General features: G+C 63.1%; 47 protein-coding genes (1 of these 47 cut by a window edge). 28 read left to right on the top strand and 19 right to left on the bottom strand.

The genetic code is table 11. From position 1 onward, the window contains the following. The 6 genes from ASD63_RS30800 to ASD63_RS30775 form a co-directional block, all read left to right on the top strand. Positions 1 to 890, top strand: the 3' portion of a protein-coding gene (locus ASD63_RS30800; protein ID WP_034799628.1) for an HPP family protein. Its footprint begins 277 nt before the window's first position; only the last 890 of its 1,167 coding nucleotides appear in the window; its start codon lies off the left edge, out of view; the stop codon is at positions 888 to 890. A 180-nt stretch (positions 891 to 1,070) separates the two neighbouring features. Then, positions 1,071 to 1,772, top strand: coding sequence for a CerR family C-terminal domain-containing protein (locus tag ASD63_RS30795; RefSeq protein WP_060530327.1), 702 nt, complete (start codon positions 1,071 to 1,073; stop codon positions 1,770 to 1,772). Next, positions 1,769 to 2,776 (top strand): secretion protein HlyD, encoded by a 1,008-nt coding sequence (hlyD, locus tag ASD63_RS30790; protein WP_034799626.1) that lies wholly within the window; start codon positions 1,769 to 1,771, stop codon positions 2,774 to 2,776. The genes ASD63_RS30795 and hlyD overlap by 4 nt, the downstream gene beginning before the upstream one ends. Continuing rightward, positions 2,773 to 4,503 (top strand): ATP-binding cassette domain-containing protein, encoded by a 1,731-nt coding sequence (locus ASD63_RS30785; protein ID WP_034799625.1) that lies wholly within the window; start codon positions 2,773 to 2,775, stop codon positions 4,501 to 4,503. Before hlyD ends, ASD63_RS30785 begins: the two co-directional genes overlap by 4 nt. Next, positions 4,500 to 5,648 carry an ABC transporter permease gene (locus ASD63_RS30780; RefSeq protein WP_034799624.1) on the top strand — a complete coding sequence of 383 codons (1,149 nt, stop codon included), beginning with the start codon at positions 4,500 to 4,502 and terminating at the stop codon, positions 5,646 to 5,648. The genes ASD63_RS30785 and ASD63_RS30780 overlap by 4 nt, the downstream gene beginning before the upstream one ends. Position 5,649: 1 nt before the next feature. Beyond that, entirely contained in the window at positions 5,650 to 6,762 is a 1,113-nt protein-coding gene (locus ASD63_RS30775; protein WP_034799623.1) for an ABC transporter permease, read from the top strand. On the opposite strand, the gene ASD63_RS30770 is transcribed toward ASD63_RS30775, so the two are convergent. Further along, positions 6,763 to 7,365, bottom strand: a complete 603-nt coding sequence (locus ASD63_RS30770) for an alpha/beta hydrolase (RefSeq protein ID WP_034799622.1) — start codon at positions 7,363 to 7,365, stop codon at positions 6,763 to 6,765. Positions 7,366 to 7,520: 155 nt separating this feature from the next. Continuing rightward, positions 7,521 to 8,450: a VOC family protein gene (locus ASD63_RS30765; protein ID WP_034799621.1), complete on the bottom strand. Its 930-nt coding sequence runs from the start codon at positions 8,448 to 8,450 to the stop codon at positions 7,521 to 7,523. Positions 8,451 to 8,684: 234 nt separating this feature from the next. Here ASD63_RS30765 and ASD63_RS30760 point away from each other — a divergent pair, with 234 nt between their 5' ends. Together ASD63_RS30760 and ASD63_RS30755 are read left to right on the top strand one after the other, a co-directional pair. Then, entirely contained in the window at positions 8,685 to 10,511 is a 1,827-nt protein-coding gene (locus ASD63_RS30760) for a sensor histidine kinase (RefSeq protein WP_060530326.1), read from the top strand. After that, a complete protein-coding gene (locus ASD63_RS30755) occupies positions 10,508 to 11,869 on the top strand; it encodes a sigma-54 dependent transcriptional regulator (protein ID WP_034799619.1) in 1,362 nt (453 codons plus the stop codon). The genes ASD63_RS30760 and ASD63_RS30755 overlap by 4 nt, the downstream gene beginning before the upstream one ends. 75 nt (positions 11,870 to 11,944) lie before the next feature. On the opposite strand, the gene ASD63_RS30750 is transcribed toward ASD63_RS30755, so the two are convergent. The 4 genes from ASD63_RS30750 to ASD63_RS30735 are packed head-to-tail and all read right to left on the bottom strand — an operon-like array spanning position 11,945 to position 17,247. Beyond that, positions 11,945 to 13,546 (bottom strand): ABC transporter ATP-binding protein, encoded by a 1,602-nt coding sequence (locus ASD63_RS30750; protein WP_060530325.1) that lies wholly within the window; start codon positions 13,544 to 13,546, stop codon positions 11,945 to 11,947. Position 13,547: 1 nt separating this feature from the next. Next, complete coding sequence (locus tag ASD63_RS30745; RefSeq protein WP_034799617.1) at positions 13,548 to 14,678, bottom strand: ABC transporter permease subunit; 1,131 nt, start codon at positions 14,676 to 14,678, stop codon at positions 13,548 to 13,550. Beyond that, positions 14,671 to 15,594: an oligopeptide ABC transporter permease OppB gene (gene oppB, locus ASD63_RS30740; RefSeq protein WP_034799616.1), complete on the bottom strand. Its 924-nt coding sequence runs from the start codon at positions 15,592 to 15,594 to the stop codon at positions 14,671 to 14,673. The genes ASD63_RS30745 and oppB overlap by 8 nt, the downstream gene beginning before the upstream one ends. 54 nt (positions 15,595 to 15,648) lie before the next feature. Beyond that, complete coding sequence (locus ASD63_RS30735; protein WP_034799615.1) at positions 15,649 to 17,247, bottom strand: peptide ABC transporter substrate-binding protein; 1,599 nt, start codon at positions 17,245 to 17,247, stop codon at positions 15,649 to 15,651. Positions 17,248 to 18,007: 760 nt separating this feature from the next. On the opposite strand from ASD63_RS30735, the gene fba reads away from it, so the two are divergent. Beyond that, complete coding sequence (gene fba, locus ASD63_RS30730) at positions 18,008 to 19,051, top strand: class II fructose-bisphosphate aldolase (protein ID WP_034799614.1); 1,044 nt, start codon at positions 18,008 to 18,010, stop codon at positions 19,049 to 19,051. 143 nt (positions 19,052 to 19,194) lie between these two features. On the opposite strand, the gene ASD63_RS30725 is transcribed toward fba, so the two are convergent. Further along, positions 19,195 to 20,007 (bottom strand): MerR family transcriptional regulator, encoded by an 813-nt coding sequence (locus tag ASD63_RS30725; protein ID WP_034799613.1) that lies wholly within the window; start codon positions 20,005 to 20,007, stop codon positions 19,195 to 19,197. Between the two features lie 225 nt (positions 20,008 to 20,232). On the opposite strand from ASD63_RS30725, the gene ASD63_RS30720 reads away from it, so the two are divergent. Together ASD63_RS30720 and ASD63_RS30715 are read left to right on the top strand one after the other, a co-directional pair. After that, positions 20,233 to 21,501, top strand: a complete 1,269-nt coding sequence (locus ASD63_RS30720; RefSeq protein ID WP_034799611.1) for a 4-aminobutyrate--2-oxoglutarate transaminase — start codon at positions 20,233 to 20,235, stop codon at positions 21,499 to 21,501. Positions 21,502 to 21,758: 257 nt separating this feature from the next. Further along, positions 21,759 to 23,234 carry an NAD-dependent succinate-semialdehyde dehydrogenase gene (locus ASD63_RS30715; RefSeq protein WP_060530324.1) on the top strand — a complete coding sequence of 492 codons (1,476 nt, stop codon included), beginning with the start codon at positions 21,759 to 21,761 and terminating at the stop codon, positions 23,232 to 23,234. Between the two features lie 20 nt (positions 23,235 to 23,254). On the opposite strand, the gene fabI is transcribed toward ASD63_RS30715, so the two are convergent. From fabI to ASD63_RS30695, 4 genes are read right to left on the bottom strand one after another with little or no spacing between them, the layout of a single operon-like run. After that, on the bottom strand, positions 23,255 to 24,040 hold the full coding sequence (fabI, locus tag ASD63_RS30710) for an enoyl-ACP reductase FabI (RefSeq protein ID WP_034799607.1): 786 nt from the start codon (positions 24,038 to 24,040) through the stop codon (positions 23,255 to 23,257). A gap of 17 nt (positions 24,041 to 24,057) precedes the next feature. After that, entirely contained in the window at positions 24,058 to 25,242 is a 1,185-nt protein-coding gene (locus ASD63_RS30705) for an acetate kinase (protein WP_060530323.1), read from the bottom strand. A gap of 2 nt (positions 25,243 to 25,244) precedes the next feature. After that, positions 25,245 to 26,201: a phosphate acetyltransferase gene (locus tag ASD63_RS30700; RefSeq protein WP_060530322.1), complete on the bottom strand. Its 957-nt coding sequence runs from the start codon at positions 26,199 to 26,201 to the stop codon at positions 25,245 to 25,247. 15 nt (positions 26,202 to 26,216) lie between these two features. Then, positions 26,217 to 28,433, bottom strand: a complete 2,217-nt coding sequence (locus ASD63_RS30695; RefSeq protein WP_060530321.1) for a DUF3141 domain-containing protein — start codon at positions 28,431 to 28,433, stop codon at positions 26,217 to 26,219. 358 nt (positions 28,434 to 28,791) lie between these two features. Here ASD63_RS30695 and htpG point away from each other — a divergent pair, with 358 nt between their 5' ends. Further along, complete coding sequence (gene htpG / locus ASD63_RS30690) at positions 28,792 to 30,681, top strand: molecular chaperone HtpG (RefSeq protein WP_060530320.1); 1,890 nt, start codon at positions 28,792 to 28,794, stop codon at positions 30,679 to 30,681. Between the two features lie 92 nt (positions 30,682 to 30,773). Here htpG and ASD63_RS30685 read toward each other — a convergent pair whose 3' ends face one another. Beyond that, the gene (locus ASD63_RS30685; protein ID WP_060530319.1) at positions 30,774 to 31,958 is read right to left on the bottom strand and encodes a CaiB/BaiF CoA-transferase family protein; all 1,185 of its coding nucleotides are present in this window, start codon (positions 31,956 to 31,958) and stop codon (positions 30,774 to 30,776) included. 11 nt (positions 31,959 to 31,969) lie between these two features. Next, entirely contained in the window at positions 31,970 to 33,157 is a 1,188-nt protein-coding gene (locus ASD63_RS30680; protein WP_060530318.1) for an acyl-CoA dehydrogenase, read from the bottom strand. Between the two features lie 235 nt (positions 33,158 to 33,392). On the opposite strand from ASD63_RS30680, the gene ASD63_RS30675 reads away from it, so the two are divergent. The 15 genes from ASD63_RS30675 (at position 33,393) to ASD63_RS30605 (ending at position 50,120) form a co-directional block, all read left to right on the top strand. Continuing rightward, positions 33,393 to 34,361 carry a LysR family transcriptional regulator gene (locus tag ASD63_RS30675; RefSeq protein ID WP_060530317.1) on the top strand — a complete coding sequence of 323 codons (969 nt, stop codon included), beginning with the start codon at positions 33,393 to 33,395 and terminating at the stop codon, positions 34,359 to 34,361. Between the two features lie 78 nt (positions 34,362 to 34,439). Beyond that, positions 34,440 to 35,567 (top strand): FAD-binding oxidoreductase, encoded by a 1,128-nt coding sequence (locus tag ASD63_RS30670; RefSeq protein WP_060530316.1) that lies wholly within the window; start codon positions 34,440 to 34,442, stop codon positions 35,565 to 35,567. Between the two features lie 393 nt (positions 35,568 to 35,960). After that, complete coding sequence (locus tag ASD63_RS30665) at positions 35,961 to 36,344, top strand: YciI family protein (protein WP_034799590.1); 384 nt, start codon at positions 35,961 to 35,963, stop codon at positions 36,342 to 36,344. A gap of 247 nt (positions 36,345 to 36,591) precedes the next feature. Further along, the gene (gene phnC, locus ASD63_RS30660) at positions 36,592 to 37,434 is read left to right on the top strand and encodes a phosphonate ABC transporter ATP-binding protein (protein WP_034799588.1); all 843 of its coding nucleotides are present in this window, start codon (positions 36,592 to 36,594) and stop codon (positions 37,432 to 37,434) included. An 84-nt stretch (positions 37,435 to 37,518) separates the two neighbouring features. Beyond that, positions 37,519 to 38,424, top strand: coding sequence for a phosphonate ABC transporter substrate-binding protein (gene phnD / locus ASD63_RS30655; protein ID WP_034799586.1), 906 nt, complete (start codon positions 37,519 to 37,521; stop codon positions 38,422 to 38,424). 169 nt (positions 38,425 to 38,593) lie between these two features. Beyond that, complete coding sequence (phnE, locus tag ASD63_RS30650; protein ID WP_060530376.1) at positions 38,594 to 39,556, top strand: phosphonate ABC transporter, permease protein PhnE; 963 nt, start codon at positions 38,594 to 38,596, stop codon at positions 39,554 to 39,556. A 9-nt stretch (positions 39,557 to 39,565) separates the two neighbouring features. Beyond that, complete coding sequence (gene phnE / locus ASD63_RS30645; RefSeq protein WP_060530315.1) at positions 39,566 to 41,083, top strand: phosphonate ABC transporter, permease protein PhnE; 1,518 nt, start codon at positions 39,566 to 39,568, stop codon at positions 41,081 to 41,083. A 127-nt stretch (positions 41,084 to 41,210) separates the two neighbouring features. Continuing rightward, positions 41,211 to 41,918, top strand: coding sequence for a DUF1045 domain-containing protein (locus tag ASD63_RS30640; RefSeq protein WP_060518331.1), 708 nt, complete (start codon positions 41,211 to 41,213; stop codon positions 41,916 to 41,918). Position 41,919: 1 nt separating this feature from the next. After that, on the top strand, positions 41,920 to 43,059 hold the full coding sequence (locus tag ASD63_RS30635) for an alpha-D-ribose 1-methylphosphonate 5-triphosphate diphosphatase (protein WP_060530314.1): 1,140 nt from the start codon (positions 41,920 to 41,922) through the stop codon (positions 43,057 to 43,059). Next, complete coding sequence (phnN, locus tag ASD63_RS30630; RefSeq protein ID WP_034799577.1) at positions 43,056 to 43,640, top strand: phosphonate metabolism protein/1,5-bisphosphokinase (PRPP-forming) PhnN; 585 nt, start codon at positions 43,056 to 43,058, stop codon at positions 43,638 to 43,640. The genes ASD63_RS30635 and phnN overlap by 4 nt, the downstream gene beginning before the upstream one ends. A 300-nt stretch (positions 43,641 to 43,940) precedes the next feature. After that, complete coding sequence (gene hutI, locus ASD63_RS30625) at positions 43,941 to 45,185, top strand: imidazolonepropionase (RefSeq protein WP_060530313.1); 1,245 nt, start codon at positions 43,941 to 43,943, stop codon at positions 45,183 to 45,185. Continuing rightward, complete coding sequence (hutH, locus tag ASD63_RS30620) at positions 45,182 to 46,717, top strand: histidine ammonia-lyase (RefSeq protein ID WP_060530312.1); 1,536 nt, start codon at positions 45,182 to 45,184, stop codon at positions 46,715 to 46,717. The genes hutI and hutH overlap by 4 nt, the downstream gene beginning before the upstream one ends. 1 nt (position 46,718) lies before the next feature. Next, entirely contained in the window at positions 46,719 to 47,537 is an 819-nt protein-coding gene (hutG, locus tag ASD63_RS30615; RefSeq protein WP_060530311.1) for an N-formylglutamate deformylase, read from the top strand. 2 nt (positions 47,538 to 47,539) lie between these two features. After that, positions 47,540 to 49,213, top strand: coding sequence for a urocanate hydratase (gene hutU / locus ASD63_RS30610; protein ID WP_060530375.1), 1,674 nt, complete (start codon positions 47,540 to 47,542; stop codon positions 49,211 to 49,213). 268 nt (positions 49,214 to 49,481) lie between these two features. Beyond that, on the top strand, positions 49,482 to 50,120 hold the full coding sequence (locus ASD63_RS30605) for a hypothetical protein (protein WP_034799569.1): 639 nt from the start codon (positions 49,482 to 49,484) through the stop codon (positions 50,118 to 50,120). 1 nt (position 50,121) lies between these two features. Here the strand turns inward: ASD63_RS30605 and ASD63_RS30600 are convergent, their stop codons facing one another. The 6 genes from ASD63_RS30600 to ASD63_RS30575 form a co-directional block, all read right to left on the bottom strand. Beyond that, positions 50,122 to 51,342 (bottom strand): MFS transporter, encoded by a 1,221-nt coding sequence (locus ASD63_RS30600; protein ID WP_060530310.1) that lies wholly within the window; start codon positions 51,340 to 51,342, stop codon positions 50,122 to 50,124. A gap of 181 nt (positions 51,343 to 51,523) precedes the next feature. Then, the gene (locus tag ASD63_RS30595) at positions 51,524 to 52,966 is read right to left on the bottom strand and encodes a M81 family metallopeptidase (protein WP_060530309.1); all 1,443 of its coding nucleotides are present in this window, start codon (positions 52,964 to 52,966) and stop codon (positions 51,524 to 51,526) included. Between the two features lie 11 nt (positions 52,967 to 52,977). Next, positions 52,978 to 54,897, bottom strand: a complete 1,920-nt coding sequence (locus ASD63_RS30590) for a beta-N-acetylhexosaminidase (RefSeq protein ID WP_060530308.1) — start codon at positions 54,895 to 54,897, stop codon at positions 52,978 to 52,980. 24 nt (positions 54,898 to 54,921) lie between these two features. After that, complete coding sequence (locus ASD63_RS30585) at positions 54,922 to 55,698, bottom strand: SDR family oxidoreductase (RefSeq protein WP_034799561.1); 777 nt, start codon at positions 55,696 to 55,698, stop codon at positions 54,922 to 54,924. 21 nt (positions 55,699 to 55,719) lie between these two features. Beyond that, positions 55,720 to 56,583, bottom strand: coding sequence for a MurR/RpiR family transcriptional regulator (locus ASD63_RS30580; RefSeq protein WP_034799558.1), 864 nt, complete (start codon positions 56,581 to 56,583; stop codon positions 55,720 to 55,722). A gap of 72 nt (positions 56,584 to 56,655) precedes the next feature. Next, complete coding sequence (locus ASD63_RS30575; RefSeq protein WP_034799761.1) at positions 56,656 to 57,045, bottom strand: RidA family protein; 390 nt, start codon at positions 57,043 to 57,045, stop codon at positions 56,656 to 56,658. Between the two features lie 114 nt (positions 57,046 to 57,159). Between ASD63_RS30575 and ASD63_RS30570 the strand changes: the two genes are divergently transcribed. Then, positions 57,160 to 57,657, top strand: a complete 498-nt coding sequence (locus ASD63_RS30570; RefSeq protein WP_034799555.1) for a hypothetical protein — start codon at positions 57,160 to 57,162, stop codon at positions 57,655 to 57,657. Positions 57,658 to 57,671: the final 14 nt, after the last annotated feature.

Raw genomic sequence — 57,671 nt, 5'->3', positions numbered from 1 at the left:
CGGCGTTGCTGATCCCGGATCCGGTCGTCGCAGCCGCAGTCGCCGTCGGGCTCGCCATCGCGATCATGCTGCTGCTCGGCTGCCTTCATCCGCCGAGCGGGGCGGTTGCGCTGACCGCCGTGCTCGGTGGCCCGGCGATCCACGAGGCGGGCTACTGGTTCGTCCTGTCGCCGGTCGCCATCAATTCGGTCGTCATCCTCTTGATCGCGCTGGCGTTCAACAACGTGACCGGTCGCCGCTACCCGCATCTTGCGCAGGCGCCGACGCTGCATGGAACGAGCGACCCCGCGCCGACGCACAGGCTCGGCATCGTCCCCGAAGACCTGCAGGCCGTTCTCGCCCAATATGGTGAAGTGGTCGACGTCAGTCCCGAAGAGCTCGACGCGTTGATCCACCAGGCGCAGATCCGCGCCTTCAACCGCCGCTCCGGCGAAATCACCTGCGCCGAGATCATGTCGCGCGACGTCGCCACGGCCACGCCCGAGACGACCTTGCGCCAGGCCTGGCAGACCCTGATCAAGCATCACATCAAGGCGCTACCGGTCGTGACTGAAAAGGACGGCCTCGTCGGTATCGTCACGCAAACCGATTTCATGAAACACGCGATGCTCACGCCGCAGGGCGGCATCCGCCAGCGGCTCGGAAACGTTATCGGCTTCGGGCCGAAAACGCCGCGGCTCGTATCCGACATCATGACCCGCAAGGTGCAATCCGCCCTGCCGGAAACCATGATCGCCAAACTCGTGCCGCCGATGTCCGACATGGGGCTGCACCATATGCCCGTGGTCGATCCGGATAACCGGCTGCTCGGCGTCGTCACCCAATCGGATCTCATCGCCGCCCTCTTTCAGCGCCGCCTCGAACGGGGCGAAGAGCGCGACGTCGCTTAGGCCAAAAGGTTCACCGGAGGTTCCTCGCCCGCAAAATAGAGCGCCACGGCAAAACCGCTGTGCGCCTTTGTGCGACTTGCATTCTGCAACACGACCTCATCGATGCAAGGCATGTCGTCATCCGTCACGTAAATTCATTCGATTGACTTAATCAATGGAATGATCTAATTTCAGTATGTCATGAAAAAAGAAACCTCGCCCCGTCCGACCAAGCAGGACCGCGGAGATGTCACCCGCGAGAAACTGCTGACCAGTTCCATCGACGTCTTTGGCCGCTACGGCTTTGACGGCGCAACCACTCGCATGCTCGCCGAAACGGCAGGCGTGAACCTCCAGGCAATCCCCTATTACTTTGGCGGCAAGGAAGGCCTCCATATCGCCGCTGCGGAGCACCTTGCCTCGATCATCATCGACCACGTCGCAGACCTTCGAAACGCGGTTCTTGCTCGCCTTGCCCACCTCGACAGCCAAGGCCAGCCGTTGGAACCCCAGGAAGCCCGCGACATGCTCACCCAGCTGGCGCAGCACATGGTCGCCCTCTTTGTGAGCCGCCAGTCCGAAAGCTGGGCGCGCTTCATCATCCGCGAACAGATGGAGCCGACGGAAGCCTTTGAGCGCGTCTATTCCAACGTCATGGGCCCGATGATCGGCATGGCCGCCAGGCTGGTTGCCACCATCCTTGGCGAGCCTCCTCAATCGGAACAGGTCCGGCTGAAAACCCTGTCCTTCGTCGGCAGCATCCTGGTCTTCCGCATGGCCCACGCAGCCGTGCTTCGGCAGATGAAATGGCAGGCGGTCGGTCCTGACGAGCTCGACCTCTTGCGCCGACATGCTGCCGAGCTGGTCGCGACCATTGGAAGCAAGCGGGAGGACCGGTCATGAACAAGCCGGCAGTAGCCCTTGTATTGCTTGCCGGAGCCGCGGCCAGTGCCTGGTGGTTCGACGTGCCGCAGCGGCTCGGCTGGATCGGCACGGAGCAGACCTCGGTGCTCTACGGCAATGTCGACATTCGGCAGGTTTCACTCGGCTTCCGCGTCAGCGGCCGAATCGCAAGCCTTGGCGTCGACGAAGGAGACGTGGTCAAGCCCGGGGACGTTCTGGCGACGCTGGACGCCGCCCCGTTCGAGCAGGCGGTCGCCGCGGCGCAGGCCGATCTCGGTGCGCTCAGGGCCAACCTTGCAAAGCTGAGGGCGGGGGCACGCCCGACCGAGATCGCCCAGGCGCGCGCGACCCATGAGGAACGTCTGGCCGATCTCGAAAACGCCAATCTCGCTTATGAACGCGCCCGGCAATTGCGCCCGAACGGCACCATCTCCCAGGCCAATCTCGACGAGGCGAACGCCAACAGGGCGGCAGCCGCAGCGCGCGCCACCTCCGCCCGCGAGGCCCTGGCGCTCATCGAAGAGGGAAGCCGGATCGAGGATATTGACGCCGCCCAGGCGCAGGTGCTCGCCGCCGAAGCCAAGCTCGAAAGCGCCCGCACCTCGCTTGCCGATACCCAATTGTTCGCGCCGAGCGCCGGCACGGTCCTGTCACGGGTGCGCGAGGCTGGTGCCATCGTCGCGCCTTCCGACACCGTCTACGTCGTCTCGCTGAACGAACCCGTCTGGGTGCGCGCCTATGTGGCGGAACCGGACCTTGGCCGGGTGCATCCCGGCATGGCCGTCGAGGTCACGTCCGACAGCGCCCCGGACCACCGCTACAAGGCGACGGTCGGGTTCATTTCACCGGTCGCCGAATTCACGCCCAAGTCGGTGGAAACGCCGGAACTGCGCACCGATCTCGTTTATCGCCTGCGCATCGTGGTCGACAAGCCGGGCCCCGATCTCCGGCAGGGCATGCCCGTGACCGTGCATCTGCCGGAAAAGGCTGGAGCCGCGCAATGAGCGACGAGGTGCCGTTCGTTCGCATCGCGGATGTGGTCAAGCGCTTCGGCGATGCCCCGCCGGCGCTCGACCATATCGCTGGCGAAATCTTGGGCGGGCGGATCACCGGGCTCGTCGGCCCGGATGGCGCCGGAAAGACCACGCTGATCCGCCTGATGACCGGGCTGATGGTGCCGGACGAAGGCAAGGTCGAGGTTCTCGGTTTCGATACGGTGGCGAATGCTGCCGATATCCAGGCGGCCATCGGCTACATGCCGCAACGCTTCGGCCTCTATGAGGACCTTTCCGTTCAGGAAAACCTCAATCTCTACGCCGATCTGCGCGGCCTGCCGCTTGGCGAGCGCACAGCGACCTTCGACGAACTGCTCGAATTTACCGACCTCAAGCGTTTCACTAGCCGCCTTGCCGGCAAGCTCTCCGGCGGCATGAAGCAGAAGCTTGGCCTTGCCTGCGCCCTGCTGCGCAAGCCGAGGCTGCTTCTCCTCGACGAACCGGGCGTCGGCGTCGACCCGATCTCGCGCCGAGATCTCTGGAAGATGGTCGAAAACCTGACGAAGGAAGGCATCGGCGTCGTCTGGTCGACGGCCTATCTGGACGAGGCGGAGGCCTGCGACAGCGTTCTGCTCTTGAACGAAGGCAAGCTCCTGTTCACGGGCAGTCCCGCCGAATTGACCGCCAGGGTCGCCGATCGCGTCTTCAAGGTTTCCGGCATTCCCCATGGGCGGCGCCAGAAGCTCGCAAGCTATCTCGACGACGACGATGTCGTCGACGGGGTCATCCAGGGCGAAGCGATCCGCCTGGTCATGAAGCCAGGGACCAAACCGCCAACCCCGGAGGGACATTCGTCCGCATCGGGCGTGGCGACGACCACGCCGCGTTTCGAGGATGCGTTCATCGACATGCTCGGCGGCGGTCCCGGTGGCCGCTCCAAGCTCGCGGAAACCCAGACCCCCTTCCCGACCGACGGCGAACGCCCGGTCATCGAAGCGCGCGGACTGACGAAACGATTCGGCGATTTCACCGCCGCGGATGCGATCACCTTCGACATACCGCGCGGTCAGATCTTCGGGCTCTTAGGCCCGAACGGCGCCGGCAAATCCACGACCTTCAAGATGCTGTGCGGGCTGTTGAAGCCCACAGCCGGCGAAGGCCGCGTCGCCGGTTTCGATCTACGGCGAGACGCAGCGGAAGCACGCAACCGGCTGGGCTACATGGCGCAAAAATTCTCGCTCTACGGCGATTTGAGCGTCGGCCAGAACCTCAGCTTCTTTGCGGGCGTCTACGGTCTTGCCGGCGCGCGCAAACGCGAACGCATCCAGTTGATGACGGAAATCTTCGGCTTCGCCCGCCTGCTCGACATGTCGGCGAAAGATCTGCCGCTCGGCCTCAAGCAGCGTCTGGCACTCGCCTGCGCCGTATTGCACGAACCGGAAGCGCTGTTTCTCGACGAACCGACCTCCGGCGTCGACCCCATCACCCGGCGCGAATTTTGGACCCACATCAACGGCCTTGTCGAAAAGGGCGTCACCGTACTCGTCACCACCCACTTCATGGACGAAGCCGAATATTGCGACCGCATTTCGCTGATTTATCGCGGCCGGTCGATCGCGCTCGGCTCACCAGACGAATTGAAGGCGCAGGTCGCCAGCCCCGACCTTCCGGACCCGACCATGGAGGATGCCTTCATCGCTCTGGTTCAAGGCTCGGAGGAGAAGGAGGCCGCATGAGCGCGCGCGCCGCAACGACCGAGGGCCGGGCCACGAGAGCCAGACGCTTTGCCGCGTTGGTGCGCAAGGAAAGCTATCAGATCGTTCGCGACCCGAGCAGCATCCTGATCGCCTTCGTGCTGCCGATGATCCTGTTGTTTCTCTTCGGCTATGGTGTTTCGCTCGACACGACGCAGACCCGCATCGGCCTCGTCGTCGAAGAAGAGGCCCCGCTGACGCGCGATCTCGCTGCGGGATTTCAGGCCTCGCGTTATTTCACGGTGGCGGTCGGTCGGGACCGCCGCGAGTTCGAGGAAGACTTAGTGCTTGGCCGGGTCCGCGGCATCGTTGTAATCCCCAAGAGCTTCGTGGCCGACTACTCGGCCGGTCGGCACCCCGCCTTGCAGGTGCTCGTCGACGGCTCCGATCCCAACACCGCGAACTTCGTCCAGAACTATGCGCAGGCGACCGTAGCCAATTGGGAGCGCCAGCGGTTGAGCGACAGCGCCGGCCGGCCGCCGGCGATCTCGGCCGAGCAGCGCTTCTGGTTCAACCCGGAGCTGACCAGCCGGAACTTCCTGGTGCCGGGCTCGATCGCCATCGTCATGACGCTGGTCGGGACGCTGCTCACCTCGCTCGTCGTTGCACGTGAATGGGAGCGCGGCACGATGGAGGCGATGATGGCGACGCCGGTTTCGGCAGCCGAACTCCTTGCCGGCAAGCTGCTGCCCTATTTTATTCTCGGGCTCACCTCGATGACGCTCTGCGTCCTCCTTGCCGTCTTCCTCTTCGGCGTTCCTTTTCGCGGTTCGGTCGCAGCGCTCTACGCGCTGTCAGCGACTTTCCTGATGCCGGCGCTCGGTCAGGGCCTGTTGATTTCGGCGGCGACCAAGAACCAATTCCTCGCCTCGCAGCTCGCGCTGATTTCGGCGTTTCTTCCGGCCTTTCTGCTTTCGGGATTTCTCTTCGAGATCAATTCGATGCCGACGGTCATCCAGTGGATCACCTTTATCGTGCCGGCGCGCTATCTGATCCCGAGCCTGCAGACGGTGTTTCTGGCTGGCGACATCTGGCCGATGTTCGGCAAGTCCATTGCCGCCATGCTCCTGATCGGCAGCGTGTTCTTCGCGCTCGCCGCCCGCAGTACCCGCAAGAGGATCGGCTGACATGTGGTGGACGAGACTGAAGGCCCTGATCGTCAAGGAGTTGCTGGCGGTGCTGAGCGACCCCAAGGGGCGCACCGTGCTGATCGTACCGCCGATCCTGCAGCTTCTGGTGTTCTCCTACGCTGCGACGCTGGAGGTCACGAATGTCGACGTGCTGGTGCTGAACCGCGACAACGGCCACTGGAGCCAGGATCTGATCGAGGGGATCGACGGCTCGCCAACCTTCCGAAGCATCCGCTTCACCGACAGTCAGCAGGAGGTACGCCTGGCGATCGACACCCAGCAGGTCATTGCGGCGATCGAAATCGGCCCCACCTTCTCGCGCGATATCGAGGCCGGCCGGCCGGCGGAGGTGCAGGTCATCCTCGACGGCCGCCGCTCCAATGCGTCGCAGATCGTCTCCGGTTATCTCGGCCGTATCGTCGGCGCGCTTGCCGCCGAGACGCCCGCCGGCAAGCGCGTGGCATCGGGGGCGGTCACCGTCGTTGCCCGCAACTGGTTCAATCCAAACCTTACCTACCAGTGGTTCATGGTTCCGAACCTCGTCGCCAGCATCGCATTGTTGATCGGTCTTATTGTCACGGCGCTATCGATCGCGCGCGAACGGGAGCTCGGCACTTTCGATCAACTGATGGTCTCGCCGCTTCGAACCCACGAGATCCTGATCGGCAAGCTGATCCCGCCGATAATGATCGGCCTCTTCCACATCAGCATTTACATCCTGGCGGCCGTCTTCATCTTCGGCGTGCCGCTGCGCGGCTCGCTGCTTTTGCTCTACGGCAGCGCGGTGTTCTACCTCGCCTCCGTCGTCGGCCTCGGCCTGTTCATTTCTGCCCTGTCGATGACGCAGCAGCAGGCGATCCTCGGCGCGTTCCTGTTCATGGTGCCGGCGATGCTGCTTTCGGGTTTCGCCACGCCGATCGAGAACATGCCCTCCTGGCTGCAGCCGATCACCTATGTCAATCCGCTGCGCTACTTCCTCGTGATCGTGAAGGGCGTGTTCCTCAAGGACATTCCGGCGGTCGAGGTGGCGCGACAGACGATCCCATTGTTTCTGATCGCCATCGTCACCCTCTCGGCCGCCTCCTGGCTCTTCCGTCGCCGGCTGGAGTGATCAATCCTTCAGGAAGCGCGCGATCGCCGCGATTTCATTCTGGCGGATGTCGTGCCCGCCCGAATGCCACTCGATCTCGGTTGCCGCGCCCTGCCCCTGGAAATAGTCCGCGAGCGCCTGGGTCAGCGGCGCCGGGCAGATGGGGTCACGCTCGCCGGCGGTGATCAGGACGCTACGCTCCTTCAGCCCCGCATTGTCCTTCGGGCGGAACGGGATCAAGGGATGCATCAGCACCGCCTTGTCGAAAACACCACCTTCGATCAGCACGTTGGCAAGGATGTTTGCGCCGTTGGAATAACCAAGGCCGATCACCTGAGAAGCCTGATGCTCCGTAGCCAGCGCCTTGACGAAGCCCGTCATCTTTTCGGTGGCGCGAGCAAGGTCGGCCATATCGTAGACACCCTCGCCGGTGCGCTTGAAGAAGCGTGCGGCGCCAAATTCCGAAACGTCGCCTCGTGGCGAAACGATCGTCGCGTCGGGCAGCAACTCGGATGCGAAAGTGAAGAACTGGTTCTCGTCACCGCCGGTCCCGTGGAACACGAAGAAAATCGGCTGGCCGGGCTTTCCGGCCTTCAGCTTGTGAACATAGCCATGATCTACCATTTTTGTCTCCTGGGGCAGGCCTCCGACGGGTCGAAGCCTCGTGCGAACCTGCCTGATTTCAAAGCGTTGACTTCACGGTTTCGACGAAACTGTGAACCGACCTGTGCAAGATCGGGTAGCGAAGGCTCGCCGCCGCGGCGAGCCTTCTTGGCGTCTTAGTCGATCTTCTGCAGGTGACTTTCGAGGATCGGGCGCAGGTGCTTGTGCTGCTGCGGCAGCTTCAGCGCCTCGCCGAGATGGGCGAGGTCCTCGTCCCGGTCGAAGCCAGGCTCGTTTGTCGCGATCTCGAACAGGACGCCGCCCGGCGTGCGGAAATAGATCGCCCAGAAGTAATCGCGGTCGATGACCGGCGTCACCTGATAGCCCGTGTCCATCAGTGCCTTGCGCACCTCGAGTTGCTTTTCGCGGTTATCGACCGCGAAGGCGATGTGGTGCACCGAGCCTGCCCCTTGCGAGGCGCGGCCGATATTCGGCATCGTTTCGAGGTCGATGACGCGGGCATCGTTGCCGCCGGGCACGATTAGACGAGTTACACCATCCTTGCGGTCAAGTTCTTCGTAGCCCATGAACTTCAGAAGTTCCGCCGTCGCACCTTCGTCACGCAGGCGCAGTGCTGCCGAATGGAACCCGCGGATCGCATGATCAGCGGAAATGCCGCCTTCCGTCCAGGGCGTGCGCCCATCGTCCCTGACCTCGACAAGCGCAAAGCCGTCACCATCAGGACCGGCAAAGTTCAGGCGCTTTTCACCGAAGGTTTCTTCATCCTTGAGACCGGTGGCGCCGAGCGTCGCCAGCCGCTCTTTCCAGAAACCGAGCGAACCTTCGGGCACGGAGAAGACGGTGGTTCCGACTTCGCCAGTACCGGCGCGGCCACGCGGCATCTGCGGGAACGGGAAATAGGTCATGACGGTACCAGGCGTGCCGGCTTCGTCGCCGTAATAGAGGTGGTAGACATCCGGCGAGTCGAAGTTGACCGTCTTCTTGACACGGCGCAGGCCGAGCGACTTGGTGAAGAACAGGTTGTTCTCGCGCGCATCGTCCGCCATCGAGGTGACGTGATGCAGACCCTTGATCTGATTGAGCATTGCCGTGATCCTTTCTCTCCGGCGCCACCGGGCGCTCCGTTGGGTCTTAGATGCGCCTATCCGCTTCTCGGCGAAAGACGGCCGCAACCAAACGCATTGTCAACAGATCATTGACGACGCCTAAAACTCGTCAACAGAAGCGAGTTGCAGCGGCGACTTGTGAGCCCTCGCCCCGATGCTTAAGATCGGCGGGCGGCATTTGCTGCAACGACGCGAGGAGGGGCGCGCATATCTGTGAAACATCGCTTGGTCCTTGCGTTCCTGCTGTTGCCGCTGCTTGCAACCATGCTGGCATGGAAAGGCTATGCGGTCACGACCGACAGCTATTTGCGCGAGGCAGGTGCTCAGGCGACCACGGCGCTGCGCCTCGCCGTCACCGCGCTCGACGGCCACCTCAACCGCTACCAGGCGTTGCCGGCACTGATCGCGGATCATGACGATGTCCGCGAGCTCGTCACCCGCCCACGGGACCGGCGACTGCGGGAGGCCGTCGACAGCTACCTCAAGGACATCAACGGCCTGTTGCAGTCCTCGGACATCTACGTGATCACGCCGGATGGCAACACCATCGCCGCCAGCAACTATGACGGGCCGACGAGCTTCGTTGGGCAGAATTTCAGCTACCGGCCCTATTTCCAGGAAGCGCTTCGCGGCGAGCAATCGCGGTTCTATGCACTCGGAACCACGTCGTTGAAACGCGGCTACTTTTTCGGCTCCCCGATCCGGGTCGGCAACGAGATCCGCGGCGTCATGGTGTTCAAGGTCGATGTCGAGCGCATCGAAGCGTCCTGGCAGGGCGGCGAGTACAAGATCTTCGTCTCCGACCCGGAAGGCATCGTCTTCATGTCCGGCGATCCGGAATGGCGCTACGCGTCGATCCTGCCGCTGACGTCGGACCGGCTTGCACGAACCGAGGCCTCCAGGCGCTACGCCGATGCGACCGTACATGCCCTTCCCGTGTCGGAGCGCGTTTCGTCCGACCGTCATTTCCTCACCGTCTCGGCCGAAAACTCGAGCCGCGAATACCTGATGCTTTCGCAGCGGATGCCCGACGCCGACTGGACGGTGAATGTGCTGGTCGACACCGCGTCGGTGCGAACACAGGCGCTGACGACTGTTATCGCCGCTCTGCTTCTGCTCTGCCTTGCCGGTCTCGGCGTCGCCATCATTCTCCAGCGGCGCGCGCGGCTCAACGAGCGCCTGTCGATGCAGGCGGAAGCACAGGCCGAGCTGGAACGCCGCGTAGACGAACGCACCGCTGACCTTGCCCGCGTCAACGGCCAGATCGAGGAAGAGATCGCCGAACGGCGGCTGACGGAGAAGCAACTGCGACGGACGCAGGCCGATCTGATCCAGGCCGGAAAACTGGCAGGGCTCGGGCAGATGTCCGCCGCCCTCTCGCACGAATTCAACCAGCCGCTCGCCGCCGCCAAGACCTATGCTGACAGCGCCGCACTGCTGATCGAGCGGGGTCGGTCCGACGAGGCGACGGACAATATCCGCCGCATCTCCGGGCTTGTCGACCGGATGGCGGCGATCAGCAAGCACCTGCGCAATTTCGCCCGCAAACCGAACGAGAAACTCGGGCCGGTCCCGGTCGAGGAAGTGGTGCGCGACACGATGGAGATCGTGTCGGTTCGGCTGAAGGCGGCGGCGGCGACCATCGACATCGATCTCGGCAACGAACCGCTCGTCGTCCGGGCCGGCTCGGTCCGCCTGCAGCAGGTGCTCGTCAACATCATTTCCAATGCCGCCGATGCCGTCGAGGGCCTTGACGACCGCACCATCCGCCTGCGTGCGAAGCAGGAAGACGGCAAAGTCGTGCTGACCGTCAGCGACCGCGGCCCCGGCATTGCGCCGGCGATTGCCGAACGTATCTTCGACCCGTTCTTTTCCACAAAGGGCGTCGGCAAGGGACTGGGCCTTGGCCTTTCGATTTCCTATAACATTATCAAGGATTTCGGCGGAAGCCTTGTCGCGACTAACCTCGCGGAAGGCGGCGCCGAGTTCCGCATCGAACTCGCTGCCGAAAACAGCAATGCCCGGGAGGCCGCCGAATGATCGAGAGCCGGATCCTGCTCGTCGATGACGAAGAGGATGTGCGCCATTCGAGCGCCCAGGCGCTGGAGTTGGCCGGTTTCCGCGTCGATGCCTTCTCGGCCGCCGAACACGCGCTCGAATTCATCAGCTACAGTTTTCCTGGCGTGGTGATCAGCGATATCCGCATGCCGGGCATGGACGGCATGACCCTCCTGCAGCGCATCCGCGAAATCGATGCGGAGGTACCGGTCATCCTCGTCACCGGCCATGGCGATGTGCAACTCGCGGTCCGGGCCATGCGCGAAGGCGCCTATGACTTCGTCGAGAAACCCTTCGCAGCGCAGATGCTCGCCGGCACGATCCGCCGGGCACTGGACTGGCGCGCGCTCGTTCTTGAAAACCGCCGGCTGAAGGCGGTTGCCGGCAAACGCGACGACATCGAACAGCGGCTGCCCGGTCGAAGCCAGGTCATGGTCGATCTGCGCTACCGCATCCGCGCGCTCGGCGCGGCCGATGCCGATACCTTGATCATCGGCGATACCGGCGTCGGCAAGGAGGTGCTGGCCCGCACGCTGCATGATCTGAGCACCCGCGCCAACAGCCCGTTCATCGCCATCAACTGCGCCGCACTGCCCGAAAACCTGATCGAAAGCGAGCTCTTCGGCCACGAGCCCGGCGCCTTTCCCGGCGCCATCCGTCCACGCTACGGCAAGTTCGAACATGGTCGCGGCGGTACGATCCTGCTCGACGAGATTGGCTCGATGCCCTTCGACCTCCAGGCAAAGTTTCTGCGGGTGCTGCAGGAACGCGTCATCACCCGGCTCGGATCGAACGAGCAGGTCCCGCTCGACGTCCGTTTCATCGCCACCAGCAAGGTCGATCTCGAAAAGGAAGTCGCCGCCGGGCGCTTCCGGGCGGACCTCCTCTATCGCCTCAACGTCGCGACGCTCCGCGTCCCCTCGCTTGCCCAGCGGCGCGCCGACATTCCGCTGCTCTTTCTGCAACTGGTCAGGGAGTCGGCCGCTCGCTACGGCCGGGATGAGGTGGAGATCTCCCAATCGATGCTGGCCGAAATCGCCGAGCGCGACTGGCCGGGCAACGTGCGCGAGTTGCGCAATGCCGCCGAGCGGCTGGTGCTCGGGCTCGATGCGGCTCCCGACGACAGCGCGCGATCGGAAAACGGCAACCGCCTCGCCGACAAGGTGGCGGCCTATGAAAAAGGCCTCATCGCCAGCGCAATCGCCGCCCATGGCGGCGCGCTGAAGCCGGTCTACGAGACCCTCGGCATCTCGCGGAAGACGCTCTACGAAAAGATGCAGAAGTTCGGGCTCGACAAGAAACTCGTCGCTTCCGATTTCTCCGCAGAGAACGAGACCTGACGTTTCCGAGCCCGAGAACGGAAACGGGGACGCGATCGCTCGCGTCCCCGCCAAATTTTGAAGGCCTGTGCCTGCTCAAACGTTGAAGGCAGCGCCGATCAGCGTCTTGGTATAGGGCTGCTTCGGCGCCTCGAAGATCGCATCGGTCTCGCCTTCCTCAACAATCTTGCCGTTCTTCATGACGATCACATAGTCCGACATCGCCTTCACCACCGAAAGGTCGTGGCTGATGAAGATGTAGGAGAGCCCGTGTGAGCGCTGCAGGTCGCGCAACAGCTCGATCACCTGCCCCTGGACCGAACGGTCGAGCGCCGACGTCGGCTCATCGAGGATGACGACCTTGGGCTTCAGGATCATGGCACGAGCAATGGCGATGCGCTGGCGCTGGCCGCCCGAGAACTCGTGCGGGTAGCGGTTGCGGGAGGCGGGATCGAGGCCCACTTCCTTCAACGCTTCCGACGCCCGGCGGTCGCGGTCGGCGCGGGTGAGCTCGGGCTCGTGCACGTGCAGGCCTTCGGTGATGATTTCGCCGACGGTGCGCCGTGGCGAAAGCGAGCCGTAGGGATCCTGGAAGACGAGCTGCAGGGTGCGCCGCAACGGCCGCATCTGCCCGCGGTCGAAGCCGGAGATATCCGTCGTGCCGAAGCGGTAGTGGCCGCTGCTCGGCAGGAGCCGAAGAAGCGCGCGGCCGAGCGTCGACTTGCCCGAACCGGACTCGCCGACGACACCGATCGTCTGCCCTTCCTTCAGGCGCAGATTGACGCTGTCTACCGCACGGAAGACGGACTTGCCGCCGCGGAAGAGGCCGCCACCGATCTGGTAGTCGACGCAGACGTCGCGACCTTCAAGAATGATCGGCGCACTGTCGGGCGGAGACGCCTTGCGGCCGCTCGGTTCGGCGGCAAGCAGCATCTTCGTATAGTCGGCCTGCGGCCGTTCGAAGATGTCGGCCGTCGTGCCCTTTTCAACCACTTCGCCGCGACGCATCACGGCGACACGGTCGGCGAAGTGTTTGACGATGCCGAGGTCGTGGGTGATCAGCACGATCGCCATGCCGAATCGCTTCTGCAGCGATTTCAGGAGATCGAGGATTTGCGCCTGGATCGTCACGTCGAGCGCCGTCGTCGGCTCGTCCGCAATCAGCAGATCCGGGTCGTTCGCAAGTGCCATCGCGATCATCACGCGCTGGCGCTGGCCGCCCGATAGCTCGTGCGGATAGCTGTCGATGCGGCGTGCCGGTTCCGGAATGCCGACGAGCTCCAGCAGTTCGAGCACGCGCGCCCGCGCCTGCTTGAACGTGCCGCCGCGGTGGTGAACGATCGGCTCGGCGATCTGGCGACCGACCGGATAGAGCGGATCGAGCGAGGTCATCGGCTCCTGGAAGATCATGGTGACCTTCGCGCCGCGGACCTGGTTCAAGGCCTTAGCCGGCAGTCCGACGAGCTCCTGCCCGCGGTAGGTTGCCGAGCCGGTCACGGTGCCGTTCTTGGCAAGCAGACCCATGATGCCCATCATCGTCTGACTCTTGCCGGAGCCGGACTCGCCGACGACCGCGAGCGTTTCGCCGGTGCGCACATCGAGATCGATGCCCTTGACCGCTTCGACCGTGCCGTCAGGCGTCGAGAAGTTCACCTTGAGACCGCGAACGGCCAGGATGGTTTCCTTGGTATCTGCCATGTCAGCGATCCTTCGGGTCGAGCGCGTCGCGCAGGCCGTCGCCGACGAAGTTCAGCGAGAACAGCGTCAGGACGAAGAAGATGGCCGGGAAAATCAGAAGCCATGGCGCCGACTGGATGTTGTTTGCGCCTTCCGAGATCAGCGCCCCCCAGCTCGTCAGCGGCGCCTGAACGCCGAGGCCGAGGAAGGAGAGGAAGCTCTCGAGCAGGATCACCTTGGGCACGACGACGGTCACGAAAACGATGACCGGGCCAATCGTGTTGGGGATGATGTGCCGGCGGATGATCTGCCAATCCGTGAGACCGAGCGCCTGCGCGGCGCCGACGAATTCTCGACGTTTCAATGCCAATGTCTGACCGCGCACGATACGGGCCATGTCGAGCCATTCCACTGCCCCGATCACCAGGAAGATCAGGATGAACGAGCGCCCGAAGAACACGACGAGAACGACGACCAGAAACACGAAGGGCAGAGAATACATGATCTCAACCAGACGCATCATGACGTTGTCGACGCGACCGCCGATGTAGCCCGATGTCGCGCCGTAGACGACGCCGATCCCGAGAGACACGAGGCTCGCAAGCAGGCCGACGGCGATCGAGATCTGGCCGCCGAGCATGACGCGAACCAGGAGGTCGCGGCCGTTGGAATCCGTGCCGAAGGGGAAGTATTCCCGGTCGACCTGACCGGTCACCTTCAGCGTCTTACCGTCGTTTTCCGTTGCCACCACCTGGGTGTCACGGAATTCGTTGGCGCGGTCGAAGTAGCGCGTGGCACGGGAATCGATCGGCTGTTCGGAGGTAATCGTCGCGGTGAAGGTTTCACCCTCGAGATTGAACTCCTTGAGCGTGACGCGTGCCCGTGTGGCGACGCCTTCCATCACGTCCTGAAGCGTCGACGTATCTGGACGCGGCTCCAGGCTCGGGCTGATCGAGACGTAGGACGGAAACACCTGATCATAGGTGTGCGGGACGAAGAACGGGCCGAGGAACGAGAACAGCGCGATAAGCGCCAGCATGAAGCAGCCGGCCATGGCGGCGCGGTTGCGCTTGAAACGCATGGCGGCGAGCTGGAAGAGGCTGCGCCCCTTTGTTTCCGGCGTCGCCGCCGGGGTCTGGGCGATATCAGTCATGGCGAACCCTCGGATCGAGCAGGCCGTAGAGAATGTCGACCAGGAGATTGAAAACGATGACGAAGATGGCAACGAGGATAACTGTGCCCATCACCAGCGTGTAGTCACGGTTGATGGCGCCAAGGACGAAGTAGCGACCGACGCCCGGGATGGTGAAGATCGTCTCAACGACGGCCGAGCCGGTAAGAAGGGCCGCAGCACAGGGCGCGAGATAGGACACGACCGGCAGCATCGCACCACGCATCGCATGGGTAACGACGACCGTTCGCGATGGCAGGCCATAGGCCTTGGCTGTTCGGATATGGTCGGTATGCAGCGCCTCGATCATCGAGCCGCGCGTGAGCCGCGCAAAAACTGCAAGCTGCGGCAATGCCAGCGCGATCATCGGCAGGATCAGGAAGCGCAGCGATCCATCCCCCCAACCACCGGCCGGCAGCCATGCGAGCACGATCGCAAAGACCAGTGTCAGCACCGGGCCGACGACGAAGTTGGGCACGGTGACCCCTATCGTCGAAAACGACATGATGGTGAAATCGAGGACGCTGTTTTGCCGAAGCGCGGCAATCGTTCCGGCGGTGACGCCGCCGATCAGCGCAATAAGCAACGCGTAGAAGCCGAGTTCCATCGAATAGGGCAGACCCTTGCCGATCAGTTCAGCGACGTTGTTGTCCTTGTAGACGTAGCTCGGGCCGAAGTCGCCGGTCACCGCATTGCTGAGATAGTGCGTGTATTGGCGCCAAAGAGGCTGGTCGAGCTGGTACGTCTTCATCAGGTTCGCCATCGTTTGTGGCGGAAGAGGACGCTCGAGGTTGAAGGGGCCACCAGGGGCGAACCGCATCAAGAAAAACGAAATGGTGACGACGATAAACAAGGTCGGCACCGCACTCGCCAATCGGCGAAGGATGAAGGAAATCATGGACGTGCTCCGGAGGCGACGCGCGACCTTATGACCGCGCGTCGTCTCTGTTCGTTATTCGGCGATGCTCAGGAACTTGCTGAGGTGCTCGTTCGGAGCATTGTCCGCCCAGCCCTTGACGCGGCTGGCAACCAGCCACAGGTCGGCCTGGGTCAGAAGCGGAGCGATCGGCTGTTCCTTCATCAGCAGCGCTTCGGCTTCATGCATCAGCTTCGAGCGAGCGGCCGGATCCTGCTCGTCGTAGGACTTCTTCATCAGGCCGTCGAACTCGGCGTTTTCGAAATGGCCGTAGTTGAAGGTCTTGTTGGAGCCGACGCTGAGCGCCAGGAAGTTCTCGGCATCCGCGTAGTCAGCCTGCCAGCCGGCGCGGGCAACGTTGAACTTGCCGCCTTCCTGCAGGTAGGCGTAGTGCGAGGACACGTCGAGGTTCACCAGCGACACCTTGGCGCCGAAGGTGTTCTTCCACATGTCGGCGACAGCCGTTGCGACGCGCTCGTGGTTCGGGTTGGTGTTGTAGCGCAGCTCGATGTCGAGCGGCTTGCCACCTTCGCCGTAGCCAGCTTCCTTCATCAGGGCGATGGCCTTGTCTTCGCGGTCGAGCTGCGACAGCGTGCCGAACTCGGCCTTGGACGGCTCACCGTAGCTCTCGATGCCCGGAGGAACCATCGAATAGGCGGGGAGCTGCGAACCGGCGTAGATTTCCTTGGCGAGGAAGTCGCGGTCGACGGCCATGGAGAGAGCCTGGCGGACGCGAACGTCGCTATAGGGCTCCTGGCGGGTGTCGAAGGCGTAGTAATAAGTCGCAAGCGACGGCGAGACATGGACCTGCTCGCCATAGGACGTGCGCAGACGGTCGATCTGGTCAGCCGAGAAGTTGTAGACGAGGTCCATTTCCTTGGCTTCGAAACGACGAACCGAAGCAGCCTGGTCGTCGATCGGGTAGAAGATGACCTTGTCGAGCTTGACGTTGGCCGCATCCCAGTAGTTGGCGTTCTTGACGACGGTCAGGCTGTCGTTCGGAACGTGGGCCTGCAGCGTGAAGGCGCCGTTCGATACCATGACGCCCGGCTTGACGAAGTCCGCGCCGTTCTTTTCGACGCTGGCCTTGCTGACCGGAAGTGCCGTCTGGTGTGCGAGCAGCTCCAGGAAGAACGGGGTCGGACGCTCGAGCGTGATTTCGACGGTCTTTTCGTCGATCGCCTTGATGCCGAGCTGATCGGTCGGCAGGTCGCCCTTGTTTACCTTTTCGGCGTTCTTGATCGGGAAGAGAATGTTGGCGTAGCCGGCAGCCGTCTTCGGATCTTCGACGCGGCGGAAGGAGAAGACGAAGTCTTCAGCCGTTACCGGCGAACCGTCCGACCACTTTGCATCGGCGCGCAGCTTGAAGGTGTAGACCGTGCCATCGTCCGAAAGCTCCCACGTCTCAGCAACACCGGGGACGATCTTGGCAGAGGCGTCATAGATCGTCAGGCCTTCGTAGAGGTCCTTGAGGATGAACGCTTCAATGTTGATCGAGGTGTGGTGCTGGTCGAGCGTCTGCGGCTCACCTGCGTTGCCGCGATGCAGGACAGCTTCGGCAAGTGCCGGGCTTGCTCCGATGAGCAGCGAGCCAATCAGCGCGGCAGCGCGGAGGTTGAGTTTCAGTGATGCCATTTTGTTTCTCTCCTTCCCCTTGTTTTGGGTTTGTGATCGCAGGAGAGAAGTGCAAATCGTTCGCGAACGCAAGGCGGATTCTGCGGCTGTCTGCATCTTTATCTATAGGAGGGGAATCGACCTATCCCATAGGTTGTATTTTGTTTGCGATTCTTTTCGTCGCCTTTGCGACGGGCATATGACGTGAACAGGGCATTTTTGCGAAATCTACTGCAACGTTTTAGGTCCGCGCTTTTTGTCGGCCGGATTGGGCCTCGAATCATCCGCGATGCAAAGTTTGTGAATTTTAGCGGCAGTTTACGTAATCTGCGCAAAGAAAGAGGGGCGTTGCCGCAATCTTCTTGCGGGACGTTCACCTCCTGTCGACAGACTGTTTCCGAGAGGGCATCCACCACGATGGTGTAACAGACAAAATCAGCGCCCAATGGTTGCATCCACTGCCCTTGACTCCCCCTCCTCTCAGGCACCACCAGAAAGTGAAAACACTTCAGACTGAAGGTGTTGCATCCAGTCCACAGTAAAATCGATTGAAGCGAGTTTCGACCTCTGGCAACCTGCCTTTTGCCCGGTTGTCAAACCACTTCGATGAACTATTGTGCGCCTGACTTCGGTGGGCGCGACCAATTCGCGCGCGCCGTCACGCCGCACGAAAAAGCCGGCCATCGACTTTGCCATCGATGCATTTCGTGCGGTTCAACGGCCGGATTGTTTTTGTGGTGCGCCGCATAGGTTGCACCGAGTATCCAAAGGGAGATAGCGAATGGCATTGATCACATTGCGGCAACTGCTCGACCATGCGGCGGAGAACGACTACGCGCTGCCGGCGTTCAATGTGAACAATCTGGAATACATTCAGGCCGTCATGCGCGCCGCCGATGCGACCGACAGTCCGGTCATCCTTCAGGCAAGCCGTGGCGCCCGCTCCTACGCCGGTGACGCGTTCCTGCGCCACCTCATCCTTGGCGCGGCGGAAGAATACCCGCATATCCCGGTCTGTTTGCACCTCGACCACGGTGACCAGCCGTCGACCTGCATTTCGGCCATCACCAACGGCTTCACCTCCGTCATGATGGACGGCTCGCTGGAGAAGGACGGCAAGACCGTTGCCAGCTATGAATACAATGTCGCCGTCACCGCAGAAGTCGTGAAGATCGCGCATGCGGCCGGCGTTTCGGTTGAAGGCGAACTCGGCTGCCTCGGCAACCTCGAAACTGGCGCCGGCGACAAGGAAGACGGCCACGGCTTCGAAGGCAAGCTGTCGCGTGAAGAACTGCTGACCGATCCGGAGCAGGCGCTCGACTTCGTCACCAAGACCGGCGTCGACGCACTGGCCGTCGCCATCGGCACCAGCCACGGCGCCTACAAGTTCACCCGCGAGCCCGATGGCGACATCCTGTCGATCGAAACGATCGCCAAGATCAACAAGAAGCTGCCGAACACCCACCTCGTCATGCACGGCTCGTCGTCGGTGCCGAAGGATCTGCAGGATCTCTTCAACACCTATGGCGGCAAGATGAAGCCGACCTGGGGCGTTCCGGTCTCGGAAATCCAGAAGGCGATCCCGCTCGGCGTTCGCAAGGTCAACATCGACACTGACCTGCGCCTCGCCATGACCGGCACGATCCGCAAGAACTTCGCCGAGAACCCGGAAAACTTCGACCCGCGCACCTACCTGAAGCCGGCAACCGCGCTGATGACCGAAGTCTGCAAGGAGCGCTTCGAAGCCTTCCGCACCGCTGGCAAGGCCTCGAAGATCCGCACGCTGCGCCTGCCGGAAATGGCAAAGCGCTACGCGGCTGGCTGATCCGACAATCCCTCCCCGCTCCGGGCCACCGGATCGGGGAGCAGACGGCTTGCCTAGGCTCACAACACCAATCGGCGCGCGGTTCTATTCGCACCGCGCGCCGATTTCGTTTCAATTGGGAATGCCGCGTGATCGGCCGACGATTAGAACGTCGGCGGCGTGTTGACCCAGAGCAGCACGGTTTCGCCGTCATGCCGGTTCGTCCAGGCGTGTCGCCTCTTGCTCTCGAAATAGAGCGAGTCGCCGACACCGAGATCGTAGAACTGGTCGCTGTCGAGAATGAACTCGACGCGGCCGGAAAGCACATAGACGAACTCCTCGCCCTCGTGCCCGTAGGCGCCTTCGCTGGACGCGCCCGGCTCCAGCACGAAGCGGTGGCAATCCATCTGGTTGCGGCCATCGGCAAGCAGTTGCACCGTGACGCCGGGGGTCGTGCGCGGCCATGTCCGCCATTCGCCGGCCCGAACGACGGCGCGCGTATCCGCCTCCTCTTCACCAGCAAGGCTGGAAACGGTGGTTCCGAAGAATTCCGCGATGTTGTGCAGCACAGCGACCGAGACGCCCTGCGACGTGCGCTCCAGCGTCGAGAGCACCGAGGCGGCGATGCCGATCTCGCCGGCGACCTGCTCCAGCGTCTTGCCGGCGGCGTGCCTGAGGCTGCGTAGCTTGCGCCCGATCTGGTTTTCAGGCCCGTCGCTCGTCGCCGATGGGGGCTGGTCGTCCGCAGCTGCTTCGGCGTCCAGCGCCTCACGGATCGCAGCCGGATTGAGACCACGCTCGGCCCGGAACCAGGAGATGCGCTTCAATCGGGCAAGATCGTTCTCGGTATACTGCCGATGCCCCGTCGGCGAGCGCTCGGGCACGACGAGACCTTGCGTCTCCCATAGCCTCAGCGTCGAGGCGGAAACCCCCGCCAGTCGCGCCGCTTCAGCGACCTTGTAGCGCACTGCGCCCATTCCAATTTCCCTTTACCGCCCAGCGGCGCTGCCCGAATCCTTGCAATTCCGGCGTGTCCGCAACCTTAGCCGCCGCGATCGAGATCTGACAAGAACGGCGCATCAGCAACCGTGGTGTCTCGATCACCAAATTTGATTTGCAATCGACAGTGAAAGGTGTACCACTTCCACAATAAACTTGCAGAAAAAATGCAATATATTAACTCCAGACGACAGGAACGCGCCATGACCAGCCTCCCCGACCGCAAGAACGCCGCCATCTCGCGCGGCGTCGGCATGACCACCCAGATCTACGCCGACCGCGCGGAAAATTCGGAAATCTGGGACAAGGAAGGCAATCGCTACATCGACTTCGCCTCCGGCATCGCGGTCGTCAATACCGGCCATCGCCACCCGAAGGTGATCGAGGCGGTCAAGGCGCAGATCGATCGCTTCACCCACACCTGCCACCAGGTCGTTCCCTACGAATCCTACGTGCATCTCGCCGAGCGCCTCAATGCACTGACGCCCGGCGACTTCGCCAAGAAGACCATCTTCGTGACCACCGGCGCCGAAGCCGTGGAAAACGCCGTCAAGATCGCCCGCGCCTCGACAGGCCGTCAGGCGGTTATCGCCTTCAGTGGCGGCTTCCACGGCCGGACCTTCATGGGCATGGCGCTCACCGGCAAGGTCGTTCCCTATAAGGTCGGCTTCGGCGCGATGCCGGGCGACGTCTTCCACGCCCCCTTCCCGATCGAATTGCACGGCGTCACCACCGAACAGTCGCTCGCTGCGCTGAAGAAGCTCTTTGCCGCCGACGTCGATCCGGGTCGCGTCGCCGCGATCATTCTCGAGCCCGTGCAGGGCGAAGGCGGCTTCTATCCGGCGCCTGCCGCCTTCATGAAGGCGCTGCGCGAAATTTGCGACCAGCACGGCATTCTCTTGATCGCCGACGAAGTTCAGACCGGCTTTGCCCGTACCGGCAAGATGTTTGCCATGGACCACCATGATGTCGCGCCCGATCTCATCACCATGGCGAAAAGCCTTGCCGGCGGCTTCCCGCTTGCCGCCGTTACCGGCCGCGCCGAAGTCATGGATGCTCCAGCGCCGGGCGGCCTTGGCGGCACCTATGGCGGCAACCCACTCGGCATCGCCGCAGCGCACGCCGTCCTTGACGTTATCGCTGAGGAGAAGCTCTGCGAGCGCGCCGAGCAGCTTGGCGGCCGGCTGAAGCAGCGGCTTGCCGCAATCCGCGAGCAGGCGCCCGAAATCGCCGACATCCGCGGCCCCGGCTTCATGAACGCCGTCGAGTTCAACGACGTGAAGACCAACCTGCCGAGCGCTGACTTTGCCAACAAGGTGCGCCTGATCGCTCTGGAAAAGGGCCTGATCCTGCTTACCTGCGGTGTGCACGGCAACGTCATCCGCTTCCTGGCGCCGATCACCATCCAGGACGAAGTGTTCGCCGAAGCGCTCGACATTCTCGAAGCGTCGATCCTCGCAGCGCGTGCTTGATCCTCGACCGGGCGACCAGCAACGCGGGTTGCCCGGTGCATAATTCCTCAATTCAGGATCGACTTGAGGGCAAAATTATGCAGCAATTCAAAGTGCTATGGCGGCCTTCGCGCATCCTGAGGGATGCGCGGCGCTGTAGGTGCTGCGCGCCAATTCAGACGCGCAATGCTCGGGTGCCGGGATTGATCGGCACCCGCAAGAACAAGCAAAAGCGGGCCTGCCGTCTCGCGGCAGGCCATCGCCGGAGGATGCCCGCCATGACCTTGACCCCCGCCTTGACCAAGCACTTGCGCGACGCCGACCTGTTCGCTTCGCTTCATTCCATCCCCGCGGCCGGCAAGAATTGGGCTGGCGCAACCTTCGACGTCTTCAATCCATCGACCGGCGAAAAGCTGGCGACGCTGCCGGATATGGGCATCGACGAAGCCCATGCGGCAATCGAAGCTGCGGCCAAGGCGCAAGTTCTCTGGGCGGCAAAGCCTGCCAAAGACCGCAGTGCCGTGCTTCGCCGCTGGTACGACCTGATCGTCGCGCATGCCGACGACCTTGCAGCCATCCTGACGGCCGAGATGGGGAAACCGATCGGCGAATCGAAGGGTGAAGTGCTGCATGCCGCGGCCTATGTCGAGTGGTATGCGGAAGAGGCGAAACGCATCTATGGCGAAACCTTCCCCGCCCCGGCCAACGACCGCCGCATGCTTGTGATCAAGCAGCCCGTCGGCGTCGTCGGCACGATCACGCCATGGAATTTCCCGGCCTCGATGGTCGCCCGCAAGATCTCGCCGGCGCTAGCCGCCGGCTGCACCATCGTGCTGAAACCCGCCGAACAGACACCGCTCGTTGCCGGCGCGATGTTCTTGCTCGCCGAAAAGGCAGGCTTCCCGACCGGTGTCGTCAACCTGCTCTATGCCGCAGAAGGCGCTGCAATTGGCCGCGAACTTTGCAGCAACCCGAAGGTGCGCAAGATCAGCTTCACCGGATCGACCGAGGTCGGTCGGCTTTTGATGCGGCAATGCTCCGACCAGATCAAGAAGGTCAGCCTGGAGCTTGGCGGCAACGCCCCCTTCATCGTCTTTGACGACGCCGACATCGACGAGGCGGTGGATGGCGCTGTCCAGGCGAAGTTCCGCAATGCCGGCCAGACCTGCGTCTCGGCCAACCGCATCTATGTGCAAGCGGGCGTGCACGACGCCTTTGCCGAAAAGTTCGTCAGGCGCGTCGCCGAGCTGACTGTCGGCGACGGTTTCACGCCTGATATCACCATCGGACCGATGATCGACAAGCACGCGATCGAAAAGATCGAGGCCCATGTCGCCGACGCCGTTTCGAAGGGTGCCAAGGTGCGCGCCGGCGGCCACCGGATCGGCACGTCTGGCACCTTCTTCGAGCCGACGGTGCTAACAGGCATTTCGACAGACATGCGCGTCGCCCAGGAAGAGACCTTCGGTCCGATCGCCCCGATCATCCGCTTCGAGACCGCCGAGCAGGTGATCGCCGAAGCCAACGACACGATCTACGGTCTTGCTGCCTATTTCTACGCCGAAAATCTGAAGCGCGTCTGGCATGTGGCGGAAGCACTGGAATACGGGATGGTCGGCATCAACACCGGCCGCATGTCCTCCGAAGCCGCGCCCTTCGGCGGCATCAAGCAATCGGGCATCGGCCGCGAAGGCTCCCGCCACGGGCTCGAAGACTATCTCGAGATGAAGTATCTCTGCATGGGCAATATCTGACCCATGCGGAGACCCGGCGGTTAGTCGATGATGTGGTAGCCGCCGTCGACATAAAGCACCTGGCCCGTGATCAGGCGGGCGGCGTCATGCGCAAGGAAGGCGGTGGCCGCGCCGACGTCGTCGATGTCAATCAGCTCGCGGCTCGGCGATTTGACCTTGGTCTTTTCGAGCAGCGCGTCGAATTCCGGAATGCCGGAAGCGGCGCGCGTCGCCAGCGCGCCAGGCGAAATGGCGTGCACGCGGATCCCCTTCGGGCCGAGTTCGGAGGCGAGGTATCGGACGGCACTTTCGAGTGCGGCCTTGGCGACACCCATGATGTTGTAGTTTTCCACCACCACCTGTGAGCCATGATAGGTCATGGTGAAGAGCGTGCCGCCGTTCTTCATCAGCGGCTCGGCGAGATGCGCCATGCGGATGAAGGACCAGCAGGAAATGTCCATAGTCTTGAGGAAGCCCTCGCGCGGGACATCGACGACGCGGCCGCCGAGCGTATCCTTCGGCGAAAAGGCGATCGAATGGACGACAAAGTCGAGTTCACCCCAGGTCTTCTCGATCTCCTCGAACACCGCTTCCATTTGCCCTGGCACGGCCACGTCGAGCGGGAGGAAGATCGGCGCTTCGATTTCACGCGCCAGGGGTTCGACGTGAGGTTTCGCCTTGTCGTTCAGATAGGTGACCGCCACCTCCGCCCCGAAGGCGCGGAAGGCACGGGCGCAGCCCCAGGCGATCGATCGATCGTTGGCAATGCCGACGATCAGGCCCTTGCGGCCGTCCAGAAGTTTGGCCTTTGCGACAGGAATGGACATCAATTGTCTCCGATGGATCAGGCTGCGCGGGTTTTAAGCAGTGCAAGCGTGTGGCGGGCGATCATCAGTTCCTCGTCGGTCGGGATGACGTAAAGCGCAACGCGGCTCGAAGGCGTCGAAATCAGCGTCGCGCCGGCCTCGTTGGCGGCTGGGTCGAGTTCGGCCCCGAGCCAGGCGATGTTCTCGGCGATGCGGGCGCGGATCTGTGCGGAGTTCTCCCCGACGCCCGCCGTGAAAACCAAGGCGTCGACGCCACGGAGCGCGGCTGCAAGCATCCCGACATTGAGCCCTGCGCGATAGACGAAGTGGTCGATCGCGAGCTTGGCATGGGCGTCTGCGCTTGCAAGCAGGTCGCGCATGTCGTTCGACACGCCGGAGAGCCCCTTGAGGCCGGCCTCGTGGTAGAGCAGGTCGGAAACGGCCTGGGCACTCATGCCGCGCTGCAGGATCAGATAGAGCACGACGCCTGGATCAAGCTGACCGGGCCGCGTTCCCATCGGCAGGCCGTCGAGCGCGGTGAAGCCCATGGTGCTCTCGATGCTGTGACCATCGCGCAAGGCGCACATAGAGGCGCCGCTGCCGAGATGGGCGACGATGACGCGACCACCTGCGACCGCAGGCGCCACATCCCGCAGACGCTCTGAAATGTACTCATAGGAAAGGCCGTGGAAGCCGTAGCGCCGCACACCATCCTCATAGAAGCTGCGCGGCATGGCGTAGCAGTTCACCTCTTCCGGGTGGCCATGATGGAAGGCGGTATCGAAACAGGCGACCTGCGGTACATCCGGGTTGATCGCCATCGCCTGACGGATCGGAGCAAGATTGTTGGGCTGGTGCAGCGGTGCCAGATCCTGGTAGCTCGCGAGGCGATCAAGGACGTTCGCATCGATCAGCACCGGCGCCGCATAATCGGGGCCACCATGTACTACGCGGTGGCCGACCGCCCGTAAGGTGAAGCCTTCGAGCGTCAGCAACCAGTCGCGTGCCGCCGCGATCGCCGCCGGCAGATCGCCAACGACGTCGGCATCATAGCTCTTGTCGATCAGAATGGTGCCGTCGGCCGCTTTCGCCTGCAGGCGGGGACGCGTGCCGATGCCACCGATCTGGCCCTTGATCTGGCGTTCGAGCCCTTGATCCGTGATCCCGAAAACCTGGAACTTCAAGCTCGACGAGCCGGCGTTGACGACGAGAAGCGCATCCATGGTCATACCGCCGCAACTTGCGAGGCCCGCCGGCGCGCCGCATAGAGCGCGGCGACCGCGCAGGAGGCGAGGCGCGTGCGCACGGAGTCCGCCCGCGACGTCAGCACGATGGGCACGCGCGCTCCAAGCACGATGCCGGCAGCGTCGGCATGGGACAGGAACGTCAGGTTCTTGGCGAGCATGTTGCCCGCCTCAAGGTCCGGCACCACCAGAATCTGGGCGCGGCCGGCCACGGGCGACGTGATGCCCTTGATCCTTGCTGCCTCCGGGTCGATCGCGTTGTCGAAGGCAAGCGGACCATCGAGCAGGCCGCCGGTGATCTGGCCGCGTTCGGCCATCTTGCAGAGTGCTGCCGCCTCGATCGTTGACGGGATCTTCGTCGTTACCGTTTCGACCGCAGAAAGGATGGCGACGCGCGGCTCGCCGAGGCCGATCGTCACCCAGAGATCGATGGCATTCTGCACGATGTCGCGCTTGGCTTCGAGGTCGGGAAAGATATTGATGGCGGCGTCCGTGATGAAGAGCGTCTCTGAATGCCCCGGCACGTCCATGATGAAGACGTGGCTGATCCTTCGATCGGTCCTGAGCCCAGTCGCCGACGCCGCGACCTCCTTCATCAGTTCGTCGGTATGGAGGCTGCCTTTCATCAGCAGCTCGCCGCGACCCTCGCGGATCATCGCCACCGCTTTCGCTGCGGCCGCATGGCTATGCGGCGCGTCGACGATCTCGCACCGACCGAGGTCGAGGCCGTGTTCGGCGGCCACGCTGCGGATCTTTGCCTCTGGCCCGACGAGAACGGGCGCGATCAGCCCCATTTGCGCGGCCTCCAACGCACCGCGCAGAGAGGTCTCGTCGCAGGGATGCGCGACAATGGTGACCGCCGGCGTTTCGTCTCGCGCGGTGGCAATCAGGAGATCGTATTTGGACTGCTCAATCGGCAGTTCGGTTACCTCGGACACGTCGATACTCCCCCATCAGGTAGCGGTTCGATTGCGAATGATCTTGCCCGCCGCGATCGGAACCGGCGGCTCGCTGTCCAGGCGGAAGAGCGCGGCAACCTGCTGCAACCGCTCGGCAGCCACGCCCGTCACGGCTCCGGATGCCTCCAGTACCTCACGAAGGGCCGTAAAGGCACTGCGACGCTCCTCGACCGCCTCCGGTAGCAGCTTCGGAAGGGCGGCGAGCGCCGCAGCCTCGTCGATCAGCAGCATGAAATACTGCTCCCGCATAACGGTCTTGAAGTCGGCCAGGCTCAGTTGCTTTGCTTCCGGATGGGAAAGCCGGAGCCGGCGCACAGCCTCGAAGCCGCGTTCGTCCGCGCCTCCGCGCGCCATGCCGACGAAGGTCAGGGCTCTGGCAAGACCTTCACAGGTTCCGCCCACGGCCATTCTGGCCTTGAGTTCGGCGATCCGCGCCTTGACGAGCTCGCGGTGCAAGAGGCTCTTCTCCGCTTTGCGCGGCGGCTGGTCCGAGTTGGTGTCGATGCCGAGTGCCGCTTGCAGGGTCGGAGCGCCGTAGATGGCGTGGAAGCTTTGCTCCGAAAGATATTCAGCCGTCCGTCGCCAGGTCTCTAACCCGTCCACGATCTGCTGCGACAGCGCCTCCTGCCAGGCGATGAACGGGTTGCCGGCGGCAGCAGGTTCGCGGTTTTCACGGACATAGTCCGCGAGCGCCGACGTCCAGGCCATGAAGGGGTTGTCGGGCCCGAAAAGCGCGTATTGCAGACGCAGCGGGTGCATGTTGCGCATCGCCTCCGCCACGGGCGGCGTTGCCGCTGCCTTGACCATCGGCTGCAGATAGGTGCGATAGAGCGCCAGATTGATCTCCGAAAGCTTCGCCGCGGTGGCAAAACGCCTGTCATCCTCGATGTCGTTGCCGCCAAGAGCGCGGATGTCCTCGAGGGTGCGCGGCTCGCAGCGCATCAGCCATTCTCCGGAGACGAGCGCCCTGCCCTCGGCCGCCTCGTTCGCCGGCGTCAGCACCGCCTCGTAAAGCCCAGGCGGCAGCACGTCGATCAACTCGATATTGGAGGCGAATTCGTCATGTTCCTTCCGCGCGACGCCGGCGGAGACGAAAATGCCGAGATGTCCCACGGTCTCGTGGACGGTGTAGACGATCGTCTGGCCGTAGGCCCGGATTTCGTCGACGCTGTCATAGAGGTCGAGGATCCAGTCGAGCGCCTGCTGCGGCGGGGTGATGTTATCGCCCTTGGAGCAGAAGACCACGATCGGCGAGCGGATGTTGCGAAGATCGATCGCCGTGCCGTCCGATGTTCGGATTTCGCCCGCGGCAAGCTTGTTGCCCACGAAGAGTTCGTCGACGATGAACTGCATCTCCTCGGCATTGAGCGTGACGTGGCCACCCCACCAGCGTTCGAACCCGAGGTAGCGCGCGGCTTCCGTGTCGATCTTCGAATAGAGATTGTATTGCTTGGTCCAGAGGGTGTTGGCCGGATTCTGGTTCTCGAAATTCTGCACCAGCCAGGCACCGTCGAATATGCCGCCGCCGAGGTCGCCGGTCAGCGCCGTCAGCCAGCTGCCGCCGAGAAGCCCGCCGGAATAGCGCATCGGGTTCTGCCCGTGCACGCCTGCCCAATAGGACAGCGGCGCGCCGGCAATGATGATCGGGCCGAAGAGTTCGGGACGCAGCGCGGCGACGATCGTGACCGCCCAACCCGCCTGGCAGTTTCCGATCACACAGGGCTTTCCGTCCGCTTCCGGATGGCGGGCGATGACGGTTTCGAGAAAGCCGGCTTCGGCCAGTGCGATGTCCTCGATCGTCTGTCCAGGAACCGGATCCGGCAAGAAGCCGATGAAGTAGCAGGGATGGCCCGCTTTCAGCGCGACACCGATTTCACTGTCGGCCTTGAAGCCGCCAATGCCGGGGCCGTGGCCGGCCCGGGGGTCGACGACGACGAAGGGACGCTTGGCCGGATCGACCGTGACGCCCTCGGGCGGAACGATGCTGACCAGCGCATAGTTCACCGGCCGGGCGAGCGTGCGCCCATCGGTAACAAGCTGGGCCTCGAACTCCAGCACGTTCGGCGCGGTCTGCGTGCGATGTTCCTCGTATTGCGCGCCGCGCTGACGCATGACATCGAGAAAAAGGATCGAACGTTGCCAAGCATCGAGCGAAAAGGAATAGGCATCTGCGAAAGTCGGGATTGTCGGGCTCGTGGAATGCTTGGGCATGATGTCCACTCCTCGGTGCGATTGAAGGTCAGCCCCGTCGCCAAGGCCAATAGAGCAACGCAATTCGTCGCGCATTGACCTTAGTCAAATCGACTGGCGGCAGAGCGCGATATGAACTCGGCATGATGACCCAAGACCATCTGCCCGGGTCGCAGGAACATAACAGCGGAGTGTTACGGCGACTTGTCGCCCTTGCGAATTCCTCGCCTTCGACCCCGTTGAAGAAGCATCGTTTCGCTGGTGTTCAGTGATCTTTCGCAGTGCAGCATTGTCCAGAAATGGGGAGTGCGCAAGTCGGGCCTTGAAATTCAGGACATAGCTTGCCAATTGGGGCGAAACCCAAAGGAGTTGCCAGGCAATGAGCGAAACCGAAATGTCCGTAGAGAAACATGTCTTCGAAGCCGATGTGGCGCGACTGCTCCATTTGATGGTGCATTCGGTCTATTCCGACAAGAACGTCTTCCTCCGCGAACTGATTTCGAACGCGGCGGATGCCTGCGAGAAGCTGCGTTATGAGGCGATCGTCTCGCCGGAGCTTCTGGCCGGCGACCCGACACCCCGCATCACCCTGACGCTGGACGAGGAAAATAACCGGCTCATCGTCGAGGACAACGGCATCGGCATGGGTCGCGACGAGCTTGTCGAAGCGCTCGGCACCATCGCCCGCTCGGGCACACGCGCCTTCATGGAGCGCATTGAAGCCGCCCAGGGCAAGGAGGGCGCGCAGCTCATCGGCCAGTTCGGCGTCGGCTTCTATTCCGCCTTCATGGTCGCCGACAAGGTCGATGTCGTATCGCGCCGCGCCGGCTCGGAGCACGCCTTCCTGTGGTCGTCCGACGGCAAGGGCAGCTACACCGTTTCCGCAGCCGAACTTGCGGACGCCCCGGCGCGCGGCACACGCATCACGCTGCACCTGATGGAAGACGCCAAGACCTACACGTCGCGCTGGACCGTCGAGCGCATCGTCAAGGACCAATCCGGCCACGTGCCGGTGCCTATCTCGATTCTCGAAAAGCCCGATGCCGAGCCTGTCCAGGTCGGGGACGGCACCGCGCTCTGGACCAAGCAGAAGAGCGAGATCAGCAAGGAAGACTACGCCGATTTCTACCGCGGCGTCGCCGGACAGTATGACGACCCAGCGCTGACCGTGCATTTCCGCGCCGAAGGCCGCCATGAATATACGGCCCTTGCCTTCGTGCCCGGCTCCAAGCCATTCGATCTGTTCGACCCCGACCGCAAGGGCCGGATGAAGCTCTACGTCAAGCGCGTCTTCATCACCGACGAAGCGGAATTGCTGCCGCGTTACCTGCGTTTCGTGCGCGGCCTCGTCGACACGTCGGACCTGCCGCTCAACGTTTCGCGCGAGATGATCCAGGAAAGCCCGCTGCTCGCCAGCATCCGCAAGGGCGTCACCAATCGCGTGCTGACGGCGATCGAGAAGCTTGCGGAAAACGAGACAGAGACCTTCGACAAGCTCTGGGAAAACTTCGGCAGCGTGCTGAAGGAAGGCATCTATGAGGATTACGAGCGCCGCGAGCAGCTGGTGGCGCTGTCGCGCTTCCGCACCACTACTTCGGATGAGAGCCAGCGCAGCCTTGCCGATTACGTCAAGGACATGAAGGACGGCCAGTCGGCGATCTATTACTTGACCGGTGACAACCTCGCCCAGCTCAAGGCCTCACCACAGCTCGAAGGTTTTCGCGCCCGCGGGATCGAGGTGTTGCTGTTGACCGATCCGGTCGATAGCTTCTGGGTCACATCCGCGCCCGATTTCGACGGAAAACCGTGGAAGTCGATCACGCAGGGTGCGGCCGATCTCAGCGCCATCGCCAAGGCCGAGGGGGCCAAGGAAGAAGCGCCGCAGGCCAGCCAGTTGGTCATCGACTTCGTCGCGTTCGCCAAGGAGACGCTCGGTGCGTCCGTCTCGGACGTGCGCACCTCCGACCGCCTGACAGAAAGCGCCGTTTGCCTGGTGGCACCCGAACACGGCCCCGACCGCCAGCTCGAAAAGATGCTGCAAGGTGCTGGCCGTCTCGACGACGCCCCCAAGCCGATCCTTGAGATCAACCCGAGCCACGCTCTGATCACCGCCATGGCCGCGAGCCCCGCCGGCGATACGGCGTTCCGCACGGACGCCGTCCAACTCCTGCTCGACCAGGCGCGCGTGCTCGATGGCGACAAGCCGCAGGACCCGCGCGGCTTCGCCGAACGGCTGTCGCGCGTCTTTGATCGCGCCCTCAAGGCTTAACAAAGAAGCCCTGGAAATCTCTCCGATTTCCAGGGCTTTCGCTATTTTCTTCAGGTCACGCCTAAACGAGACACTCAGCGTCTCACGTCGCGTTAATAGCTCTTCGACGCGTCCATCCCGATTTCGGCCAACACCTCGGCCGTATGCTCTCCAAGTCGCGGCACGCCACGCTCGAGCGCAAGCTCGGCGGCCGAAAACCGGATCGGCGTCCGGACCCCGGGCGACGTACCGGCAGCGGCCCCCGAATGCGGCGTATCCACACGCATTTGCCGATGCTCGATCTGCGGATCGGCAAAGACGTCGGCAACGGTGTTGATCGGTCCGCCGGGCACGCCTGCATCTTCCAGCAACTTCAACAGCGTATCGCGCTCGATCTTCGCGGTTTCGGCGGCGAGTTCCGGCGTCAACGTGTCCCGGTTCTGCACGCGAAGCGCGTTGGTCAGATAACGCTCGTCGGTCGCAAGATCCGAACGCCCGAGCAGGGTGCAGAACTTCACGAACTGCCGGTCGTTACCAACAGCGACGATCAGGTGACCGTCCGAGGTCGGGAAGACCTGATAGGGCGCGATGTTCGGGTGCGCATTGCCGAGCCGGCGCGGCGCCTTGCCCGAGACGAGGAAGTTGAGCGCCTGGTTGGCAAGCACGCCCGTCATGCAGTCGAGCAGCGCCATGTCGATCTGCTGCCCCTCGCCGGTGCGCTCGCGCTGGGCAAGTGCTGCCTGCACGGCAATCACGCCGTAAAGACCGGTGAAGATATCGGCGAAGGCGACGCCGATTTTCTGTGGCTCGCGATCGGGCTCACCGGTCAGGTCCATGATGCCGCTCATGCCCTGGACGATGTAGTCGTAGCCGGCGCGGTGCGCATAGGGACCATCCTGGCCAAAGCCAGTGACCGAGCAGTAGATCAGCCGCGGATTGATCTTCTTCAGACTCTCGTAGTCGAGCCCGTATTTCGTAAGCCCGCCAACCTTGAAGTTCTCAAGCAGCACGTCCGACTGGGCGGCAAGGCGGCGCACGGCCTCCTGCCCCTCCTCGGTCGTGAAGTCGAGCACCACCGAGCGCTTGCCGCGGTTGCAGGCGTGGAAATAGGCGGCATCGAGCTTCTCGCCTTCCTCGTCCGCAACGAAGGGCGGGCCCCAGGTGCGGGTGTCGTCGCCGGCCGGGCTTTCCACCTTGATGACGTCGGCACCGAGATCGGCCAGCGTCTGGCCGATCCATGGGCCCGCCAGAATGCGGGCCAATTCCAGGACACGAATGCCCTTCAGCGGCGTTTCCATGACGGCACCGCTCAGAAGAAGGCCTGAAGGCCGGTCTGGGCGCGACCGAGGATCAGCGCATGGACGTCATGCGTGCCCTCGTAGGTGTTGACGGTCTCGAGGTTCACCATGTGGCGCATGACCTGGTATTCCTCCGAGATGCCGTTGCCGCCGTGCATGTCGCGGGCCATGCGGGCGATGTCGAGCGCCTTGCCGCAATTGTTGCGCTTGACGATCGAGATCATTTCCGGGGCCATGCGGCCTTCGTCCATCAGGCGGCCGACGCGCAGCGACCCCTGCAGGCCGAGCGTGATCTCCGTCTGCATATCGGCAAGCTTCTTCTGGAAGAGCTGCGTCTGCGCCAGCGGCCGGTTGAACTGCTTGCGATCGAGACCGTACTGACGCGCCGCATGCCAGCAGAACTCGGCAGCGCCGAGCGCACCCCAGGAGATACCGTAGCGGGCACGGTTGAGGCAGCCGAACGGGCCCTTGAGACCCTCGACGTTCGGCAGCAGCGCTTCTTCGCCGACCTCGACACTGTCCATGACGATTTCGCCGGTGATCGACGCCCGCAGCGACAGCTTGCCGGCGATCTTCGGGGCGGACAGACCCTTCATGCCCTTTTCGAGCACGAAACCGCGGATGGCGCCTCCGTGCGCTTCCGACTTTGCCCAGACAACGAAGACATCGGCGATCGGTGCGTTAGAGATCCACATCTTCGAGCCGACGAGGCGGTAGCCGCTCTCGGTCTTGATCGCGCGCGTCTTCATGCCGGCCGGGTCAGAACCGGCGTCCGGCTCGGTCAGGCCGAAGCAGCCGATCCACTCGCCGCTGATGAGCTTCGGCAGGTACTTCTGCTTCTGCTCCTCAGAACCATAGGCATAGATCGGATAGATCACCAGCGACGACTGCACGCTCATCATCGAGCGGTAGCCCGAATCGACGCGCTCGACTTCGCGAGCAACGAGGCCGTAGGCGACGTAGGAAGCGCCGACGCCGCCATAGGTTTCGGAAACGGTGACGCCGAGCAGACCGAGCTCGCCCATCTCGCGGAAGATCTCCGGATCGGTCGATTCTTCGCGGTAGGCGTCGATGACGCGCGGCTGCAGCCGGTCCTGCGCATAGGCCCGCGCGGTGTCGCGGATCATACGCTCGTCCTCGGTCAACTGATCGTCGAGGAGGAACGGATCATCCCATTGAAATTGCGTCTTGCCGGCCATGTTTCTCTCCCATCGGATTATTCGGCTCACGTTATCGCAAGGGGTGCATGCCGTTTCAAACGAAATTGAGGCACCGCCTCATGCGTCCGGGGAATGGCCCCTCCCTCGCCATCGAGCAGCCCATGTTGCAAATTCGCTGGAATATGACGACAAGAACGGACGTCCTTCGCTCCGCTTCCCTCCTTGCAGAACAAAGGGCCAGTTCAACGCCAGAGATCAGAAGCAAGCCACGACCATGGCCAATGACCGCCTCGAACGCTTCGCCCACAATCTCGACTGGAATCTGCTGCGCACCTTCGTCGTGCTCGTCGAGGAAGGCAGCATCACGGCCGCCGCCAACCGGTTGCTCCTGCAACAGCCGGCCGTCAGCATGGCGTTGAAGCGGTTGGAGCAAACCGTCGGCCAGAAACTCATCGACCGGCGTCCCGGGCGTTTCAACCTGACCGACGCCGGTGCGCGCCTGCATGCGCAGTGCCGCGATATCTTCGCAGCCGTCATCCGCCTGCCGAATGTTCTTGAAACCGCCGGCGAGGAGATCACCGGCCATCTCAACATCCACTCGGTCAGCCACGCGCATAATCCCGCCTGGGACCGCAAGCTCGAAAGCTTCTTTCGCCTGCACCCCAAGGTCACGCTGTCGGTCACGGTCGCAACTACCGTGGATGTGTTGAGCGCCGTCGAGCGCAATGTTGCGACCATGGGCCTATGCGACGGCAACATTCCTGACTGGCTGAACAGGCGGTTTCACGTGCGCGAGCGCTATGCGCTCTATTGCGGCAGAAGCCATCCGCTTTTCGGGGTCGAAGGTGTCGACTTCAACGACCTCAGGGGCAATCCCTATATCGCTTTCATCGCCGACGTTTTGGGCGGCCAGCACATGAACTCGGTAACCGCCGTGCGCGCGATCGGGTCTTTTGGCCAGCAGGTCCGCGCCGTCTCCTGCAATGTCGAGGAGGTGATGCGGCTGATCGCCTCCAATGTCGGCATCGGCATGCTGCCGGATCACTTGGCATCGCCAGCCGTCGCGGCGGGCCAACTGTGGCAGCTGCCGCCCTATAGCGATCTGCCCAGCACCGATGTCTTCCGCATCTCCAATCCGAATGCGATCCTCAATCCGGCAGAGGCCGCATTTCTTGCCCATGTGGCCGATACGGAGCCGCTGGACCACTGCCTCGACGATCGGGCCGACCATCATCAGGATTGATAGCCACCTTTCCAGTTATAAATTTGAACACAGATGACGCCTTGCCTATGGTCCGGCCGACAACTAACGGAGGCGGACATGCAAGACTACGACGTGGCGATCATTGGCGGTGGAATCGCCGGCCTGTCGCTTGCCTATTTCCTGGCACCGCATCGCTCCGTCGTGGTGATCGAGCGGGAAGAAGGGCTCGGCTACCACAGCACCGGCCGCTCGGCGGCAGAGTTCGTGCTGCGCTATAACGCGCCGGAGGTCTGTGCGCTGGCGGCGATATCCAAGGGCTTTTTCGATAATCCACCTGAGGGCTTCTCCGAAGTGGCGCTGCTCAAGCAGCGCGGTGGCGTCATGATCGCCAATGCCGAGAAAGTTGCCCGGTTCGAAGAGGTGTTTGCCGCGGAGAGCCGTGCCAACGCCGAAATTGAACGGCTGACCGTCGACGAGGCGATCGCGCGTGTGCCGATCCTGCGCCGCGACTATGTGGCTGCGGCCTATTACGATCCGCAATTCTGGGACATCGAAGTCGAGAACCTGCTGCAGGGTTACGTCCGGGGCGCGCGTCGCCATGGCGCGGTAATTATCGAGCGCTCGGACGTGCTGGCGCCGCGCCGGAACGGCGACCGCTGGGTGCTGGCGACGAGTGCCGGCGAAGTCAGTGCAAAGACGATCGTCAATGCTGCCGGCGGCTGGGCCGATCCCGTCGCACAATCGTTCGGCGTCGCCCCCATCGGCATCGTGCCGCATCGCCGCACCGCAATCACCGTCGACCTGCCCGAAGGCATCGACGCGCTGACGCTGCCCGAAATCAACGAGATCGATGAAGACTTCTACATGAAGCCCGAAGGCGGGCGGCTGCTTTCCTCGCCCGCCGACGCAACGCCGTGCGATCCGACCGACGTCCAGCCGGAGGAGATCGACGTCGCCTGGGCTGCGCACTACGTCGAGGAGGCAACGACCGTGCCGGTGCGCCGTATCTTCAAGAGTTGGGCCGGCATGCGCAGCTTCTCGCCGGACAAGCTTCCAGTGATCGGCTTTGCCCGCGAGCGTTCGGACTTCTTCTGGCTCGCCGGCCAGGGCGGCTACGGCATCCTCACCTCACCGGCGCTCGGCGCATTCGCCGCAAGCCTCCTCGTCGGTGCACCAGCGCCCGAGGCCTTCGAAGCGATCGGCCTCGATGCCGTAAAGTTCAGCCCGGCTCGATTGGAACGCTAGCCCGAGCAGAGTTGGCCGCAGGCGAGGAAGGCCACGCCCAGCACGATACTGCGGGCCGCGCCGGGGTCGAAATACGACTGTGACGAGGTCTTCGGCAATGCCGCGATCGATGAAGGCCTTCGCGCGCTCAGCCGAAGATATCTACCCGGGCGCGAAGTTGCCCGCTCGCTCGCGCGCGGCCCCGTCTGGAGGGCCCGCGACGCAGCAGCCCGCGGCGAGATCAAGCGCCGTTCTCGGATTGCCAGGCAGGCCTGTCGCTGGGCTGCGGCGGCCTGGGGCTGATCCGCTGAACACGCGCCCCACTCCGGTGGCACGCTCGGTGACGCCGTCCGCACGACGAGGCGTTGATGCGGCCGGCAAAACCTGACACGAATACGCGCGGGAGGACGGTTCATGTATTACGCAATCTTGGCCTACCATACAGCAGGCGTCGTCGAATCCTGGACCGAGGAGGAGGACGCAGCGCTGATGTCCGACCTGCTTGAAGTTCATGACCGGTTCGTCCAGCAGAAGGCCTTTGGCCCGGCCGCACGGCTCGGGCCTACCGAAGGTGCTGTGACGCTGAGGGGCAAGGGCGAAGGCATTGTCACCGATGGCCCCTTCGCCGAAACCAAGGAGCAATTGCTCGGCCTCTACGTCGTCGACTTCCCGGCCATCGACGCGGCAGTTGACGCCGCGCGCGAATTGCGCCGCTCCAATCCGACCGCGATCTACGAGATCCGGCCGATTGCGCTCTATATTCCCGGCGCGACGCTGGACCCCGGTCCACAGAGCTAGCAACTGCGCCGGTCCTGCGCCGCGACGGCGGCTCCGACCACAGATATCCGCTCGATGTTGATGCGCGCCCCTTGAAGTTGACGGGAGCGCAGGCGCCTGCGCGCAGCCATTCAAATTTTGTTAACCAAACATGCGGGGCTGTGAACTGTAACAGAACTTACAACAAACTGACATTCCGGCTTCATGAAGCGCCGATATGGCAGGGTCATACCGATGACCGGTCTCCCCGGAAGAGGACCTGCTAGACATGTTTCAGTTGAAGAATGTAACCCGCCAGTTCGGCAAGAAGACAGCCGTGAGTTCGGTTACCTTCGACATCCCCCAGGGCCAGATGGTCGGCGTGATCGGCCGCTCGGGCGCCGGCAAGTCGACGCTTCTGCGTATGATCAACCGCCTCGTCGATCTGTCATCCGGCTCGATCGTCTTCGACGGCACGGAAGTTTCGTCGCTGCGCGGTGCTGCCCTTCGCACCTGGCAGCGCGACTGCGCGATGATCTTCCAGCAGTTCAACCTGGTGCCGCGCCTCGACGTGCTCACCAACGTGCTGCTCGGGCGTCTCAACCACCGCTCGACCGTTTTGAGCATCCTCAACATGTTTACCCGTGAAGAACGCATCATGGCGATCGGCGCACTTGAGCGCCTCGGCATCGAGCAGACCGCGCTCCAGCCGGCCGGCACGCTTTCCGGCGGCCAGCAGCAGCGCGTCGCGATCGCCCGCGCGCTGATGCAGCAGCCGAAGGTTCTGCTTGCCGACGAGCCGATCGCCTCGCTCGACCCGCTGAACGCCAAGATCGTCATGGATGCGCTGCGCGATATCAACGAGCGCGATGGCATCACGGTGATCACCAACCTCCACACGCTCGATACCGCCCGCAACTATTGCGAACGCATCATCGGCATGGCGCATGGCCGCGTCGTCTTCGACGGCCAACCCAAGGATCTGACCGCGGCAGCGGTTGCCGAGATCTACGGCGCCGACACAGGCATCGAGGAATCGATGACCTCCACCAGCATCAACATCCCGGCGGCAGTACCGCAGGAAGAAACGGCATCGGCCGGCCTCAAGCCGCTGGCACTGGCCGGCATCTGACGCCCGCCATGATCGAAAGCCCGCGTCAAGGGCACCTCTTTGAAACCCAATAGGATCCGGCCAAGCCGGACACGGGAGAACCTTATGCTGAAGAAAGCTCTTCTGGGCGCCGTAGCGCTCCTCGCCCTCGTCGGCCACGCCCAGGCTGAAGACCTGAAGGAATTCCGCATCGGCATCCTCGGCGGCGAAAACGAAGCCGACCGCCTGCGCAACTTCCAGTGCCTGGTCGACAAGCTGCCGGCCGCCATTGGCGTCGAGAAGGTCTCGCTGTTCCCGGCCGCCGACTATGACGGCGTCATCCAGGGCCTGCTCGGCGGCACGCTCGACTACGCCGAACTCGGCGCTTCCGGCTACGCCAAGATCTACCTCGCCAAGGCTGACGCCGTCGAGCCGATCCTGACGACCGTTCAGACCGACGGTTCGACCGGCTACCACTCGATCATGGTTGCCCGCAAGGATTCCGGCATCACCAAGATCGAAGACCTGAAGGGCAAGAAGCTCGGCTTTGCCGACCCGGACTCGACCTCGGGCTACCTCGTCCCGCTCGTCACGCTCCCGGAAGCGATCGGCGCCCCGGTCAAGGAATTCTTCGGTGAAACCGGCTTCGGCGGCGGTCACGAAAACCTCGTTCTCGAAGTCGTCAAGGGCACCTTCGATGCCGGCACGACCTTCGGCTCGGGCGTCGGCGAATTCAAGGACGGCTACACCTCGGGCAACCTGAAGAAGATGGTCGACAAGGGCATCCTCGACATGAACGACCTGGTCGAGCTCTGGAAGTCGCCGCTGATCCCGAACGGCCCGATCGTCGTGCGCAACACGATGAACGACGACATGAAGGCGAAGTTCAAGCAGTTCATGCTGGACCTGCCGAAGACCGACGCGGCCTGCTTCTCGGCCATCCAGGGCGGTGACTTCACCGGCTACACCGAAGTCAACGCCGACTTCTACAAGCCGATCATCGACGCCCGCAAGGCGACGATCGGCGGCTGATAGACCCGCACCACTCGGGAACGCTGGCCGCCCAAACGGCCAGCGTTTCACTGTTTGAAGGGGTGCTTTCGCATCCTTCGCCGCATTGTTTTCACGCATTTCCGGGGCGGAAAACCGCTTCGCACTTTACCTGGAAATGCTCAAGAGGCCGGCGAAAGCCGGAACGGTCATGGCAACTTCCCTGCTCCCGCGACATCTGAGCGACAACGGCGCCGTCATCGAGCGTCACTGGCAGGAACTCAGTTCCCGCCGCCGGCTCTATTCCTGGCTTGGCTTCGGCGTTCTCCTCCTGGCGCTATCGGGCTCGCTCTGGTTCGCCAACGATTCCAATGCCGGCAAGTTCTTCGACCGTTTGCCGCATTTCTTCGATTTCGTCGGCGATCTCGCGCCGCGCGACGGGCTAGAAATTTTCCGCGCCATGTTCGACCTGCCCTCGCCCTATGACGATGGCAGCTTCAAGTACAACTACCCCGAGGGCCGGCTGTACCTGACCGAAAGCTTCTACATCCCCGAATACGTGCACAAGATGCTGGAGACCGTGAACATCGCGATCTTCTCGACGGTGATCGGTACGGCCCTCGGTTTCGTGCTCTGCTTCCTTGCCGCGCGCAACCTGATGCCCAATCCATGGATCCGCGGCATCGTTCGCCGCATCATGGAGGTGCTCCGGGCCTTTCCGGAGGTGGTGATAGCCGGCTTCTTCCTCGCGATCCTCTCGCTCGGCCCCATTCCGGCGATCGCCGCTGTCTCGATCCACACGATCGGCGCGCTCGGCAAGCTCTTTTATGAAGTGGTCGAAAACGCCGACATGAAGCCGGACGAGGGCCTGCGGGCTGCCGGCGGCAACTGGATCGAGCGCGTCTGGTTTGGCATGGTGCCGCAGGTGCTGCCCAATTTCACCAGCTATTTCCTGCTGCGCCTCGAGATCAACGTGCGCGCCTCGACGATCATCGGCGCCGTCGGTGGCGGCGGCATCGGCGAATTGCTGCGCCTTTCGATCGGCCAGGGACACCAGGCCAAGACCCTTGCAATCGTCCTCCTGCTGTTTGCGACCATTTTTGCCGTCGACCAGTTTTCCGCCTGGCTTCGCCGCCGCCTCGTTGGCGAGCAGGCCTTCCAGCTTGCCCAGTAGGTGCGTACCATGACCACGACCACACGATTGAACCCGATGGAAATGGACGCGATCGCGAGCCGCCATCCCGACCTCCTCAAATCCTCGACCTCCAGCCGCGTGCGCACCGCAGCCATCGCCGGCGGCGTCGTCGCCTACCTCATCTTCAGCTGGTGGTTCTTCTCGATCGGCCACGTGCTCGGCAATGCCAACTGGGGCATCGCTGGCACCTACCTCGCCGACTGGGTTTCCTATGAGGTACGCCCGGAAATCCACGTCGCCCCCGACCGGACGATGCGTCTCAACTATCAGCGCAATTCGCCGCTCGGGCCCAATCCCAATCCGGATTGGGTGGAGCTCGACAGGCAGACGGTGACGCGCCAGGTCGAGATACCGGCCTCCACCGCGCAGGCGGTCAAGCCGAAGGCAAGCTCGTCGTTCAGCTTCATGGCGCCCGGCTCCGCGCTCGGTGGCACAGCCGCCGCCGAAACGCAGAACCGTGTCGAAACCCGGACGGAAGACGTGCTGACGCGCGTCGTCGTAACCTACGACCGCTCGACCAGGATCGAGATCGCCGATGGTCTGGTGAAGGCTACCCACGGCGGCGACACGTTTGTGATGACCGTCGACGGCGCCGACACGGTGAGGCCGCAGGGCCAACTGCCCGCCTGGGCGACACAGAAGCGGCCAGGCGAAAAGATCGTGCTTGCCTTTGGCGCCACCGGGTGGGCCGAAGTGGAAGGCGACGAGGTTTCCGTCCGCAACCGCTTCTTCGGTTGGGCGAACTTCCTGTTCGACACCAACTCGCCCTTCTTCGGCAAAAGCTATGGCGAGGTCGTCGCGCTCATCACATCCGGCGAACAGATCGACCCGACGCGTTCGAACCTTTCGCTCGCCTGGAACAACATCCTCTATAACGCCGAATGGCAGCATCTGGACGTCTGGACGAAGCTGTTGCAGACGGTTGTCATGGCTTTCGTCGGCACGCTCATTGCGTCGCTGATCGCCTTCCCGCTCTGCTTCCTTGCCGCCAGAAACATCACGCCGAGCTTCCTGACCAACCAGGTGGTCAAGCGCTTCTTCGACTTCCTGCGGTCGGTGGACATGTTCATCTGGGCACTGTTCTTCACCCGCGCCTTCGGCCCCGGACCGCTTGCCGGCATCTCCGCGATCTTCTTCACCGACACCGGTACGCTCGGCAAACTCTATTCCGAGGCGCTGGAAAACATCGATGACAAGCAGCGCGAGGGCGTGAAGTCGGTCGGAGCGACGCCGCTTGCCGTGCAGCGCTTCGGCGTGCTTCCGCAGGTGCTGCCGGTTTTTGCCAGCCAGGCGCTCTACTTCTGGGAATCGAACACTCGCTCGGCGACGATCATCGGCGCCGTCGGCGCCGGCGGTATCGGCCTCAAACTCTGGGAAGCGATGCGTACCAATTCCGATTGGGAAAATGTCGCCTATATGGTGCTTCTGATCTTGCTGGTTGTCTTTATTTTCGACAGCATCTCGAACGCGTGCCGTTCGCGCCTGATGGGCAGCAAGGCACATTGACGACAGCCAAGCATTTGCGTGTCCGCCATCATGATGTTGTCATGGAAATCGGCTAGCTGCGCATCGCATCCCGCAAACAATCGACCCGCCGCCCTGGCGGGCCGGTCGCTACAAGAAAGTGAAGACCGTGCGTTATGCCATCTATTTCGCGCCGCCGGCGGACGACCGGCTGTCGCAGGTCGCGTCCCGTTGGCTGGGGCGCGACGCCTTTACCGGTGAGGACCTCACGCTTCCGACGATCGCCGGGATTGACGAAGAGACGCAACGCACATTGACGGCTGACCCGCGGCGCTACGGTTTCCACGGTACGCTGAAGGCTCCCTTCGAGCTTGCCGAAGGCCGGGACGAAGACGAGCTCCTAAGTATTTTCGAGTGCTTTGCCGCCGACCTCGACCCGTTCGAGATCCCCGAAATCGTGCTGCACCAGTTGGGCCCGTTCTTCGCACTCGTGCCGTCCGCGCCTTGCGTCGACCTGCTGGATTTGGCCGAAGACGCCGTTCACCGCTTCGACCCGTTCCGCGCGCCGCTGTCGGACGCCGACTTTGCCCGCCGCAAGCCAAACAGCCTGCCTGAGCGCCAGAGGCGCTACCTCAAAGAATGGGGCTATCCCTATGTTTTCGAAGAGTTCCAGTTCCACCTGACCTTGACTGGCCCGGTGCCCACGGAAACCAGCGGCGTGATGCGTACCGCGCTCGAAACCACCTTTGCCGAGCATATCGGCAAGCCACTTCACGTCACGTCAGTCGCGCTCTTCGTCGAACCGGAGCGCGGCGCACCCTTTACTGTCCGCTCCCTGCTGCCGCTCGGCAGCGACACCCAACGAAAGATCGCATGAGATGAGCAAAGAACAGGTTTTGACCAACGCCCGCATCGTCCTCGAGGATAGTATCCTCGACGGTTCGGTGCTGATCCGCGACGGCAAGATTGCCGACATTTCCGAGGGCACGGTTGCCAGCGGCGAGGACTTTGAAGGCGACTATCTGATCCCCGGCCTCATCGAGTTGCACACCGACCACCTCGAAGCCCACTACTCGCCGCGCCCGGGCGTGCGCTGGCTGAAGATCGCGGCAATCCAGGCCCATGACGCACAGGTGGTCACCTCCGGCATCACCACGGTCTTCGACTGCCTGCGTCTCGGCTCCGACGAGGATGGCGGCTTCCAGAAGGGCGAGATGCGCAGCATGGCCGACGCGCTGGCCCAGGCCAAGGAAGAGGGTCGCCTTCGCGCCGATCACCTGATCCACCTGCGCTGCGAAGTTTCAACGTCCGACGTGCTCGATCACTACGAGGACTTCCAGAACGATCCGCAGGTCAAGCTCGTCTCGCTGATGGACCATGCGCCGGGCCAGCGCCAGTTCCAGACGATGGACCAGTACACGCTCTACTACAAAGCCAAGCGCGGCTTCTCGGACGAAGAATTCGCGCGCTTCGTCGAGCGGCAGCAGGCGTTGTCGGCCAAGTATGCCGGTCCGCACCGCACCGCGCTCGCCGAGGCCTGTGCGGCCCGCGGCATCACGATCGCCAGCCATGACGACGCGACCGTCGACCACGTCGAGGAATCGATCGGCTTCGGCATCAAGCTTGCGGAGTTCCCGACGAGCTTCGAGGCCGCCGAGGCGTCGCACCGCGCGGGCCTCAGCGTTCTGATGGGCGCGCCGAACATCGTGCGCGGCAAGTCGCACTCCGGCAACATCGCCGCCCGCGATCTCGCCGAGCGCGGCGTGCTCGACGTGCTGTCGTCGGACTATGTGCCCTTCAGTCTGATCCACGCCCCCTTCGTGCTCTCCGACGAACTCGACGCCGTCGACCTGCCAAAGGCAATCGCCATGGTGACGTCGACGCCGGCGCGTACCGTCGGTCTCGATGACCGCGGCCGCATCGGCGTCGGCCTTCGCGCCGATATCGCTCGCGTCCATCGCAAGGAAGGCATCCCGGTCGTGCGCTCCGTCTGGCGCGAAGGACGGCGTGTCGCATGAGCGCGAACAACCAGGGCGGCGCGCTTGTCGTCGTTGTTGGACCGAGCGGCGCCGGCAAGGACAGCGTCATGGGCTTTGCCGCCCGGCATTTCGCGGATTGTCACGACGTGCATTTCGTCCGCCGCGTCATTACCCGTCCGTCGGATGCCGGCAGTGAGGTACATGAAAGCGTCTCGGAAGACGAGTTCGTCGAGATGCAGAAGGACGGCGCCTTCGCCGTTTTCTGGGATGCGCATGGGCTGAAATACGGCATCCCCGTCGTCGTGCTCAGGAATGTCAGGGACGGCATGACGGCGATCGTCAATGGCAGCCGTGGTGCCCTGCCGGCGTTCCGCGAAGCCTTCGGCGAGATCGCCGTCGTCGTTGTTACAGCCGAGACGCCTGTGCTTGCAAAGCGGCTTGCCGAACGCGGTCGCGAAAGTGAAGAGGAAGTTTTGCGACGCCTCAGCCGCCAGGCTCCAGACGTGACCTCAGGCCCGGATGTCAGCGTGATCGACAACAGCGGTCGCCTCGACATTGCCGGAAATCGCTTCGTCGAGGTGGTTGAACGGCTGCGCACTAAGGCGGATCACGCGGTTTAGCGTGATCTGTTTTCGCGGCCCGGCAGGATTTCGGGTCGCGGGCACGCGTCGCGATCCCCATTCCAAGGACACAGACAAAGGTTCCGAACCTCATGGCTCGGGGCCTTTTCTTTTTGCCTGCGGTGATGACGAACCGGGGGTGAGAAATTCCCGAGAAATCAGAGTTCTACGGTCATCTCCTCAAAGCCCCCGTTCTGTTTCACTCGGCCGATCACCCTTTCCTTTTCCGCAGGCTCCATAAATTTCCCCTTGTGGAGCGAATTAATATGTATATACATTATATTCAGTGGAGGCGACCTGATGAACGAACTCTCGACCCGCAGGCAGACATCCGGCATCTGGCGCAATGTGCGTCTCGTGACGCTTGGCGAAACCGTTGACGGTCTTGGCCTCGTCGAGAATGCGGCCGTTGCGGTCGTCGATGGGCGTATCGCCTATGCCGGGCCGGAGAGCGGACTGCCCGCCGACCTCGCACGCAGCCTTGAAGCGACGGACTACGAGGGCCGCGTAGTGACGCCCGCTCTCATCGACTGCCACACCCATCTCGTTCATGGCGGCAACCGCGCCCGCGAATTCCAGATGCGCCTCGAAGGCGCCACCTATGAAGAGATTGCGCGTGCCGGTGGCGGCATCGTTTCCTCGGTCAAGGCGACCAATGCGCTGACCGTCGACCAGCTTGTCGAAAGCACCCTGCCGCGGCTCGACACGCTTCTTGCCGAAGGCGTCTCGACCGTCGAAATCAAATCCGGCTACGGACTGAACGTCACGGCCGAGCTCAACATGCTGCGTGCCGCCCGCAAACTCGAAACGCTGCGGCCGGTGCGCGTTATGACGAGCTATCTCGCCGCACACGCAACGCCTGTGGACTACAAGGGCCGCAACGATGACTACGTCACCGATGTCGTGCTGCCCGGCCTCGACGCCGCCCATGCCGAAGGCCTGGTCGATGCGGTCGACGGTTTCTGCGAGGGCATCGCGTTTTCGACTGCCGAGATCGCCCGCGTCTTTGACCGCGCCAAGGCACTCGGCCTGCCGGTCAAGCTGCACGCAGAACAGCTCTCCAACCTTGGCGGCGCAAAGCTCGCGGCCTCCTACGGCGCGCTTTCGGCCGACCACCTCGAATATCTCGACGCCGAAGGGGCTGCGGCCCTGGCCAAATCAGGTACGGTCGCCGTGCTTTTGCCCGGCGCCTTCTATGCGCTGCGCGAAGACCGCCTGCCGCCGGTCCAGGCTTTGCGTGATGCCGGCGCGCGTATCGCGATCGCCACCGACTGCAATCCCGGCACCTCGCCGCTGACCTCGCTGCTTCTCACCATGAACATGTCGGCGACGTTCTTCCGGCTGACGGTTGCCGAATGCCTTGCCGGTGCGACGCGCGAAGCCGCCCGCGCGCTTGGCCTACTGGCCGAAACCGGCACGATCGAAGTCGGAAAATCCGCCGATCTGGCAATCTGGAACATCGAGGATCCGGCCGAGCTCGTCTACCGCATCGGCTTCAATCCGCTTCATGAACGCATCTTTAGAGGGCAAAGGATCGGTCAATGACCATCACTCTACACCCGGGCTCCGTGCCCCTCCGCGATCTCGAAACCATTTACTGGACCGGCGAGCCGGCCCGCCTCGATCCGTCCTTTGACGCCGGCATCAACAAGGCTGCCGCCCGCATTGCCGAGATCGTCGCCGGTAACGCGCCGGTCTACGGCATCAACACCGGCTTCGGCAAACTCGCCTCGATCAAGATCGACAGCGCCGACGTTGCAACGCTGCAGCGCAACCTGATCCTGTCACATTGCTGCGGAGTCGGCGAGCCGCTCGCCGAGAACGTCGTTCGCCTCATCCTGTCGCTGAAGCTCGTCTCCCTCGGTCGCGGCGCCTCCGGCGTCCGCCTCGAACTCGTGCGGCTGATCGAAGCTATGCTCGAAAAGGGCGTCATCCCTGTCATTCCCGAAAAGGGCTCGGTCGGCGCCTCCGGCGACCTCGCCCCGCTCGCCCATATGGCCGCAGTCATGATGGGCCACGGCGAGGCCTATTTCGAAGGCCGTCGCATGTCCGGCGGCGAAGCGCTGTCCGCCGCCGGCCTCAAACCGGTGGTGCTGGCCGCCAAGGAAGGCCTTGCGCTGATCAACGGCACCCAGACGTCGACGGCGCTGGCACTCGCCGGTCTCTTCCGCGCCCATCGTGCCGCACAGGCGGCACTCATCACCGGCGCCATGTCGACCGATGCGGCCATGGGCTCGTCAGCGCCCTTCCATCCGGATATCCATACGTTGCGCGGTCATCGCGGCCAGATCGATACGGCCGCGGCTCTCCGCGCGCTGCTTGCCGGCTCGGCAATCCGCGAAAGCCACATCGAAGGCGATGAGCGCGTGCAGGATCCCTATTGCATCCGCTGCCAGCCGCAGGTCGACGGCGCCTGCCTCGATCTGCTGCGCTCGGTCGCCCGCGTGCTTGAAACCGAAGCCAACGCCGTCACCGACAACCCGCTCGTTCTTTCAGACAACTCGGTCGTCTCCGGCGGCAACTTCCACGCCGAGCCGGTTGCCTTTGCCGCCGACCAGATCGCCCTTGCCGTCTGCGAGATCGGCGCGATCTCGCAGCGCCGCATCGCGCTGCTCGTAGACCCGGCTCTCTCCTACGGCCTGCCGGCCTTCCTCGCCAAGAAGCCGGGCCTGAACTCTGGTCTGATGATCGCGGAAGTCACCTCGGCGGCGCTGATGTCGGAGAACAAGCAGCTCTCGCATCCGGCGTCTGTCGACTCGACGCCGACGTCGGCGAACCAGGAAGACCACGTTTCCATGGCCTGCCACGGCGCGCGCCGCCTGCTGCAGATGACCGAGAACCTGTTCTCAATCGTCGGCATCGAAGCACTGACCGCCGTCCAAGGCGTCGAATTCCGCGCGCCGCTCGCCACGAGCCCTGAATTACAGAAGGCCGCTGCCGCCCTTCGCGCCGTCTCGCCGACGATCGAAGAGGACCGCTACATGGCCAACGACCTCAAGGCCGCCGGCGACCTCATCGCCTCGGGCCGTCTGAACGCCGCCGTCTCCGCCGGCATCCTGCCAAGCCTGGAGGCCTGAAATGGCGGTCGTCGAAGTCAGACAAGGCAACTCGCCGGTCATTCTCGGCTTTCCGCATACCGGCACCGACGTGCCGGCTGCGATCTGGGATCGGCTGAACGATAACGGTCGGATCCTCGCCGATACCGACTGGCATATCCATCAACTTTATCATGGCCTGCTGCCGGAGGTGACCGTCGTTCGCGCCACCTTCCACCGCTACGTGATCGACGCCAACCGCGATCCCGAGGGCGTCAGCCTCTATCCCGGCCAGAACACGACCGGATTGATCCCGGAAACGGACTTCGACGGCAAGCCGATCTGGAAGGACGGAGAGGCACCGACTGAAGCGGATATCGCCGAACGGCTCCGGTCATTCCATGCGCCCTATCACGCGGCCCTTGCCGCCGAGATCGAGCGGGTCAAGGCGATCCATGGCGTGGTCGTGCTTTATGACTGCCACTCGATCCGCTCGCGCATTCCGTTCCTGTTCGAAGGCAAGCTGCCGGATCTCAACATCGGCACCGACATGGGCAAGACCTGCGCGCCTGACATCGAGAAGGCGACGGCCGCAATCGCTGCCGCTGCGGAAGGTTACAGCAGCATTCTCAACGGCCGCTTCAAGGGCGGCTGGACCACCCGCCACTATGGCCGCCCGGAAACCGGCGTGCATGCCATCCAGATGGAGCTCGCGCAATCGACCCATCTCGCCGCCGAAGAGCCGCCTTTCGCGCTCGACGCCACACGATCCGCCCTGTTGCGAAAGCCGCTGGGTGCGATCCTGAACCGCATCGAAACCATCGCATTTGACCTCAAGACACTGACAGGGAGCGAGGCATGACCATCAACAATCCGCGCCACAATATTCGCGACGTGCGCGCTCCTCAGGGCACCACGCTCAATGCCAAGAGTTGGCTGACCGAAGCGCCGCTTCGCATGCTGATGAACAATCTGGACCCGAACGTCGCGGAAAACCCGCACGAGCTGGTCGTCTACGGCGGCATCGGTCGTGCCGCCCGCACGTGGGCCGATTTCGACAAGATCGTAGAGACGCTAAAGGACCTCAACAACGACGAAACCTTGATGGTGCAGTCGGGCAAGCCGGTCGGCGTGTTCCGCACCCACAAGGATGCGCCCCGCGTTCTCATCGCCAACTCCAACCTCGTGCCGCACTGGGCGACCTGGGATCACTTCAACGAGCTGGATAAGAAGGGTCTCGCCATGTACGGCCAGATGACGGCCGGCTCGTGGATCTATATCGGCACGCAAGGCATCGTTCAGGGCACTTACGAAACCTTCGTTGAAGCCGGCCGTCAGCACTATGGCGACAACCTTAAGGGCAAGTGGGTGCTGACCGGCGGCCTCGGCGGCATGGGTGGCGCCCAGCCGCTCGCCGCCGTCATGGCAGGCGCTTCGTGCCTGGCCGTCGAATGCAACCCGGACTCGATCGATTTCCGCCTGCGCACCCGCTACCTCGACGAAAAGGCCGAGACGCTGGACGAAGCGATGGAGATGATCGCCCGCTGGACGAAGAACGGCGAAGCCAAGTCCGTCGGCCTGCTCGGCAACACCGCCGAAATCCTGCCGGAGATGGTCCGCCGCGGCATCCGTCCCGACATGGTCACCGACCAGACCTCGGCGCACGACCCGGTCAACGGTTACCTGCCGAAGGGCTGGACCATGGGCCAGTGGAAGGAGAAGCGCGTCAGCGATCCGAAGGCCGTCGAAAAGGCCGCGCGCGCCTCGATGCGCGACCACGTCGAAGCGATGATCGCCTTTCAGGACATGGGCATCCCGACCTTCGACTACGGCAACAACATCCGCCAGATGGCCAAGGAAGAAGGCCTCGAAAACGCCTTTGCCTTCCCGGGCTTCGTTCCGGCCTATATCCGCCCGCTCTTTTGCCGCGGCGTCGGCCCGTTCCGCTGGGCGGCCCTGTCCGGCGATCCGGAAGACATCTATAAGACCGACGCCAAGGTCAAGGAACTGCTTCCCGACAACAAGCACCTGCACAACTGGCTGGACATGGCACGTGAGCGCATCGCCTTCCAGGGCCTGCCGGCGCGCATCTGCTGGGTCGGCCTCGGCGATCGCCACCGCCTCGGCCTCGCCTTCAACGAAATGGTCAAGAACGGCGAACTGAAGGCGCCGGTCGTCATCGGCCGCGACCACCTCGATTCCGGCTCGGTCGCCTCGCCGAACCGCGAGACCGAAGCGATGAAGGACGGCTCGGACGCTGTTTCGGACTGGCCGCTGCTCAACGCCCTGCTCAACACCGCATCGGGCGCCACCTGGGTGTCGCTGCACCACGGCGGCGGCGTCGGCATGGGCTTCTCGCAGCATTCGGGCGTCGTCATCTGCGCCGATGGTACCGACGATGCGGCCAAGCGCCTCGAACGCGTGCTCTGGAACGACCCGGCAACCGGCGTCATGCGCCATGCCGATGCGGGCTACGACATTGCGCTCGATTGCGCCAAGGAAAAGGGCCTGCGCCTGCCGGGCATTCTCGGCAACTGATCCGCTCTCGACCGACATACTCACGGACATACTGATTGGGGCGCCGAAAGGCGCCCCAATCACTTTTTGATGAGACTAGCGTCAGGACTGCGTCTTCCTCGCTCCGGCGCCTTGCAGCTGTTGATAGCAATGCTAGAAAAATCGAGATGCCATCGCATTGCTGGCGACGCGTTGCAGAACATCTCTGTTCGCTCACGCGAGCGCTGGTTTTTTATGAGAAGGCTTCATGCGCTGGGGCGGGTACGGGAGAAGAACCATTAGACATCTTATGTTTGCCACGGGGCTTCTTGCGAGCGTCTTTGTTGCCTCGTCTGCGGTCGCTCAAAACGTGAGTTTCTTCGGCCCTGTTCGCAACGGAGAACGGCACTTTACCGCCTTCCCGGAATTTATTGGCGTCGGAATGAGCCAAGGGGAGACCAAGAAGAGGGACGTGGTCTTCTCGACAATTCAAATGATCGCCATGGCCGCCGGAATTGAGACCAAGGCCCAACCGGGCCTCGGAAGAAACACCATCGGCGTGATCTTCAGAAAGGATGTCGTCAAGAATGGCCGGGTCGACGTCAGCAAAATTGAAGATTTCGGCTTCGACCCCTACTACGAGCGGCTGCTGAACGATACTGCAGCAACTGGCGTACCAAATTGCGCTTCCGCCGTGAACTATTCCGCGGAAGGGCGATTTGACCGCGCTGTCATCGTTGCAAACAGCGATGTCCCCGATCAGGAATTGGCGACCTGCGTGGCGCAGGCCCAGGCGCACGCTTTGGGGATAGCCACGTTTACCTCCAGCAAGGCCGACTTTTCGCGCTTCTTCGCGAGGATCATGATCCTCGCCGATCAAAAGAAGAGATGTCTCCAGGACAACCAGACAAAGTTCACCTGCAGTTTTGTCGATGAGCCCTGGGACTAATTCACGAGCGGCGGAATGTTTTCTTCCCTGTTTTATCGCCGTCGAGCGCGAGCAGCAGCACCAGCCCGGCAAGGCCTGCGGCGCCGCCAAGCAGCGCCGTGCCCGAATAGTCGCTGATCCGCGTGCCGAGCGCAAAAAGCCCGGCGCAAAGGCCGCCGCTCAGGAAGAGGTTCACGGCGAGCAATGAGCTTCCGAGGCCCGGGCGGTCGGCAATCAGGTCCTGGAGGTAGCTGATCGGGATCGTGATCAACGCGGCGGCACCAAAGGCACTGATCAAGGTGAGCGCGTAGATCTGCCAGGTCGCCGTCGAGAAGCCGAGCAGCACCATGTAGCCGATGTAGATCGCGGTTCCGAGCGCCAGCGCCTTGAATGGAACAAGGCTCAGCTGGATGCGCGCCCAGACGAAGATGAACACGACTTCGAGGAAAGCGACGATCCCAACGATGATGCCGATATCGGTGACGCTGCCGCCGATCTCGTCAGTCATGATCAGGGGCAGCACGGCGGCGTTGACGTGCAGCGACGAGGTGATGATCGCAACGGCGATGACGCGCAGGAAAATCCCTGGCGCCAGGATCTCCCGAAAAGACGTCCAGTAAGAAAGCCGCTTGCCGAGCGATGCGTCGGCCCCGCTTTCGTTGGGCAGTTTAAAATAGACGATCAGCAGATTGGCGAGGCAGCCGAGACAGGCGAGCAGATAGGCCGGCAGCATGCTGTCGCCGCCGGCGAGTGCAAAGCCGACCAGTCCTGGCACCAGAACCCAGGACACTGATATGGCCGCGCGGGCGCCCGTCGTGAGCGAGGCGGCGTCATGGCCGCTCATCCGCCGGGCGATGCTGCGCACATTGGCAAAGAGCAGCGTGTAGACCGCGCCGTAGATCGGCAACAGCAACAAGACGCTAACGACGAAGCTCATCTGATGCGGGAGCACATAGACGATGCCGTAGCCGACAACGCCGAAAAAGATCGCCGTCGACATCAGCAGCCGGTAGTTGCCGACGCGATCGGCCAGAATGCCGATCGAAACACTGACGATGACGTTCACCGTCGAGGCAAGCAGGATCAGCAGCGAATAGACGGCATCGCTGAGCCCCAGCTCGTTGATGCCGACGACGGACTGGTAGGGCGAGGTGGCCGCACCGGCAAACCCGAACAGGAAGATTGCCAGCATGCTGATCCGCATGGCCGGGTTGCGCATGGCGCTGAGAATGGTGGAGGTCATGCTAGAATGTGTCCGCGAAGCGGGTGGAGGATATCGCACAATCGCTTAAATTGTGATCGATTTAAGGACGGTGTTATGCGGAAGGCTAAGGCGTTTCAGCGCCCATGCGCGTCGAACGACGCGCGGTGCTTTGAGGGAAGCCCCTACCCGAAACTCGGGTAGGAAATGTGCGAAGCATGTCTCAGGCGCCGCTCGACCAACGCGCCGAAAAGCGGGCGACGGGTTCAAAGGAAAAGTCCTGATCGAAGGGGTAGGCCGGCCGCTGACGGCGGAGGCTCGCGAGCCCTTGGATGTCCTGATTGACGACCCCTTCAGTCAGGGCCATCAGGTTGGGGTTGGCGATCGGCGCCAGTTCGGGCGACAGGTAGCCCGATTTGACGACGAGCAGCCGCACCGCCTCAGGGTCGAGGCCCAGCCGCCGGAAGTCCTCGATGTTGTGGTAGGGCCTGCGCCGTGCCGCGATAACGACATCGATCGCGCCGACCCGCACCACCGCCTGCCGCTCTTTCGCAGGCCCGGGATCATCCAGCGTGACGACCTCGGCCAGCATCTCCGCACGGGGGCTTGCCGGATCGAGGCTGCCGCCGATCTTGAGCATCAACGTTTCGCCGACCCCAGCGGCAAAGCAGGCTTCGACCGCCGGCAGGTCCGTGATGCCGGCGATCAACGCGCCCCGCCAGCCGCGGGCGAGCAGCGCCTTCAGCACGTCTGCGCGATCACCAACGCCGCCGCCGGTCGGGTTGTCGCCGGAGTCCGCAAGAATGATCGGCGTCGTCGTCGCCCGCTCGGCGATATCCAGCATTTCGTTGAGCGGTCCGGTGACCGGACCGAAGCGGAAGTTTCGACGTTTCGACCAGTAGCCCGCGGCAATCTCTTCCGCTGCCCGTTTGGCCGCCGCCCTGTCGGTGGCCGTTACGACCGCACAGGCGGTCGCCCGCGGCTCGTCGGCCCAGACGTAGCCCACCATCAGGTTGGCATCGAGAACGCCTGGCCGCTTATCGATCTCGGGCAGTTGCACGTAGAGCGACTTTGCCGGCTCGTCCTCGGTCGAGGTGCATTCGCCGGGAAGCAGGACCGGGACCGGTGCCCAGGCGATGCCCGGGCGCGTCCCGTCTCTCAGCGCAGATACCAGCATCGACCAGGCACGGGTCATGGTCTCCGGCGTATCGATATGCGGCGCGGTGCGGTAAGCGGCAAAAATATCGAGCTGGTCGATGATCTCCTGGCTGACATTGCCATGCAGGTCGTAGCTCGCCGCCACCGGGCAATTGGGACCGACGACAGCGCGGGCGGCGGAGATCCAGTCGCCTTCGGCGTCGTCCATCCCGTCGACCTTGATGGCGCCATGCATGGCGAGATAAAGCCCGTCGATCGGCAGCGCGTCACGCAGCATTTCGAGGAACTCGGCCTTGAAGGCGTCGTAGGTTGGGCGCGACACGGGGCCGCCGGGCACGGCGCGGGCATGCAAAAGCGGCAGATGCTCGACACCCTCGGCCTTCATGAAACTGAAGTACTCGGCGTCCAGCAGCGTTTGGCCGCGCAGAACGCGAAAATCTTCCTCTGTCATCAGAACAGGCGAATAGGTGCTGCATTCGGTATGGATGCCACCAACGGCGATGCGCATGAGCGTTCCTCTCAGAGGTTCGGGCTGAGCGGCGCGATGGCCGCAAAGCGCAGCCAGTCCTTCGCCGACTTCGGTGTCCATGCCGCCTCGGCGATCGCCGGAAGCCGCGGGAAGACGAGCCGGTTGAAGTAGCCGCGCGAAAGATAATGCTCGGACCAGATGCACGCCTGCACGCCTCTGAGGCGGGCCTTCAGCTCGTCCGGGAATTCGCCCTCGGCCTCGTAGCCGTAGGTGTGGGCGGGTGTCGCCGTGCCGGCCCAGCTTGCACCTGGCTCCTGCCAGGCATCGGCCTGCGCCATGTCGAGGTAATAGGCCTGGCCGGGGGTCATCACCACGTCATAGCCTTCGCGGGCGAGCTCGATGCCGACCTCCGGCCGCTCCCAGGCCATCAGCAGCGTATCTTCGGTCGAGACACCGCCGCCATGCGCCACTTCGTTCCAGCCGGCGAGCTTGCGGCCACGCGCCGTCAACATCTGCTTCACCCGCTTCAGGAAATAGGACTGCAGCGCGAAGGTGCCGGAGATGCCCTCCTGCTCCATCAGCTTCTTGGCCAGCGGCGAAGCGAGCCAAGAACCGTTCGCCACTTCGTCGCCGCCGATATGGATGTAGGCGCTCGGGAAAAGCTCGACCATTTCGTCGAGGACCTTCTCCAGAAACTCGTAGGTAAAGGCAACGGCCGGGTTGAGCGCGTTATTGGGATAGCCCTGAACCGAATGGTAGCTCTCCGGGGCCTCCTGACCGTCTGTCAGATCCGGCAGCGCCACCAAGGTCGCCGTGCTATGGCCAGGGATATCGATCTCCGGCACGACATCGACATGCAGCGCCGTCGCCTGCGCGACGATCGCCCTCACGTCCGCTTGGCTGTAGAAGCCGCCGACAGGCTCAGCGCCATTACCAAGCTGCGGCAGAAGCGGCTCATCCGGCCCGCGCAGGACGCCAAGCGTCGTCAGCTGCGGGTAGGCCTTGATCTCCAGGCGCCAGGCCTCGTCGTCGGTCAGGTGCCAGTGGAAAACGTTGAGCTTGAACCAGGCGAGAATGTCAATCAGCCGCGCCACATCCGCCGTCGGGTAGAACTGGCGGGAGACGTCGAGATGGCAACCGCGCCAGCTGTAACGCGGCGCATCCGAAATTTTGCCGCTCGCCGGAAAGCGGAACTTTTCCGGATGGTTGCGTGCCCCATCCAGAAGCTGGGCCAGACTGGTCAAACCATATTGCCGGCCGGCGCTGCCGCCAAAGCTAAGCCGGATTTCGGTCTCAGAGAAGTCGAGCCGATAGGCCTCAGCCTTAAGACCAGCGTCGGCGGTAAAGACAATCGCCCGCCCCTGCTTCGAGGCTGCCAGGCTGAAGGGGGCGTGGCCCGCAGGGAACAGCCGATGGTACATCGCCAGAACCGTATCGATGGCAGCGACATCCTCGCCCGTCGAGCCGACCGCCGGATAGAGCACCACTGGAAAACCGTCTCCAGGACGAAGCTCAAGCTTCGCTGGCCAGGGCTGCAACGCATAGGGCTGATCGAGCTTGCCGTCCGGTAGCCGCACCGGCGGCGGTTCACTGACGGCATTTTCAAGCAACAGATCGGAGACAGCGACCGGCACGTGACCACCATCGGCAAGCGTCAGATAGGCGGACTTGGCACCGTCGGTGCAGTGGCGCGCGTTGCGGTGCAGGCCGCTGACGGTGAAGGTCCAGCTCCCGCCGTTTTCGATCGTCAGCCCCGCAGGCGGCGCGAATTCGTGAAAATTGGCGTTACGGCGCAGGAACACGGCATTGTCGCAGGCCTTGGGATCGATCACCCGGGTGAGCGAGGTGTAGACGATACTGAAGCCGGAAAGTGGCGCGCCGGAGAAATTGAACAGCGTGAAGGTAAACCGCCCGAACGGCCCGCCATCCGGCTGCCAAGACGCCTCGAGACGGTAGGAAACCGGGTGCATGCTCTTCCTCCAGAATGCTCTATGTCAGTAGTGGTTTGATTGCGAGAACGTGCGGGCCAACTCAGCCTGTCCGGCGGTCAGGCCGCAATCGACAGGCAGGCAGACGCCCGAAATGGCGGCCGCGAGCGGGCCTGCGAGAAAATGCACGGCATTGGCGACGTCATCCGGATTGACGATGCGCTGCAGCGGATACCAGCGGCGCGCCTCTTCGAAGACATCCGGGTTCGATGCCGCCCTCGCCTCCCAGGCCTGGGTGCGAACCGTGCCGGGTGCCACCGCATTCGAGCGGATGCCGAACTTGCCGTATTCGACCGCAATCAGCCGGGTCAGGTGCAGGAGCCCGGCCTTGGCGGCGCTATAGGCCGGATGGCCGAAGACGTTCATGCCGTTGACCGAGGCGATGTTGACGACCGAGCCGTGGGTCTCTTTCAGCATGTCCTCGACGGCGCGAAAAGTGAGGAAGGCCGCCTCGAGGTTCAGCGCATTGTCCATGCGCCAGATCTCCGGCGTCGTGTCGTGCAGGCTGACGGCACGGGCAGCACCAGCATTGTTGACGAGGGTGCGGACAGCGCCCTTCTCTGCGGCCTTCGCTGCCATCGCCGCCACGCTTTCGGCATTGGTGACGTCACAGGCGACTGCGACGAAGCGCTTGCCGTCGCCAAGCGCCCGCGCTGCCTTTTCGGCGGCCTCCGCATCGATGTCGACGAGCAGAACCACGTCATGGTCGTCGGCAAGCTTGCGGGCGATAGCACGGCCGATATCGCCGGCGGCGCCGGTGACGATCGCGAGAGATTGCGTCATGCGTTGACCTTTCGCGGCACGTCAGTCTCCGAGCAACTGGCGGTCGTCACCGTCGCGGTGGGTCACCAGCTGCTGTTTGATGCGCCGAAGTGTGGCTGTCGCCTGCGGCTGAACCCGATAAGCGACGAGACTGGAGAGGATGTCGAGCAGCGCCAGATAGGCGATGCGGGTGGAGGTGGGGCGGTAGATATTGTTGCCCTCGGGCAGATCGACCGGAACGGTGATGCTGGCAGCGGTGGCCACCGGGCTGCCGCTCTGCGTCAGCGCGATGGTCGGCACTTTCAGTTCGCGCGCAAGCGTGAAGGCGCGCACGAGTTCGGCGTTGCGGCCGGAAAAGGAGGAGCCGATCAGCACGTCCGTCGGCCGGGCCGCCGCCGTCATCATCAACTGCATGCTGTGATCCGAGCTCGATGTGATGCGCAGGCCGAAACGAAAGAGCCGGTTTTGAAGCTCGCCGGCGATCATCGACGAATTGCCGCCGGAACCAAAGGCGTAGATCATTTCCGCTGAGGCAATCCGCTCGACCGCCTGCTCGATCGCGGCGAGATCGAGCGAGCGATGCAGAAGAAACAGCGCGTTCTGCGACTTGGTGATGATGTCCTGGGCGACATCGCCGGTCTCCCGGCTCTTCGGCTCGGGCTTCAGGTAGCGCATGCCGATATAGGCGGTCCGCGCGAGCTGCACCTTGAAGTCGGAGAAGCTGTCACAACCCAACCGCCGACAGAAGCGGGTGACGGTCGGCGGCGAAACGTCCGCCTTGCTCGCGAGCTCGATGATGGAGGCGTTTACCGCGAACTCGAAATCGTTCAGGAGAATATCGGCGATGCGGTTTTCCGACTGGGAGAGCCGCCCCTTTTCTTCCTGCAATGTCGCGAAGATGTCCATCGCCCGCTTATGCCTTGCTTCGGATCACGAGTGAGAGCGGGATGCGGGCAGAAAACCGCTCCCGCTCCAGGATCAGCCTTCTTTCGGCTTATAGGCGACGCAGTCGATCTCGACCTTGCAATCGACCATCATCGACGACTGGACGCAGGCCCGCGCCGGCGGATGAGCACCGAAATACTCCTGGTAGATCTTGTTGAATGTCCAGAAATCCCTGGGATCGTCGAGCCAGACGCCGCAACGAACCACATGCTCCGGACCGTAGCCGGCTTCCGTCAGGATGGCCATCACATTGGCGATCGTCTTGTGGGTCTGGGGGATGATCCCGCCCTCGATGATCTCGCCGTTTTCCATGGCAACCTGACCAGAGACATAGAGCCAGCCGTCCGCCTCGACAGCGCGCGCGAAGGGCAAAGGTTTGCCGCCAGCGCCGACCTGTTCCGCACCATAGCGCTTGATCGTCATCATGAGCCTTCTTGCAAATTATTTTCTTTGATCGTTGACAAGTGACCATAGAAAGCCGAATTTGGCTAGCGAAAAACGCCATTCATGAAAAGAATTTCAATCCAGGGCGCGAATATGCGGGATCCTTTTCTCAATCCATTCCCCTCTTCCGATGCTGCACGCCACTCGATCTGGGAGATGCTGGTCTCCCGCGACATCACTGCCTTTCTGGCAGCCGACTGGTCGATGGTTGCAGACGATTTCGTCGGGGAGAGCTTCATCGGCATCGACGGCCGCCGCGAAACCAATCCGGACAATTGGCGGCTGACCTTCCCGTCGCTGGCCGCCTATCGCGAAGAGTGGCTGCGCCAGGCGCAGGATTTCGCGACACAGAGCTTCGCCGAAGACCCGCGCACGGCGATCTTCACCACGACGACGCTCGAGGACATCGAGATCAACGGTGACCAGGCGTTGGCGCGCAAGAAGTTCGATGGCAGCCTGAAGAAGACGGACGGCAGCGTCGACATCCTGAAATGGCAGACGGTCTATTACTGCCGTCTGCACGAAGGACGCTGGAAGATTGCCGGCTTTACCGGCTACCTGCCGAACCCGATGGGCGCGGCTTCCGCGTAGTTTCCTGGATCGCC

It is taken from the genome of Ensifer sp. Root558 (assembly GCF_001427045.1).
GTDB lineage: Bacteria > Pseudomonadota > Alphaproteobacteria > Rhizobiales > Rhizobiaceae > Ensifer > Ensifer adhaerens.
The sequence above is the reverse complement of the archived record's forward strand: the minus strand, read 5'-3'. Positions and strand labels throughout refer to the sequence as shown.

Coding starts and splice junctions, on each gene's coding strand:
- hutH (WP_060530312.1), top strand. CDS start 45,182: ATGACCATCACTCTACACCCGGGCTCCGTGCCCCTCCGCGATCTCGAA.
- ASD63_RS30680 (WP_060530318.1), bottom strand. CDS start 33,157: ATGGCCGGCAAGACGCAATTTCAATGGGATGATCCGTTCCTCCTCGAC.
- ASD63_RS30570 (WP_034799555.1), top strand. CDS start 57,160: ATGCGGGATCCTTTTCTCAATCCATTCCCCTCTTCCGATGCTGCACGC.
- phnD (WP_034799586.1), top strand. CDS start 37,519: ATGCTGAAGAAAGCTCTTCTGGGCGCCGTAGCGCTCCTCGCCCTCGTC.
- phnN (WP_034799577.1), top strand. CDS start 43,056: ATGAGCGCGAACAACCAGGGCGGCGCGCTTGTCGTCGTTGTTGGACCG.
- ASD63_RS30580 (WP_034799558.1), bottom strand. CDS start 56,583: ATGGACATCTTCGCGACATTGCAGGAAGAAAAGGGGCGGCTCTCCCAG.
- ASD63_RS30735 (WP_034799615.1), bottom strand. CDS start 17,247: ATGGCATCACTGAAACTCAACCTCCGCGCTGCCGCGCTGATTGGCTCG.
- ASD63_RS30745 (WP_034799617.1), bottom strand. CDS start 14,678: ATGACTGATATCGCCCAGACCCCGGCGGCGACGCCGGAAACAAAGGGG.
- ASD63_RS30605 (WP_034799569.1), top strand. CDS start 49,482: ATGTTTGCCACGGGGCTTCTTGCGAGCGTCTTTGTTGCCTCGTCTGCG.
- ASD63_RS30600 (WP_060530310.1), bottom strand. CDS start 51,342: ATGACCTCCACCATTCTCAGCGCCATGCGCAACCCGGCCATGCGGATC.
- ASD63_RS30780 (WP_034799624.1), top strand. CDS start 4,500: ATGAGCGCGCGCGCCGCAACGACCGAGGGCCGGGCCACGAGAGCCAGA.
- ASD63_RS30775 (WP_034799623.1), top strand. CDS start 5,650: ATGTGGTGGACGAGACTGAAGGCCCTGATCGTCAAGGAGTTGCTGGCG.
- hlyD (WP_034799626.1), top strand. CDS start 1,769: ATGAACAAGCCGGCAGTAGCCCTTGTATTGCTTGCCGGAGCCGCGGCC.
- ASD63_RS30685 (WP_060530319.1), bottom strand. CDS start 31,958: ATGGAAACGCCGCTGAAGGGCATTCGTGTCCTGGAATTGGCCCGCATT.
- phnC (WP_034799588.1), top strand. CDS start 36,592: ATGTTTCAGTTGAAGAATGTAACCCGCCAGTTCGGCAAGAAGACAGCC.
- ASD63_RS30665 (WP_034799590.1), top strand. CDS start 35,961: ATGTATTACGCAATCTTGGCCTACCATACAGCAGGCGTCGTCGAATCC.
- ASD63_RS30765 (WP_034799621.1), bottom strand. CDS start 8,450: ATGCTCAATCAGATCAAGGGTCTGCATCACGTCACCTCGATGGCGGAC.
- ASD63_RS30695 (WP_060530321.1), bottom strand. CDS start 28,433: ATGCCCAAGCATTCCACGAGCCCGACAATCCCGACTTTCGCAGATGCC.
- ASD63_RS30720 (WP_034799611.1), top strand. CDS start 20,233: ATGACCAGCCTCCCCGACCGCAAGAACGCCGCCATCTCGCGCGGCGTC.
- hutG (WP_060530311.1), top strand. CDS start 46,719: ATGGCGGTCGTCGAAGTCAGACAAGGCAACTCGCCGGTCATTCTCGGC.
- ASD63_RS30670 (WP_060530316.1), top strand. CDS start 34,440: ATGCAAGACTACGACGTGGCGATCATTGGCGGTGGAATCGCCGGCCTG.
- hutI (WP_060530313.1), top strand. CDS start 43,941: ATGAACGAACTCTCGACCCGCAGGCAGACATCCGGCATCTGGCGCAAT.
- ASD63_RS30750 (WP_060530325.1), bottom strand. CDS start 13,546: ATGGCAGATACCAAGGAAACCATCCTGGCCGTTCGCGGTCTCAAGGTG.
- phnE (WP_060530315.1), top strand. CDS start 39,566: ATGACCACGACCACACGATTGAACCCGATGGAAATGGACGCGATCGCG.
- oppB (WP_034799616.1), bottom strand. CDS start 15,594: ATGATTTCCTTCATCCTTCGCCGATTGGCGAGTGCGGTGCCGACCTTG.
- ASD63_RS30770 (WP_034799622.1), bottom strand. CDS start 7,365: ATGGTAGATCATGGCTATGTTCACAAGCTGAAGGCCGGAAAGCCCGGC.
- fba (WP_034799614.1), top strand. CDS start 18,008: ATGGCATTGATCACATTGCGGCAACTGCTCGACCATGCGGCGGAGAAC.
- ASD63_RS30755 (WP_034799619.1), top strand. CDS start 10,508: ATGATCGAGAGCCGGATCCTGCTCGTCGATGACGAAGAGGATGTGCGC.
- ASD63_RS30705 (WP_060530323.1), bottom strand. CDS start 25,242: ATGGATGCGCTTCTCGTCGTCAACGCCGGCTCGTCGAGCTTGAAGTTC.
- fabI (WP_034799607.1), bottom strand. CDS start 24,040: ATGTCCATTCCTGTCGCAAAGGCCAAACTTCTGGACGGCCGCAAGGGC.
- ASD63_RS30785 (WP_034799625.1), top strand. CDS start 2,773: ATGAGCGACGAGGTGCCGTTCGTTCGCATCGCGGATGTGGTCAAGCGC.
- ASD63_RS30575 (WP_034799761.1), bottom strand. CDS start 57,045: ATGACGATCAAGCGCTATGGTGCGGAACAGGTCGGCGCTGGCGGCAAA.
- ASD63_RS30590 (WP_060530308.1), bottom strand. CDS start 54,897: ATGCACCCGGTTTCCTACCGTCTCGAGGCGTCTTGGCAGCCGGATGGC.
- phnE (WP_060530376.1), top strand. CDS start 38,594: ATGGCAACTTCCCTGCTCCCGCGACATCTGAGCGACAACGGCGCCGTC.
- ASD63_RS30595 (WP_060530309.1), bottom strand. CDS start 52,966: ATGCGCATCGCCGTTGGTGGCATCCATACCGAATGCAGCACCTATTCG.
- ASD63_RS30675 (WP_060530317.1), top strand. CDS start 33,393: ATGGCCAATGACCGCCTCGAACGCTTCGCCCACAATCTCGACTGGAAT.
- ASD63_RS30635 (WP_060530314.1), top strand. CDS start 41,920: ATGAGCAAAGAACAGGTTTTGACCAACGCCCGCATCGTCCTCGAGGAT.
- ASD63_RS30715 (WP_060530324.1), top strand. CDS start 21,759: ATGACCTTGACCCCCGCCTTGACCAAGCACTTGCGCGACGCCGACCTG.
- ASD63_RS30585 (WP_034799561.1), bottom strand. CDS start 55,698: ATGACGCAATCTCTCGCGATCGTCACCGGCGCCGCCGGCGATATCGGC.
- htpG (WP_060530320.1), top strand. CDS start 28,792: ATGAGCGAAACCGAAATGTCCGTAGAGAAACATGTCTTCGAAGCCGAT.
- ASD63_RS30795 (WP_060530327.1), top strand. CDS start 1,071: ATGAAAAAAGAAACCTCGCCCCGTCCGACCAAGCAGGACCGCGGAGAT.
- ASD63_RS30725 (WP_034799613.1), bottom strand. CDS start 20,007: ATGGGCGCAGTGCGCTACAAGGTCGCTGAAGCGGCGCGACTGGCGGGG.